Source organism: Aquipuribacter sp. SD81 (assembly GCF_037153975.1).
GTDB lineage: Bacteria > Actinomycetota > Actinomycetes > Actinomycetales > JBBAYJ01 > Aquipuribacter.
Genome location: NZ_JBBAYJ010000028.1, coordinates 1 through 49,572, shown reverse-complemented (window position 1 = coordinate 49,572; position 49,572 = coordinate 1). Strand labels below are relative to the sequence as shown.

At 75.9% G+C, this 49,572-nt stretch carries 43 protein-coding genes and 2 tRNA genes; 33 read left to right on the top strand and 12 right to left on the bottom strand.

Going from position 1 to position 49,572, the window contains the following annotated elements:
* From WAA21_RS15455 to WAA21_RS15445, 3 genes are all read left to right on the top strand, one after another.
* A partial coding sequence (locus WAA21_RS15455) for a patatin-like phospholipase family protein (protein ID WP_336923725.1) occupies positions 1 to 1,091 on the top strand: 1,091 nt, incomplete at its 5' end.
* Positions 1,088 to 1,717: a DUF6912 family protein gene (locus tag WAA21_RS15450; RefSeq protein ID WP_336923724.1), complete on the top strand. Its 630-nt coding sequence runs from the start codon at positions 1,088 to 1,090 to the stop codon at positions 1,715 to 1,717. The genes WAA21_RS15455 and WAA21_RS15450, both read left to right, overlap by 4 nt.
* Before the next feature lie 11 nt (positions 1,718 to 1,728).
* Positions 1,729 to 3,696, top strand: a complete 1,968-nt coding sequence (locus WAA21_RS15445; RefSeq protein WP_336923723.1) for an alpha-amylase family protein — start codon at positions 1,729 to 1,731, stop codon at positions 3,694 to 3,696.
* Here WAA21_RS15445 and WAA21_RS15440 read toward each other — a convergent pair.
* From WAA21_RS15440 to WAA21_RS15430, 3 genes are all read right to left on the bottom strand, one after another.
* Entirely contained in the window at positions 3,663 to 5,216 is a 1,554-nt protein-coding gene (locus tag WAA21_RS15440; RefSeq protein ID WP_336923722.1) for an SDR family oxidoreductase, read from the bottom strand. The genes WAA21_RS15445 and WAA21_RS15440 overlap by 34 nt on opposite strands.
* A 79-nt stretch (positions 5,217 to 5,295) precedes the next feature.
* Entirely contained in the window at positions 5,296 to 6,699 is a 1,404-nt protein-coding gene (locus WAA21_RS15435) for a mechanosensitive ion channel family protein (RefSeq protein WP_336923721.1), read from the bottom strand.
* A 74-nt stretch (positions 6,700 to 6,773) separates the two neighbouring features.
* The gene (locus WAA21_RS15430; protein ID WP_336923720.1) at positions 6,774 to 9,011 is read right to left on the bottom strand and encodes a prolyl oligopeptidase family serine peptidase; all 2,238 of its coding nucleotides are present in this window, start codon (positions 9,009 to 9,011) and stop codon (positions 6,774 to 6,776) included.
* A 135-nt stretch (positions 9,012 to 9,146) separates the two neighbouring features.
* On the opposite strand from WAA21_RS15430, the gene malQ reads away from it, so the two are divergent.
* Positions 9,147 to 11,312, top strand: coding sequence for a 4-alpha-glucanotransferase (gene malQ, locus WAA21_RS15425; RefSeq protein WP_336923719.1), 2,166 nt, complete (start codon positions 9,147 to 9,149; stop codon positions 11,310 to 11,312).
* A 44-nt stretch (positions 11,313 to 11,356) separates the two neighbouring features.
* On the opposite strand, the gene pepN is transcribed toward malQ, so the two are convergent.
* Positions 11,357 to 13,936, bottom strand: a complete 2,580-nt coding sequence (pepN, locus tag WAA21_RS15420; protein WP_336923718.1) for an aminopeptidase N — start codon at positions 13,934 to 13,936, stop codon at positions 11,357 to 11,359.
* A gap of 86 nt (positions 13,937 to 14,022) precedes the next feature.
* On the opposite strand from pepN, the gene WAA21_RS15415 reads away from it, so the two are divergent.
* On the top strand, positions 14,023 to 14,652 hold the full coding sequence (locus WAA21_RS15415; protein WP_336923717.1) for a mycothiol-dependent nitroreductase Rv2466c family protein: 630 nt from the start codon (positions 14,023 to 14,025) through the stop codon (positions 14,650 to 14,652).
* Between the two features lie 43 nt (positions 14,653 to 14,695).
* Here WAA21_RS15415 and WAA21_RS15410 read toward each other — a convergent pair whose 3' ends face one another.
* Complete coding sequence (locus WAA21_RS15410; protein WP_336923716.1) at positions 14,696 to 15,511, bottom strand: DUF429 domain-containing protein; 816 nt, start codon at positions 15,509 to 15,511, stop codon at positions 14,696 to 14,698.
* Between the two features lie 10 nt (positions 15,512 to 15,521).
* On the opposite strand from WAA21_RS15410, the gene WAA21_RS15405 reads away from it, so the two are divergent.
* From WAA21_RS15405 to WAA21_RS15395, 3 genes are all read left to right on the top strand, one after another.
* Positions 15,522 to 16,010, top strand: a complete 489-nt coding sequence (locus WAA21_RS15405) for a ribose-5-phosphate isomerase (protein WP_336923715.1) — start codon at positions 15,522 to 15,524, stop codon at positions 16,008 to 16,010.
* A gap of 42 nt (positions 16,011 to 16,052) precedes the next feature.
* On the top strand, positions 16,053 to 16,874 hold the full coding sequence (locus WAA21_RS15400; protein ID WP_336923714.1) for an Fpg/Nei family DNA glycosylase: 822 nt from the start codon (positions 16,053 to 16,055) through the stop codon (positions 16,872 to 16,874).
* Positions 16,875 to 16,968: 94 nt separating this feature from the next.
* Entirely contained in the window at positions 16,969 to 18,087 is a 1,119-nt protein-coding gene (locus WAA21_RS15395) for a PP2C family protein-serine/threonine phosphatase (protein WP_336923713.1), read from the top strand.
* A 31-nt stretch (positions 18,088 to 18,118) separates the two neighbouring features.
* On the opposite strand, the gene WAA21_RS15390 is transcribed toward WAA21_RS15395, so the two are convergent.
* The 3 genes from WAA21_RS15390 to WAA21_RS15380 form a co-directional block, all read right to left on the bottom strand.
* The gene (locus WAA21_RS15390; protein WP_336923712.1) at positions 18,119 to 18,526 is read right to left on the bottom strand and encodes a four-helix bundle copper-binding protein; all 408 of its coding nucleotides are present in this window, start codon (positions 18,524 to 18,526) and stop codon (positions 18,119 to 18,121) included.
* Between the two features lie 39 nt (positions 18,527 to 18,565).
* Positions 18,566 to 18,636: transfer RNA gene (locus tag WAA21_RS15385), tRNA-Gly, on the bottom strand.
* A gap of 65 nt (positions 18,637 to 18,701) precedes the next feature.
* Positions 18,702 to 19,196 (bottom strand): DUF6789 family protein, encoded by a 495-nt coding sequence (locus WAA21_RS15380; protein ID WP_336923711.1) that lies wholly within the window; start codon positions 19,194 to 19,196, stop codon positions 18,702 to 18,704.
* Positions 19,197 to 19,270: 74 nt separating this feature from the next.
* Here WAA21_RS15380 and WAA21_RS15375 point away from each other — a divergent pair, with 74 nt between their 5' ends.
* Positions 19,271 to 20,017: a YqjF family protein gene (locus WAA21_RS15375; RefSeq protein ID WP_336923710.1), complete on the top strand. Its 747-nt coding sequence runs from the start codon at positions 19,271 to 19,273 to the stop codon at positions 20,015 to 20,017.
* Positions 20,014 to 20,493, top strand: coding sequence for a nitroreductase/quinone reductase family protein (locus WAA21_RS15370; protein WP_336923709.1), 480 nt, complete (start codon positions 20,014 to 20,016; stop codon positions 20,491 to 20,493). The genes WAA21_RS15375 and WAA21_RS15370 overlap by 4 nt, the downstream gene beginning before the upstream one ends.
* 10 nt (positions 20,494 to 20,503) lie before the next feature.
* Here the strand turns inward: WAA21_RS15370 and WAA21_RS15365 are convergent, their stop codons facing one another.
* Entirely contained in the window at positions 20,504 to 21,094 is a 591-nt protein-coding gene (locus WAA21_RS15365; protein ID WP_336923708.1) for a hypothetical protein, read from the bottom strand.
* A 198-nt stretch (positions 21,095 to 21,292) separates the two neighbouring features.
* Here WAA21_RS15365 and WAA21_RS15360 point away from each other — a divergent pair.
* The 5 genes from WAA21_RS15360 (at position 21,293) to clpX (ending at position 25,939) form a co-directional block, all read left to right on the top strand.
* A tRNA-Pro gene (locus tag WAA21_RS15360) sits at positions 21,293 to 21,366 on the top strand.
* Positions 21,367 to 21,489: 123 nt separating this feature from the next.
* Positions 21,490 to 22,938 carry a trigger factor gene (gene tig, locus WAA21_RS15355; protein WP_336923707.1) on the top strand — a complete coding sequence of 483 codons (1,449 nt, stop codon included), beginning with the start codon at positions 21,490 to 21,492 and terminating at the stop codon, positions 22,936 to 22,938.
* Positions 22,939 to 23,219: 281 nt separating this feature from the next.
* Positions 23,220 to 23,825 (top strand): ATP-dependent Clp protease proteolytic subunit, encoded by a 606-nt coding sequence (locus tag WAA21_RS15350; protein WP_336923726.1) that lies wholly within the window; start codon positions 23,220 to 23,222, stop codon positions 23,823 to 23,825.
* 50 nt (positions 23,826 to 23,875) lie between these two features.
* Positions 23,876 to 24,523 carry an ATP-dependent Clp protease proteolytic subunit gene (locus tag WAA21_RS15345; RefSeq protein ID WP_336923706.1) on the top strand — a complete coding sequence of 216 codons (648 nt, stop codon included), beginning with the start codon at positions 23,876 to 23,878 and terminating at the stop codon, positions 24,521 to 24,523.
* 141 nt (positions 24,524 to 24,664) lie between these two features.
* Positions 24,665 to 25,939, top strand: a complete 1,275-nt coding sequence (clpX, locus tag WAA21_RS15340) for an ATP-dependent Clp protease ATP-binding subunit ClpX (RefSeq protein ID WP_336923705.1) — start codon at positions 24,665 to 24,667, stop codon at positions 25,937 to 25,939.
* Between the two features lie 37 nt (positions 25,940 to 25,976).
* Here clpX and WAA21_RS15335 read toward each other — a convergent pair whose 3' ends face one another.
* Positions 25,977 to 26,525: a hypothetical protein gene (locus WAA21_RS15335; protein WP_336923704.1), complete on the bottom strand. Its 549-nt coding sequence runs from the start codon at positions 26,523 to 26,525 to the stop codon at positions 25,977 to 25,979.
* 40 nt (positions 26,526 to 26,565) lie between these two features.
* Positions 26,566 to 29,166, bottom strand: coding sequence for a valine--tRNA ligase (gene valS, locus WAA21_RS15330; RefSeq protein WP_442893297.1), 2,601 nt, complete (start codon positions 29,164 to 29,166; stop codon positions 26,566 to 26,568).
* Between the two features lie 71 nt (positions 29,167 to 29,237).
* On the opposite strand from valS, the gene WAA21_RS15325 reads away from it, so the two are divergent.
* From WAA21_RS15325 to ileS, 3 genes are all read left to right on the top strand, one after another.
* Positions 29,238 to 29,741, top strand: coding sequence for an OsmC family protein (locus WAA21_RS15325; protein ID WP_336923702.1), 504 nt, complete (start codon positions 29,238 to 29,240; stop codon positions 29,739 to 29,741).
* 109 nt (positions 29,742 to 29,850) lie between these two features.
* Positions 29,851 to 31,395: a multicopper oxidase family protein gene (locus WAA21_RS15320; RefSeq protein ID WP_336923701.1), complete on the top strand. Its 1,545-nt coding sequence runs from the start codon at positions 29,851 to 29,853 to the stop codon at positions 31,393 to 31,395.
* A gap of 277 nt (positions 31,396 to 31,672) precedes the next feature.
* Complete coding sequence (gene ileS / locus WAA21_RS15315) at positions 31,673 to 34,843, top strand: isoleucine--tRNA ligase (RefSeq protein ID WP_336923700.1); 3,171 nt, start codon at positions 31,673 to 31,675, stop codon at positions 34,841 to 34,843.
* A gap of 84 nt (positions 34,844 to 34,927) precedes the next feature.
* On the opposite strand, the gene WAA21_RS15310 is transcribed toward ileS, so the two are convergent.
* Positions 34,928 to 35,059 (bottom strand): hypothetical protein, encoded by a 132-nt coding sequence (locus WAA21_RS15310; RefSeq protein WP_336923699.1) that lies wholly within the window; start codon positions 35,057 to 35,059, stop codon positions 34,928 to 34,930.
* Positions 35,060 to 35,211: 152 nt separating this feature from the next.
* Here WAA21_RS15310 and WAA21_RS15305 point away from each other — a divergent pair, with 152 nt between their 5' ends.
* The 15 genes from WAA21_RS15305 to WAA21_RS15235 form a co-directional block, all read left to right on the top strand.
* Positions 35,212 to 36,549 (top strand): helix-turn-helix transcriptional regulator, encoded by a 1,338-nt coding sequence (locus WAA21_RS15305; RefSeq protein ID WP_336923698.1) that lies wholly within the window; start codon positions 35,212 to 35,214, stop codon positions 36,547 to 36,549.
* A 125-nt stretch (positions 36,550 to 36,674) separates the two neighbouring features.
* A complete protein-coding gene (locus tag WAA21_RS15300) occupies positions 36,675 to 36,971 on the top strand; it encodes a hypothetical protein (protein ID WP_336923697.1) in 297 nt (98 codons plus the stop codon).
* Positions 36,968 to 37,600 (top strand): hypothetical protein, encoded by a 633-nt coding sequence (locus WAA21_RS15295; RefSeq protein ID WP_336923696.1) that lies wholly within the window; start codon positions 36,968 to 36,970, stop codon positions 37,598 to 37,600. The genes WAA21_RS15300 and WAA21_RS15295 overlap by 4 nt, the downstream gene beginning before the upstream one ends.
* A gap of 41 nt (positions 37,601 to 37,641) precedes the next feature.
* Positions 37,642 to 39,204: a bifunctional folylpolyglutamate synthase/dihydrofolate synthase gene (locus WAA21_RS15290; protein WP_336923695.1), complete on the top strand. Its 1,563-nt coding sequence runs from the start codon at positions 37,642 to 37,644 to the stop codon at positions 39,202 to 39,204.
* The gene (locus tag WAA21_RS15285; protein WP_336923694.1) at positions 39,197 to 39,559 is read left to right on the top strand and encodes a DUF4233 domain-containing protein; all 363 of its coding nucleotides are present in this window, start codon (positions 39,197 to 39,199) and stop codon (positions 39,557 to 39,559) included. Before WAA21_RS15290 ends, WAA21_RS15285 begins: the two co-directional genes overlap by 8 nt.
* Positions 39,560 to 39,570: 11 nt before the next feature.
* Positions 39,571 to 40,032: a nucleoside-diphosphate kinase gene (ndk, locus tag WAA21_RS15280; RefSeq protein WP_336923692.1), complete on the top strand. Its 462-nt coding sequence runs from the start codon at positions 39,571 to 39,573 to the stop codon at positions 40,030 to 40,032.
* A 279-nt stretch (positions 40,033 to 40,311) separates the two neighbouring features.
* A complete protein-coding gene (locus tag WAA21_RS15275; RefSeq protein ID WP_336923691.1) occupies positions 40,312 to 43,206 on the top strand; it encodes an Rne/Rng family ribonuclease in 2,895 nt (964 codons plus the stop codon).
* Positions 43,207 to 43,372: 166 nt separating this feature from the next.
* Positions 43,373 to 43,681 carry a 50S ribosomal protein L21 gene (gene rplU / locus WAA21_RS15270; RefSeq protein ID WP_336923690.1) on the top strand — a complete coding sequence of 103 codons (309 nt, stop codon included), beginning with the start codon at positions 43,373 to 43,375 and terminating at the stop codon, positions 43,679 to 43,681.
* A 6-nt stretch (positions 43,682 to 43,687) separates the two neighbouring features.
* A complete protein-coding gene (gene rpmA, locus WAA21_RS15265) occupies positions 43,688 to 43,951 on the top strand; it encodes a 50S ribosomal protein L27 (protein WP_336923689.1) in 264 nt (87 codons plus the stop codon).
* A gap of 124 nt (positions 43,952 to 44,075) precedes the next feature.
* Positions 44,076 to 45,659, top strand: coding sequence for a GTPase ObgE (gene obgE, locus WAA21_RS15260; RefSeq protein WP_336923688.1), 1,584 nt, complete (start codon positions 44,076 to 44,078; stop codon positions 45,657 to 45,659).
* Positions 45,656 to 46,798 (top strand): glutamate 5-kinase, encoded by a 1,143-nt coding sequence (gene proB, locus WAA21_RS15255; RefSeq protein ID WP_336923687.1) that lies wholly within the window; start codon positions 45,656 to 45,658, stop codon positions 46,796 to 46,798. The genes obgE and proB overlap by 4 nt, the downstream gene beginning before the upstream one ends.
* A gap of 13 nt (positions 46,799 to 46,811) precedes the next feature.
* The gene (locus WAA21_RS15250; protein ID WP_336923686.1) at positions 46,812 to 48,173 is read left to right on the top strand and encodes a glutamate-5-semialdehyde dehydrogenase; all 1,362 of its coding nucleotides are present in this window, start codon (positions 46,812 to 46,814) and stop codon (positions 48,171 to 48,173) included.
* A 138-nt stretch (positions 48,174 to 48,311) separates the two neighbouring features.
* Positions 48,312 to 48,494, top strand: a complete 183-nt coding sequence (locus WAA21_RS15245) for a hypothetical protein (RefSeq protein WP_336923685.1) — start codon at positions 48,312 to 48,314, stop codon at positions 48,492 to 48,494.
* Positions 48,491 to 49,126 carry a nicotinate-nucleotide adenylyltransferase gene (gene nadD, locus WAA21_RS15240; protein ID WP_336923684.1) on the top strand — a complete coding sequence of 212 codons (636 nt, stop codon included), beginning with the start codon at positions 48,491 to 48,493 and terminating at the stop codon, positions 49,124 to 49,126. Before WAA21_RS15245 ends, nadD begins: the two co-directional genes overlap by 4 nt.
* Positions 49,123 to 49,572, top strand: a 450-nt coding sequence (locus WAA21_RS15235; RefSeq protein ID WP_336923683.1) for a hypothetical protein, incomplete at its 3' end; no start/stop codon positions are given. The genes nadD and WAA21_RS15235, both read left to right, overlap by 4 nt.

The window sequence follows — 49,572 nt, the reverse complement described above, 5'->3', positions numbered from 1 at the left end:
CGGGCGCGCGGGACGGCGCCGCGGCGGCCCGTCGCGCCCCGCGCAGGGCGCTCCGGCGGGCCCGCGGCGGGCACTCGTGGGGGCTCGTCCTCGGCGGCGGGGGCGTGCTGGGCGGCGCGTGGATGGCCGGGGCGCTCAGCGCGTACGAGGCCGCGTCGGGGCGGGACTGCCGTGACGCCGACGTCATCATCGGCACCTCGGTCGGCGCGTTCGCCGCCGCGCTGCTCGGCGCGGGCGCGTCCGTCGCGGACTGGTGCGCGCACCAGGAGGGCCGGCGGGTGCGGCAGGGGCCGATGGCCGGGCTCGCGTGGGACTACGACGTCGACTCCGGCGGCGCGCACCCGCCACGCCCCGGGCACCGGCCGGGCTCGCCGGGCCTCGTCGTGGGCAACGTGCGGCGGCTGCGGCGCGTGCCACCGGCCGCGCTGTTCTCCGCGCTCGTCCCGGAGGGGCGCGGCTCGCCCGCCCGCATCGGGGAGACCGTGGACGGTCTGCTCGGCGGGCGGGACTGGGTGCCCCGGCGCGGGGTCCGCGCGGTCGCCCTCGACTACGACACCGGGCACCGGACCGTGTTCGCCGGCCCGACCGACCAGCCGGAGGCGGACCGGCACCGTCGCCACACGGTGCGCGGGGCGCGACTGGCGGACGCGGTCATGGCCTCGTGCGCGATCCCGGGCTGGTACGCGCCGGTGACCATCGGCGAGCACCGCTACGTCGACGGCGGCACGTGGTCGAGCACGAACGTCGACCTCGTCGCGGCGGACCACCTCGACGAGGTGGTCGTGGTGGCACCCATGGTGTGCTTCGCCCCCGACCGGCCCCGCACCTTCGCCCAGATCGTCGACCGGCAGTGGCGCGAGGCGACCACCGCCCGCTGCCTGCGGGAGGTGCGCGCCGCCCACGCCGCCGGGACCGAGGTGACGGTGCTCGGCCCCTCGGCGGAGGACCTCGCCGTCCTCGGCACCAACGTCATGGACCCCCAGCACCGGCTGCGCGTGCTGCGGACCTCGCTGCGCACGTCGGCGGAGGCCCTCACCGACCCCGAGCCGCTCGGGCTGCCCGCGGACCCGCCCGTGCCGGCGGTCCGGTGAGCGGCGGGCCGGTGGGCGGCGGCGGCCGGCCGCAGCCGGTGCGGGTGTACGTGCCCACGACGTGGGACGCGCTGCCGGCGCTCCGTGCGGCCGGCGGGCTGCGTGCCGGCGCCGAGGGCTACGCCGCGACCGACGCCCTCGCCGACGCGCTCGGCCTGCCGCACCCGGCCGCGGCGGGGGAGGACGCCCTCGACGACCTGCACGACGCCGCCGCCGCGGCCGCGGCGGACGCCTCGCTGCTGCTGCTCGCGGCGACCGACGGCACCGACGACACCGACGGCCCCGACGGCCCGGGCGGCGCCGCTCCTCGGCGCGCGGTCCTCGCCGTCGACGTGCCCGTCACCACCGGCCTCGACGCGCAGGCCGACGGCCCCGGCGCGTCCGCGGAGGGGCCTGCTCACCCGGCGGCCGTGCGCCTGGCCGCGGACGTGCCGTGGGCCCGCGTGGCGGCTGTGCTCGCGGACGACGCCGCCGACGAGCCGTCGGTGCGGGACGCGCTGCGCCTGGCCGTGGAGGGGGACGAGGAGGCGGCCCTCGCGCGGCTGGAGGACCTCGCGCTCGGCTGGTACGCGCCGAGCGAGGTCCCGGACGCGGACGGCTGGCCGCCGTCGCCCACGACGTCGTAGCGTCGCCGACCGTGCCCGACCCCGCCGCCGTTCCCGACCCCGCCGCCGTCCCCGCCCCGGCCCGGGTCCACGACCCGCTCGCCGACGAGCTGTTCGAGCTGCGCTGGGAGCGCTACGCCGACGACGTGCGCGACGGGCTGCGGGCGGTGTACGCCGCCGACGAGGTCGAGCCGCTGCTCGGGCGGGTCGAGCGGGCGCTGCGCGCCGCCCACGCCGCGCGCCGCCCGGCGCTGCGCGTGCTGGACCAGCGGCGCCTGCTGCGCCCGGACTGGTTCCAGCAGCCGGACGTGCTCGGCTACGCGGCCTACACCGAGCGCTTCGCGGGCGACCTCGCCGGGGTCCGGGACCGTCTGGGCTACCTCGAGGAGCTCGGCGTCACGTACCTGCACCTGCTGCCGCTCCTGCAGCCGCGACCCGGCGACAACGACGGCGGCTACGCCGTGGCCGACTACCGGACCGTGCGCCCCGACCTCGGCACCAACGACGACCTCGCCGACCTCGCCGACGCCCTGCACGAGCGGGGCATGAGCCTGTGCGTCGACCTCGTCCTCAACCACGTGGCCCGCGAGCACGAGTGGGCGCGACGCGCGAGGGCGGGGGAGGAGCGCTACCGCCGCTACTTCCGCGTCTTCCCCGACCGGTCCGGCCCGGACGCCTACGAGCGCACCCTGCCGGAGGTGTTCCCCGACTTCGCCCCGGGCAGCTTCACGTGGGACGACGAGCTCGACGGCTGGGTGTGGACGACCTTCAACTCCTGGCAGTGGGACGTCGACTGGTCGAACCCCGACGTGTTCGTGGAGTACCTCGAGGTGGTGTGCCACCTCGTCAACCTCGGCGCCGACGTGCTCCGTCTCGACGCCATCGCCTTCCTGTGGAAGCGGCTCGGCACCTCGTGCCAGAACGAGCCGGAGGTGCACGCACTCACCCAGGCGCTGCGCGCCGCGCTGCGGGTCGTCGCGCCGGCCGCGGCGCTCAAGGCCGAGGCCATCGTCGGGCCCCGCGACCTCGTGCCGTACCTGGGCACGGGCCGCCACCACGGCAAGGTGAGCGACCTCGCGTACCACAACAGCCTCATGGTGCAGGTGTGGTCGATGCTCGCGAGCCGCGACGTCCGCCTCACGGTCCACGCGCTGCGGCAGTTCCCGCCCGTGCCGTCCACGACGGCGTGGATCACGTACGTGCGCTGCCACGACGACATCGGCTGGGCGGTCGACGACGGCGACGCGCGGGCGGTCGGCCTCGACGGCTGGGCCCACCGGGCGTTCCTCGCCGACTTCTACTCCGGGGCGTTCCCCGGCTCGTTCGGGCGGGGGCTCGTGTTCCAGCACAACTCGGAGACCGGCGACCGCCGCATCTCCGGCACCGCGGCCTCGCTCGCCGGCATCGAGGCGGCGTCGGAGCAGCCGGAGGGCCCGGTACGTGCCCACGCGCTCGACGAGGCCGTCGCCCGGGTGCTCCTCGCGCACGCCGTCGTCATGGGCTTCGGCGGCGTGCCCGTCGTGTGGTCCGGTGACGAGCTCGGGCTGCGTGACGACCGCGGCTGGGCCGAGGAGCCCGGCCACGCGGGTGACAACCGGTGGGCGCACCGACCGCGCCTGCCGTGGACCATGAACGCCGACGGCGAGCACGTCGCCTCGCGCCACGACCCCACGACGGTCGCCGGTCGCGTGTTCACCGGCCTCGCGCGGCTGGCCCGGGCCCGCGCCGGGCTGCCGCACCTGCACGCCGCGGTGCCCACGGAGGTACCCGACCCACCGCACCCGGGCGTCCTCGCGCTGCTGCGCCGGCACCCGCTCGGCCCGGTCCTCGCGCTGTACAACGTCACCGAGCAGCACGTCGAGGTGCCGGGGGAGTACCTGCACGCGCACGGGGTCGCGCACGCGCACGACCACGTCGCCGACCGGCAGGTCCACGTCGACGGCGACGAGCCGCTGCACCTGCCGCCCTACGCGGCGCTCTGGCTCGTCGCGTCGGACTGAGCCGCGGGCCCCGACGCCCCACCTCGCTCCGGCCCGGCACCGCCCTCGCGCTCGCGGCGCTCCGCCGCGAGCGCGACGTTCGCTTGCATGCCGCCGAAGACGAACGCGTGGAACGGCGCGACCGACGCCCAGTACGCGTGACCGAGCAGGCCGCGCGGGTGGAACAGCGCGCGCTGCCGGAACAGCGTGCGGCCGACCGGGTCCTGCTCGACCCACAGCTCCAGCCACGCCAGGCCCGGCACCTTCATCTCGGCGCGCAGCCGCAGCAGCCGGAGCTCCTGCACGTCCTCCACGCGCCACCAGTCCAGGGCGTCGCCGACGGCCACCCGGGCCGGGTCGCGCCGGCCGCGCGTGAGCCCGGGCCCGCCGGAGAAGCGGTCGAGCCAGCCGCGCACGGACCACGCGAGCGGCCACGAGTACCAGCCGTTCTCCCCGCCGATGCCCTGGATCACCGACCACAGGCTCGCGGGCGACGCACGCACCGGCGTGGTCCGCTCGTCGACGTACAGCGAGCCGCCCGCCCACGTCGGGTCGCCGGGCAGCGGGTCGCTCGCGGTCCCGGGCAGGCTCGCCGAGGACCAGCGCGTGAGGACCGCGGCCTCCTTGATGCGCTGCAGGGCGAGCTCGACGGCCCGGTCGAAGCCGATGCGGCCCTCCGGGGGGTCCGGCACGTAGTCGCGGATGTCGTCGTCCTTGACGACGACCTCGTGGACGAGGCTCGCGACCAGCGGCTTGGCGATGCGGTGCGGCACCGGGGTCACGATGCCGACCCAGTGCGAGCTGAGCCGCGGCGACAGCACGTTGACCGGCATGATGACGCGGCGGCTGAGCCCCGCGACGGCGGCGTAGCGCTGCATCATGTCGCGGTACGTGAGGACGTCCGGCCCGCCGATGTCGAAGCTGCGGTTGACGTCCGGCGGCAGCGAGGCCACGCCCACGAGGTAGCGCAGCACGTCGCGGATCGCGATGGGCTGGATGCGGTTCCTGAGCCACCGGGGCGCGACCATGACGGGCAGGCGCTCGGTGAGGTAGCGGAGCATCTCGAAGGACGCCGAGCCGGAGCCGAGGATGACGGCGGCGCGCAGCACGGCCGTCGGCACGCCCGAGTCGAGGAAGACCTCGCCGACCTCGCGACGGGACTGCAGGTGCGGCGACAGGTCCTCACCCTCCGGGTAGAGCCCTCCGAGGTAGACGATGCGCCCGACGTGCTCCTCCCGCGCGACCCGCGCGAAGACCCGGGCGGCCGTCCGGTCGAGCCGCTCGAAGCGGCGCCCGGAGGCGAGGGAGTGGATGAGGTAGTACGCGACCGCGACCCCGCGCAGCGCCTCGCGGACCGCGTGGGGGTCGGTCGCGTCACCCCGCACGACCTCGATGTCACCGCTCCAGTCGCGTCCGGCGAGCCGCTCGGGGTGGCGTGTGAGCGTGCGGACGCGGTACCCGGCTCGCAGCAGCGCGGGGACGAGCCGCCCGCCGATGTAGCCGGTGGCGCCCGTGACGAGGACGAGGGGGGCGTCGGGCATCGCCCCAGTCTCTGCGCGCCCGGCCCGCCCCGCACCCGGGCCGGCGCCGTGGCTCACGGCGGACGTCGCGGCGCGCGGGTCAGGGGCGGCGGGAGCCGGGTCCCCCCGGGTCACCCGCCGGCTCGCTCGCGGCCGGCTCCTCCGCAGGACGGGGGGCAGGGTCGTCGGACGCGCTGAACGGCTCGCCCCGGGCCGGGTCGGGAGCGTCCTCGGAGGCGACGTGGCGCTCGCCGCGCGTGCTCTGGGGCGCGGGCGGGATGTCGCTGCCGTCGACCGGCACGGCCCCCGTCCCACGGGGCTGGCGGCGGGGCGCGGCGGCATCGGTCGCGGACGCCTCGCGAGCGCCGACGGTGTCCGCCTCCGGCTCGGAGTCCTCCGAGCCCGGCCCCTCCGTCCGCATCCAGATCGTGCGCTGGGGGAAGGGGATCTCGATGCCGAGGGTGTCGAAGCGGTACTTGACGCGCCGGCGCATCTCGCGGGCGACGACCCACTGCTCCAGCGGCACCGTCTTGAGGATCATGCGGACGGTGATGCCGTCGGCCGCGAGCGCCTCGACGCCCCACACCTCGGGCTCGTCGAGCAGCTTGGGCCCCCAGTCGGGGTCCTCCCGCAGCTGGTGACCGAGCTCCTTGAGGGTCTCCATGACCTGCGTGAGGTCCTCGCCGTAGGCGACGTCGACGTCGAGCACCGCCCGCGACCAGCCCTGGCTCATGTTGCCGACGCGGACCACCTCGCCGTTGCGCACGTGCCAGACGGTGCCGTCGACGGCACGCAGCCGCGTGACGCGCAGGCCGATCGCCTCGACGGTGCCCGTCGCCTCGCCCATGTCGATGACGTCGCCGACCCCGTACTGGTCCTCGGCGATCATGAACAGGCCGGAGATGAAGTCCTGCACGAGCGTCTGCGCGCCGAAGCCGAGGGCGATGCCGACGATGCCGGCACCGGCGACGAGGCCGGTGATGTTGACCCCGAGCTCGGGGAGGATGACGAAGACCGCGGCCGTCCAGACCACGACCGAGACCGAGGCGCGCAGTATCGACGCGATCGCCTTCGCGCGCTGCACCTTGCGCGCGGCGGCGATCGTGTCGACGGGCTCGAAGACGTCGAGGCGGCCGCGGCGGCGCCGCCCACCCGCCTTCTCCTTCTCGTTGTCGGCGACCACCCGGTCCACCGCGCGGTTGATGAGGCGGTGCAGGACGGCCCGCAGCACGACCGCGACGACGAGCACCGCGAGCACGAAGCCCGCGACGACGAGGACCGGCGCGAGGTCGCGCGCCAGGTCGAGGTCACCGGTGACGCGGTGGATGACGCCGCACGGGGTGAGGTCGCCGGTGCCGCACGGCTCCTCGCGCACGGCCTGCCCGACGGTCCCGGTCTGGGTCGGGGTGGGCTGCGGCTCGCCGGAGGAGGGCGCACTCGGTTCGGGGGAGGAGACCCCCAGGAGGGCAGGGACGGGTAGGGAGAGGGGCAGGGAGAGGGGCATCGCGCCCCACGCTAGCGAGCGGCCCCCACCCTCCGCCCACCTCCTCCGGCGGGACCTGCGTCACACCGGCCGGCTCAGCCGTCCGACGGGTCCGCCGACCAGCCGGCCGACCGGTCGAGGCCGGTGTGGTGGGCGAGGAAGAGCAGCGTGTCGGTGGCCAGGCCGAGCGTGCGGCTGACCGAGCGGGCGCCGTGACCGACGTCGCGCTCGCGACGCAGCAGGACCGGGCGGGTGCGCGGGTCCCCCGTCGTCGCCGCCTGCATGGCGGCGGCGGTCTTGCGCGCGTGCAGCGGGTCGACGCGGCTGTCGCCGTCGAACACCGTGAACAGCGTCGAGGGGTACGCGACGTCCGTGCCGAGCGCCTCGACCGCCCGGTGGTAGGGCGAGTACCCCAGCAGCCAGCCGAGCTCCTCGGGGTCCTCGGCGGTGCCGTACTCGTCGTTCCAGGTGACGCCGAGCCCGTGCTTCTCGTAGCGGACCATGTCGAGCAGCGGCGCCGAGCACACGACGGCCGCGTAGGCGTCCGGGCGGCGGGTCAGCGCCGCGCCGACCAGCAGCCCGCCGTTGGAGCCGCCCTGCAGCGCGAGCTGCTGCGGGGTCGTCCAGCCGTCGCGGACCAGCGTGTCCGCGACGGCCTCGAGGTCCTCGAACACGCGCTGCTTGGCGCCCCGGTAGCCGGCCCGGTGCCAGTCCTCGCCCTCCTCCCCGCCGCCGCGCAGGTTCGCGACCACCCACACCCCGCCGGCCCGCACCCACGCCAGCGTCGAGGCGGACCAGCCCGGCGTCAGGCTGATGCCGAAGCCGCCGTAGCCGTACAGCACGGTCGGGAGCGGGGCGCGCGGGGTGTCGTCGGCCGCCAGGAGGTCGCCGCGCGCGAGGACGAGCGCGCGGACCGTCGTGCCGTCGGCGCTCGTCACCGCCACGTGCCGCGCGGTGACGGCCGGGCCGGGTGGCGGGCTCCCCGGCGGGGCCTCCCACTCGGTGAGGGCGAGGTCGTGGCCGTCGAGGCGGAGCACGCGCGCGGGGCTCGTGTGGTCGGTCCAGGAGAACCACGCCGCGTCGCGGTCCTCCAGCGCGGTCACGAGCGCACCGCCGGAGCCGACGCCCGGCAGCGCGACGTCGGCCGTGTGCGCGCCGTCGGAGAGGCGGTGCACGGCGAGCTCGGTCACGGCGTGCCTCGTGCGCTGCACGAGCAGCCGGGGCTCCGGCAGGCCGGGGTCGTCGAGGACGGCGACGTCGGTGAGCACCGCCGTGGGGTCCTCGGCGACGAGGTCGACCCAGTGCTCGGGGCCCGGGGCGCCGGGGTCTGCGACGCACAGCCGGCCGCGGGGGGCGTCGAGGTCGGTGTGGACGTAGAGCCGCCCGTCGGCACCGACCCACACGCCGTGCTCGGCGTCGAGACCGACCGCAACGGGCCGCCACGCGGGTGCCGCCGCGTCGGACGCGTCGAGGTCCGCGAGCCACACGTCGGTCCGCGGCGCGGTGCCGGCCGACGCCGACGCCACGACCCAGCGCCCGTCGTGCGACACCCCCACGCCGTAGTAGTTCGTGAGGTCGAGCCCGTCGCCCAGCACCTCGGCGTCCGGCACCGCGCCGCCGACGGTGTGCAGGTACACGCGCCGGTGGTACTGCCGCTGGTCCTCCGGCAGGTCCTCCGGCGGCAGCCGGCGCACGTAGTAGAAGCGCGCGGGCCCGTCCTCGCGGCGGGGCAGCCACGCGACGGGGGAGTAGCGCGCCCGGTCCAGCGGGCCGTCGACGTCCTCGCCGGAGACGACGTCGAGCACCCGCAGGACGCTCTCCTCCGACCCGCCCTCGCTCAGCTGGTAGGCGAGCAGGTCACCCTCGCGGGACAGCGACCACGCGTCGAGGGTCGTCGTGCCCGACGGGTCACGGCGGACCGGGTCGACGAGCACCCGCTCGGTGGTGACGGTCCCGTCCACGGCGCGCTCGCGGACGAGGAGCACGGCGTGCTCCTGGTCGGGCTCACGACGGGTGAGGACCTCGCGGGTGCCGCCGCCCGGTGCGCGGCGGCGTGCGGCCACCCCGACCGAGCCGGTCGCGAGCAGGCGCGCCAGCGACGCGCGGACGACCTCGCGGCCCGGCCACGTGGCGGCGTGCGCGGCGAACAGGGCGTCCTGGGCCGCGGCCCACTCCCCGGTGCGGGCGGACGCGGCGTCCTCCAGCCAGCGGTACGGGTCGGGCACCTCGTGCCCGTGCAGGACCTCGACGACGTCGTCGCGCCCGGCCGGCGGGTAGGAGCCGGGCACACCTGACGGGGCGTCGGCGCGTCGTCGCGCCTGCTCGCTGCTCACCCGCCACACCCTAGGCACGGCGGCGGGGCGTCCCGGCGGCCGTGTGCGGCGTCGTCCGGCGCGGTCCCGTCTGCGAGACTCGGCCCACGCACGACGGCCGTGCCCGGACGCCGTCGGACACCAGGAGGAGCAGGCGTGGACGACGCGGCGCAGGGGCAGGGTCTGGACGAGGACCTCGCGCGGCTGGCGGACGCCTACGGGGTCGCCACGGAGTACCACGACTGGCAGGGCCGGCACGTGGTGGTGCCGCGCGACACCGTGCTCGCCGTGCTCGCGGCGCTCGAGGTCGACGCGGCCACGCCCGAGGCGCTGCAGGGGGCGTTGCGCGACGTCGAGCTCGGGCCGTGGCGGGCCGCGGTGCCCACGTGCACGGTGGTGCGCGAGGGCCGGGAGTCCCAGGTGCTCGTCCACGTCCCGGACGGCTGGGACGCACAGTTCGTCGTCGACCTCGAGGCGGGCGGGCGCCGGCCCCTCGCGCAGGCGCCGCACGAGGCGGCGCCCCGCGACGTCGACGGGCGGCGGGTCGGCGAGTCGGCGTTCGTCCTGCCCGAGGACCTGCCGCTCGGCTGGCACACGCTCCGCCTCACGTCCACCCCGCCCGAGGGCGCGGCCGGGGAGCCGGTGCAGGGGGAGGGCACCCTCGTCGTGTCCCCGCAGCGGCTCCAGCTGCCCGCGGCGATGGCCGAGCGCCGGCAGTGGGGCTTCATGACGATGCTCTTCCAGGTGCGCTCGGAGGCCTCGTGGGCCTTCGGCGACCTCGCCGACCTCACCGAGGTGGCGACGTGGTCCGCCCGCGAGCACGGCGCGGGCTTCGTCCTGCTCAACCCGCTGCACGCCACCGACCCGGTGCCGCCCCTGGAGGCCTCGCCGTACCTGCCCGCCAGCCGCCGCTTCGTCAACCCGCTGTACCTGCGGGTGGAGGACGTGCGCGAGACCGCGTACCTGTCCGCCGCGGACCGCGCCGTCGTCGAGTGGCACGCCGAGGAGCTGCGCGAGCTCAACCGCGACGACGTCCTCATCGACCGCGACCTCGTGTGGGAGGCCAAGAGCGCGGCGCTGGAGCGCGTGTTCCGGGTGCCCCGCTCACCGGCCCGCGAGGCGTCGTTCCTCGCCTTCCGCGAGCGCGAGGGCCAGGGCCTCGTGGACTGGGCCACGTGGTGCGCGCTGCGCGAGTTCTACGGCGAGCCGTCGCCGCGCTGGCCCGAGCACGCCGGGCGCCCGGACTCCGAGGCCGTCGAGCAGCTGCGCGAGGAGCTGGCCGAGCGCGTCGAGCTGCACTGCTGGCTGCAGTGGCTCATGGACGAGCAGCTCGCCGCCGTGCAGCGCGCCGCGCTGGAGGCCGGCATGGGCATCGGCATCGTCCACGACCTGGCGGTCGGGGTGCACCCGGACGGCGCCGACGCGTGGGCGCTGCAGGACTCCATGGCCCGCGGCGTGAGCGTCGGCGCCCCGCCGGACGCCTTCAACCAGCAGGGCCAGGACTGGTCGCAGCCCCCGTGGCGCCCCGACGCGCTCGCCGCGAGCGCGTACGCCCCGCTGCGCGACATGCTCCGTGCGGTGCTGCGCCACGGCGGCGGCATCCGCATCGACCACATCATCGGCCTGTTCCGGCTGTGGTGGATCCCCGCCGGCGCGGGTCCGGGCCAGGGCACGTACGTGCGCTTCGACCACGAGGCCATGATCGGCGTGCTCGCGCTCGAGGCGCACCGCGCCGGGGCCGTCGTCATCGGCGAGGACCTCGGCAACGTCGAGCCGTGGGTGCGGGAGTACCTCGCGGAGCGCGGCATCCTCGGCACGTCGATCCTGTGGTTCGAGAAGGACTACTCCGACAACACGCCGCTGCGCCCCCAGCGCTGGCGCGAGCTGTGCCTGGCCACCGTCACCACGCACGACCTGCCGCCGACCGCGGGCTACCTCGCCGGTGAGCACATCGACGTGCGCGAGCGGCTCGGCCTGCTCACCCGGCCGGCGGCGGAGGAGCGGGCCGCCGACGAGGCCGACCGGGCCGCCTACCTCGCGCTGCTGCGCGAGCTCGGCCTGCTGCCCGACGACCCGCTGGAGCGGCACACCGTGGAGGCGCTGCACCGGCTGCTCACGTGGACCCCCAGCATCATGCTCGGGGTCGCGCTGCCGGACGCGGTCGGTGACCGTCGGGCCATCAACCAGCCGGGCACGCACCTGGAGTACCCGAACTGGCGGCTGCCGATGGCCGACGGCGTCGGTCAGCCCGTCCTCGTGGAGGACCTCGTCCGCTCGCCGCGCGCGGCGAGCCTCGCCCGCGTGCTCGACGAGGGCGTCTGAGCGACGGCCACGAGGGGCCGCTGCGGGCCGCGGCGGAAGGGCAGCTAGGCGGCGTCCACCGCCTGCACCCGCAGCGCCCGCGCCGTCGCGTCCCGGTTCTCCAGGACGAGGCGACGCAGGCCCGAGGGCACGTCCGGGTTGGCCGCGAGCCACGCGTCGCCGCGCGCGACGAGGTCGTCCACCACGAGCGGCAGGGGGTACATGCCGGTGACGAACTGCTGCGCCATCTCGTTCGTGCGGCTGCCCCACTGCGGCAGCAGCTGCTCGAAGTAGCGGTCGACGAACGGCGCGAGCAGCTGCGGGTCCGGTACGCGCCCGAAACCGGCGACGGTGGCGGCCTGGACGGCGTTCGGCAGGTCGCCGGACACCACGCGCGTCCACGCCTCCTCCTTCGAGCGCGGCGACGGGCGCCCCGCGAGCGCCGCAGCGGCGGCGCGCTGGCCGGAGGCGGTGTCGTCGCGCGCGAGCTCGGCCTCGACGAGGTCCTCCGAGCGCAGGTCGCCGTCGGCGTCCGCGCCCGCGACGGCGGCGACGACGTCCCACCGCAGGTCGGTGTCGACCACGAGACCCGGCAGCTCCGCGGAGCCGTCGAGCAGACCGCGCGCGACGGCGGCGTGCGCGCGGGAGCGGACGAGACCGCACCACGCGCGCACGAGCTGCAGCTGCGTGTCGCTGCCCGCCTCGGCCTGCTGCGCGAGCGTCCACAGCCCGTCCGCTGTCCGTGCCCACGTCGCGTCGCGGTGCGCCGGCGCGCAGTAAAGGCGCACGGCGGAGCCCAGCTGGCGCACGAGGGTGAGGACGACCGAGGACTCCGTCTCCGCCGCCACGTTGCCGAGCACGAGGTCGGCGAACGTGCGGGCGGGCACCTCGGCGTCGCGCAGCATGTCCCACGCCGCGCCCCACACGATGCTGCGCGGCATGGCGTCGGGCAGGTCCTGCAGGTGCCCGGTCGCGGTGGCGAGCGAGCGCTCGTCGAGCCGGACCTTCGCGTACGCGAGGTCGTCGTCGTTGACGAGCAGCAGGTCCGGACGCGGGCGCCCGGCGAGGGCCGGCACGTCGGTGCGCTCCCCGTCCACGTCCACCTCGAGGCGGTGGGTGCGCACGAGCCGGCCGTCGACGAGGTCGTAGCAGCCGACCGCGACCCGGTGCTGCCGGAGCACCGGGTGCTCCGCCGGCACCTCCTGGAGGAGCGCGACGCCGGTGAGGGTGCCGTCGTCGGCCTCGCGGACGTCGGCGCGCAGGGTGTTGACGCCGCTGGTCTGGAGCCACCGCCGCACCCAGTCGTCGAGGTCGCGCCCGCTCGCCGCGGCCAGCTCGGCGAGCAGGTCGGAGAACACCGTGTTCTGCCACGCGTGGGCGCGGAAGTAGCGCCGCAGCCCCGCGAAGAACTGCTCGCGTCCCACCCAGGCCACGAGCTGCTTGAGGACGCTCGCGCCCTTCGCGTACGTGATGCCGTCGAAGTTGACCTCGACGTCCTCGAGGTCGTGGATGTCGGCGATCACGGGGTGCGTCGTCGGCAGCTGGTCCTGGCGGTAGGCCCACGACTTCTCCATCGCGGAGAACGTCGTCCACGCGTGCTGCCAGCGGGTGGCCTCCGCCGTCGCCAGGGTCGAGGCGAACTCGGCGAAGGACTCGTTGAGCCACAGGTCGTCCCACCAGCGCATCGTCACGAGGTCGCCGAACCACATGTGGGCGAGCTCGTGCAGCACGGTGACGGCGCGGCGCTCGTGGTAGGCCTCCGCGGTCTTGGACCGGAAGACGTAGGTCTCGGTGAAGGTCACGCAGCCGGCGTTCTCCATCGCGCCGGCGTTGAACTCCGGCACGAAGAGCTGGTCGTACTTCTCGAACGGGTACGCCTGGTCGAAGGCGTCCTCGTAGTACGCGAAGCCGCGCCGGGTGGTGTCGAGGACCTCGTGGGCGTCCAGGTGGCGGGCGAGCGAGGCGCGGCAGAAGACGCCGAGCGGGACCGTGCGCCCGTCTCGGCTCACCAGCTCGTCACGGACCGCGTGGTAGGGGCCGGCGACGACGGCCGTCACGTACGACGACAGGCGCGGCGTCGGCGCGAAGCGCCACGTCGCGGTCCGCTCGGCGCCTGCCTCGGGCGACGGCGTGGGCGAGACCGACACGACCTGCCAGTGGTCGGGGGCCGTCACGGTGAACGCGAACGTCGCCTTGAGGTCCGGCTGCTCGAACACCGCGAAGACGCGGCGGGAGTCGGCGACCTCGAACTGCGTGTAGAGGTACACCTCCTTGTCGACCGGGTCGACGAAGCGGTGCAGGCCCTCCCCGGTGTTCATGTACCGGCAGCGCGCGACGACCGTCACCTCGACGTCGCCGGCGGGCAGGTCGCGCAGCCACAGCCGCGACTCGTGGTGGGTGTGCGCGGGGTCCAGCGCCCACGTCTGCCCGCCCGTGCCGCTGTGACGGACCTCCACGGACTCCACGTGGTCGCTCACGAGGTCCAGCCACGTCGTGCCGGGCTCACGCAGCCGGAACCGCGCGACCGTGCGCGAGGTGAACGTCTCCGGCCCGTCGTGCAGGCCGAGGTCGACGTCGTAGCTGTGGGACTCGACGAGGTCGGCTCGCGCCCGGGCCTCGTCGCGGGTCAGGTTGGTTCCCGGCACGGACCGCATAGTGGCACGCGGGGACGCGCCCGCCCCCCGGGTCGCGCGGCGGGAACAGCTCCGGCGGCGCCTCCGTTGCGCCGGTCGTGAGCGAAGACACCACGAGCACCCTCGACACGCCCGTCGCCGACTTCTGGTTCGACCCGCTCTGCCCGTGGGCGTGGATGACGTCCCGCTGGATGGGCGAGGTCGAGCAGGTGCGCGACGTGCGCGTGCGCTGGCACGTGATGAGCCTCGCCGTGCTCAACGAGGGCCGGGACCTGCCGCAGGAGTACCGGGACCTCATGGACCGGGCGTGGGGACCGGTCCGGGTCGTCGTCGCGGCGCAGCAGGCCCACGGCGACGACGTGGTGAAGCCGCTGTACGACGCGATCGGCACCCGCGTGCACCCGGGCGGGCGCACGGACCTCGAGACCGTCCTCGCCGAGGCGCTCGCCGAGGTGGGCCTGCCGCCGGAGCTCGCCGACGCCGCCACGACCGACGCCCACGACGAGGCGCTGCGCCGCAGCCACGCCGAGGGCATCGGTCTGGTCGGCGAGGACGTCGGCACGCCCGTCGTCGCCTTCGAGGGGACGGCGTTCTTCGGCCCCGTCGTGACGCCCGCCCCCAAGGGCGAGGCCGCCGGCCGGCTGTGGGACGGCACGCTCCTCGTGGCCGGGACCCCCGGCTTCTACGAGATCAAGCGCACGAGGACCGCCGGGCCGTCCTTCGAGTGACCGGCTGAGCGGGCTCCGGGCGTCCGGTCCCCGCGTCCGGCCCTCACACCACGAGGACGGCCCGTCCCGGTGCTGGCGCGCCGTCGGACCACACGGCCCGCGCGGCGTCGGCCGCGCCGAGCACCCGCGCCCCGCCCCGGGCGTGCCGCGCCGCGCTCCACGCCGCCGCGAGCGCGTCGAGCGCGTCGTCGACCGGCACGCGGTCGGCGGCCCGCCCGCCCACGGGCACGCGGGCGAGCGCCTCGAGCACGTCGAGCACGTCGAGCCCCGGCAGGCCGCCGGCGAGCAGGCGGACGCGCGCCGCGACGCCGGGCGCCGAGCGCTTGGACGGCGGCGGGGCTGCGCCGCTCGCCCAGGCGAGGACGGCGAAGCCGGTCTCGGGGTGCACCTCGACGACCCGCTCCCCGGTCCCGCCGAGCGTGCGGACGGCCGCCTCCACCTCGAGCACCTTCGCCGCCACCATCCACGCCTGCGTGCTGATGCCGGTGCCCCCGGCGGCGCGGGCGAGCGCCTCCGCCGCGGCGCGGTTGCCCGGGCGCGGCCCCTCGCGCCTCGCGAGACCGAAGGCGGGCTGCGGCGCGGTGTCGAAGACGCTGGAGGAGGCGCGCCCGAGCAGCCGCCGCGCCTCGCCCTCGCAGGCCCGGCGCCCCGTCGGCACGAGGCCGACCGGGACGTCGACGCCGACGGCGGACACCTCGTGGGTCAGGCCGAGCACGTCCGCCGCGGCCCCGACCCGCCACGACACCTCGACCCCGCCCGGCCGGCCGGGGTCGTCCCCGGGCCCGGGGACGCCGTCGAGGACGACCGCCACCCACCGCTCGCGCACCCCGTCCACCCCGGCGACGCGCACGTCGGTCACAATGCCACCCGTGCGCGTCCACCTGGGGTCCGACCACGCCGGCTTCGAGCTCAAGCAGCACCTCGTCGAGCGGCTGCGCGAGGCCGGGCACGACGTCGTGGACCACGGGCCCGTCGCCCTGGACCCCAGCGACGACTACCCGCCGTTCTGCCTGCGCGCGGCCCTCGCCGTCCGGGAGGACCCGGGCAGCCTCGGCGTGGTGGTCGGCGGCTCGGGCAACGGCGAGCAGATCGCGGCCAACAAGGTGCCCGGCGTGCGCGCGGTGCTCGCGTGGAGCGAGGAGACCGCCCGGCTCGGCCGGCAGCACAACGACGCGCACGTCGTCGCGGTCGGGGCCCGGATGCACGGCCTCGACGAGGCCACGGGCATCGTGTCGGCGTTCCTCGCCGAGCCCTTCAGCGGCGACCCGCGCCACCGGCGCCGGCTGGACCAGGTGGCGGCGTTCGAGGCCGACGGTGTGCTGCCGCCGCTGCCCGCCGGGCACCCCGAGCACCGCTGACCGGCCGGACCGCCCGCCCGCCGAGCCGGACGCCTCTAGACCGTGCCCGAGGGCCACACCGTCCACCGGCACGCCCGGCAGCTGACCGCCGCGTTCGGCGGGCACCCCGTCCGCGCCGACAGCCCGCAGGGCCGCTTCGCGGCCGGGGCCGCCGCCCTCGACGGGCTCGTGGTCGTGCGCGCCGAGGCGTGGGGCAAGCACCTGCTCGTCCGCGTGGACGCGCCGCCCGGCGCCGACCGGTGGCTGCACGTGCACCTCGGGCTGTACGGCAAGTGGCTGCTCGGCGACGGCGAGCCGCCCGCACCGCGTGGAGCGCTGCGGCTGCGGCTGCTCGGTGGTCCGCCCGAGGAGCCGCGCTGGGCCGAGCTGCGCGGGCCGACGGCGTGCGAGCTGCTCGACGACACGGGGCGGGCGGCGCTGGTCGCCCGACTGGGGCCGGACCCGCTGCGGGCGGACGCCGACGCCGCCGCGGGCCTGACGCGGGTGCGACGCTCGCGGCAGTCCGTCGCGGCGCTCCTCATGGACCAGGCCGTCGTGGCGGGCGTCGGGAACGTCTACCGGGCGGAGGTCCTGTTCCGCGCACGGCTGCACCCGGAGGTCCCCGGCCGCGAGGTGCAGGAGGAGACGTGGACGGCGCTGTGGCAGGACCTCGGGCGCCTCATGCGTGCGGGTGTGCGTGCCGGTCGGATCGTGACGACGGAGCGGGAGCACCGCGAGCGGCGCACCGGACCCGCCCGCCGCTCCGACGCCCACTACGTCTACCGACGTCACGGCCTGCCCTGCCGGCTGTGCGGGACGACCGTGCAGGTGCGTGAGCTGCTCGGGCGACGGCTGTACTGGTGCCCGTCCTGCCAGTCCCGCTGAGGCCGTCCCGGCCCTCCCGCCCGTCCGGCAGGGCGTGAGGACCGTCCTGCGCGGGCGCTCGCCCCGCGGCGCGGGGCGCCCCTACGCTCCGGTCATGCGCCGCCTGCCGTACGCCGCCGTGCGCGGCTGGCGGGGCGGCTGGCCCCGCAACCAGCCGGCGGTGCTGCTCACCCTCATCGGCGTGACGGTGCTCTTCATGGTCGCGAGCGGGACGCACCCCCGGTGGGTGCCCTCGGCCTGGTCCGTCGTCCTCGTCATGGTCGCCGGCTACCTGCTGCAGCTGCGCTACCTCGCGCTGTACCTGTCGGTGCTCGGTGTCGCGCTCGTCACCGCCGCCATCATGCGCGGCGCGGGCAACGGCCCGGCCCCGGGGATCTGGGTGGTCATCGCCGTCGCGGCCGTGCTCGTCGTCGGCTTCGTCCGCACCCGCGAGGTGCTGGGGGTGCAGGGCAACACGGGCCAGGCGATGCTCGTCGACCTCCGCGACCGGCTGCGCGCCCAGGCGCTGCCGCCGCAGCTGCCGGCCGGCGTCCACATGGAGGTGGCGCAGCTGTCGGCCAACGGCGAGGGCTTCTCCGGCGACTTCGTGCTCTCGTCGGTGCGGCCGACCGACGCCGACGTCCACGCGATGGGCGGGGAGGGCATCGACTGGCCGGGGGCGCTGGAGGTCGCCGTCGTCGACGTGTCCGGCAAGGGTCAGGCGGCAGGCACCCGCGCGCTGCTGCTGTCCGGGGGGCTGTCGGGGCTGCTGGCCGGGGTCCAGGTGTCGCGCTTCCTGCCGGCCGCGAACGCGTACCTGCTGCGCCAGTCGTGGCAGGAGGGCTTCGCGACGGCCGTGCACCTCGTCCTCGACGCGCGCACCGGCCGGTTCTCGGTCCGCAGCGCGGGCCACCTGCCACCGCTGCGGTACGAGGCGGGCACCGGGTCGTGGCACGTGCTCGCCACCGCCGCGGAGCCGGCGCTGGGCCTCATGAGCGTGGGGGAGTACCACGAGCTGTGCGGGACGCTCGGGCACGGCGACGCCGTCGTGCTGTTCACCGACGGCGTGGTGGAGGCGCGCGGGCGCGACCTCGGCTACGGCGTGGACCGGCTCACGGGCCAGCTCGCCCGGCACGTGCGCGAGGGCTTCGCCGGGGCCGCCGCGGCGGGCGCGGCGGCCCCGCGCGGCAACGTCGACGACGACCGCACCGTCGTCGTGGTGTGGCGCGACTGACCCCCGGTGTCCTCGCGGGGACCCGGCGGGCTCAGCCGATCGCGGCGAGGAGCTCCTCGCACGCCTCCAGGCAGTCCCGGCACGCCTGGGCGCAGACCCGGCAGTGCTCGTCGGTGTGCGAACCGCACTCCTCCGCGCACGTGCGGCACGCGGTGGCGCACGCCTGCACGACGGCACGGGTGACGTCCGCGGAGTACTCCGTCTGACGCGCGACGACGCGGGCGGTGGCGGCGCACACGTCCGCGCAGTCGAGGTCGGTGCGTATGCAGCGCCGCATGTCGGCGACCTGCTCCTCGGCGAGGCACGCGTCCGCGCACACGGTGCAGGCGGTGCTGCACGCGACCGCGAGGTCGACGACGCGGGCGAGGAGCGCCCGGTCGACCCCCGTCTCCGCGGGGTGCGTGCCGATCATGGTCCGGACGGTCTGCATCGTGGGCATGACAGTCGCGTACCCGGCCGGGCGAGGACCCACACACGGAGCGGGTGACGGGAATCGAACCCGCACGACCAGCTTGGAAGGCTGGAGTTCTACCATTGAACTACACCCGCGGAGGGCCGGACGGGACGCGTCCCGCAGCGGCCGACGGCACCACGGTACCGGGCGGCGCACCCGCTCAGGAGCGCGGACGCAGCACCCGGAGCGTCGCGCCGAGGACGACCCCGTACACGAGGTGACCGGCCACCATCGCCGCGGTCCGGTCGGAGCGGTCCTCGTCCGCGCGCGGCAGCGCCCCCATGGCCGGCACCCAGCCGAGGTACGCCGAGGCCCACACGGCGAGCCCGTGCGCGGCGCCGAGCGCCGGGTCGGGCAGCCCGCCGGGCAACGCCCGTCGCCCGAGCGCGAACGCGGCGCCGGCGAGCGCGCCGAAACCGACGTGCAGGGCGCCCGCCAGCACCCGGCGCGACCGCTCGGACGGGTCGAGCACGCCGCCCGCGGGAGCCCGGTCGGCCAGGTGCAGCGCCCGGTCGGTCACCCGCCGCGGCGGAAGCGCGCCGACCAGGCCGCGGCGTCGTAGTGCGACCAGCAGCACCGTCATGGGCACGGTCGCCGCCGTCCCCGCCGCCGCCCCCGCGGCGGCGTCGATCGCGGCCCGCCTCACACGCTCCATCCCGTGGCCGTACCCGTCGCTGCGGGTGCGACACCTGCCGCGTGGCCACGGGCGCGGGCGGCTACCGTCGCCGGGTGCGGCAGCCGCTCAGCCCGACCGCCCCGCCGCTGGCCGGCCGGCCGATCCTGAGCCAGCGGTGGCGCGATCTCGTGTTCCTGCACTGGCGCGTGCCGGTCGAGCGCGTCGCCCACCTGGTGCCGGTCGGCACCGTGCCGGACACCCACGACGGCGACGCGTGGGTGGGCCTCATCCCCTTCCGTCTCCTGGACGCGGCCCCCGGCCGGCTCCCGGGCGTGCCGTGGTTCGGGTCCTTCGCCGAGACGAACGTCCGCACGTACAGCGTCGACGGCGACGGCCGGCGCGGTGTCGCGTTCCGCTCGCTGGACGCCCAGCGCCTCGCCGTCGTGCTCGGCGCCCGTGCGGTGTTCGCGCTGCCGTACACGTGGGCGCGGATGGTGGCGCACCGCGACGGCGACGTCGTGGAGTACGCGAGCCGCCGGCGGTGGCCGGGTCCGCGCGGCGCCGGGGGCACGGTCAGGGTCCGCCTCGGTGCGCCGCTCACCCAGCCGGACCCCCTCGCGACGTTCCTCACCGCCCGGTGGGGCCTGCACACGCGCGTGCGGGGCCGGCTGCGCTGGGTGCCGAACGAGCACGAGCGGTGGCCGCTGCACCGGGCGGAGCTGCTGCACCTCGACGACTCGCTCGTCGCGGCCGCGGGGCTCGAGGGCGTCGTCGACCGGCCGCCGGACTCCGTCCTCGCCTCACCCGGCGTCACGAGCCGCTTCGGTGCGCCCGTGCCCGCGCGGGAGCTCCCGGCGTGACGGCTCCCGCCGGCCACGACGGCGACCCGAACCGCCGGCGCTGGGTGGACGCCGCCGAGCACGTGGCCGCCTATCGGGCCAGCGACGGCACCGTCGGCCACACGTGGGCGGACCGGCCGCACCTGCTTCTAACCACCACCGGGCGACGCAGCGGCCGCGAGCACACGGTCCCGCTCGTCTACGCGCGCGTCCCGGCCGCGGGCGGCGGGTCGGTGCTCGTGGTGGCGGCGAGCGCCGGGGGAGCGGAGCGGCACCCGGCGTGGTTCCTCAACCTGCAGGCGGACCCACGGGTCGGGGTGCAGCTGCGGGAGCGGCGCTGGCAGGCGCGCGCCAGGGTGGCGGACGGCGCGCAGGAGGAGGCGGGCTGGGTCGCGCTCGTCGGCACGTGGGGCGGTTTCGCTCGCTACCGCGCCGCGACGACGAGACGCATCCCGCTCGTGCTGCTGCCCGGCGAGCCTCCCGCCGGGGCCTCGTGAGAGGCGGCGATCACGGCACGAGCACCGGCACCAGCGAGTCGCAGAAGTCGTCGGTGCGCCCGGTCGAGCCGAAGTCGACGTCGCCGACGTCGATCGTCTCGTCGTCGAAGGGGTCCTGAGGCGTGCCGCCGTGGTCGACGAGGAACGTGAGGCGGATCTGGCCGGGGTTGCGTCCCACGGCCTTGCCGTCCGGGCCGTACCACGTGAGGTTGCCCGTCGACAGCAGCCGGATCGACAGCGTCCCGTCGCCGTTGTCGACGACGTGCAGGTCACGGGTGGCGAACGTGCCCACCTCCCGCGCCGTCAGGCCGGGCACCGGCTCCCCGGCGTCGTCGAGGGTGGTGAAGAGCACCTCGCCCCTCGTGCGGTCGCTGAAGTGCGCGAGACGGTCGCGGCCCTGCTCGACCGCGAGCAGGCGGGCCGAGAAGCCGCCCTCGACGAGGACGGTCGTGCCGGTGCCGCAGAAGTCGTCGTCGACGAACTCGTAGGAGTCCTCGATGCGCTCCTGCAGCATCGGGGCGGCCGAGGCGGCGGTGGCGGTGCCGGCGAGGGCGAGAGCCGCCGCGCCGACGGCGGCCAGGGTGCGGGAGCGTGCGTCCACGGGGGTCTCCTGGGGTCGGGGAGGACGGGCCGGCGGCCACCGCCGGCTGTCCCTGACCCTGCTCCGGCGGCCCGCCCGCCGCATCGGTGCTGGCACGGAACCGCGTTCGGGCCAGCACGGTGCCGCCGCGTCGGCGCCGCCCCGAGCGGGCCGTCGCGCACTACGCTGGCCCCGTCGTGCGCCACCGCGCACGGCGCACGGGGTGTGGCGCAGCCAGGTAGCGCGTCCGCTTTGGGAGCGGAAGGCCCCCGGTTCGAATCCGGGTACCCCGACGGCGGTGCCGGCCGGCGCGAGCCGCGGCGTGCCGCCGTGCCGCGCCGACCGCGTACCCTGGCTGGTCGCGCCCTCGGCGCGCCGCCCCTACCCGTCGCCGTCCCACAGTGGAGCCGTACTCCGTGAAGAGCACCGTCGAGACCCTCGCCCCGACCCGCGTCAAGCTCAACGTCGAGGTCCCCTTCGAGGAGCTCAAGCCCAGCATCGACGCCGCCTACAAGACCATCGGGCAGCAGGTGCAGGTGCCGGGCTTCCGTCGCGGCAAGGTGCCGGCGCGCATCATCGACCAGCGGGTCGGCCGCGGGGCCGTGCTGCAGGAGGCCATCAACGAGGCCCTGCCGGGGCTGTACCAGCGGGCCGTGCAGGACAACAGCGTCCGCGTCCTCGGTCGCCCCGAGGTCGAGGTGTCGGAGGTGCCCGACCCCGACAGCACCGACGGCGAGCTGAAGTTCACCGCCGAGGTGGACGTCCGCCCCGACCTCGAGCTGCCGGACCTCGCCTCCGTCAGCGTGACGGTCGACGACGTCGCCGTGTCCGACGAGGAGGTCCAGGAGCGTCTGGACGACCTGCGGGGTCGCTTCGGCACGCTGCAGGGCGTGGACCGCCCCGCGCAGGCCGGCGACTACGTGACACTCGACGTCACCGCCACGGTCGACGGCGAGGAGGTCGACTCCGCCACGGGCATCAGCTACGAGATCGGCAGCGGGCAGATGCTCGAGGGCACCGACGAGGCCGTCACCGGGCTGTCCGCGGGCGAGGAGGCCATCTTCACCTCCGTGCTGCGCGGCGGGGAGCACGCGGGCGCCGAGGCGCAGATCACCGTCGCGGTCGGCGCGGTCAAGGAGCGCGTGCTGCCCGAGGCCGACGACGACTTCGCCCAGCTGGCGAGCGAGTTCGACACCGTCGAGGAGCTCCGCGCCGACCTGCGCCAGCAGGTCGAGAGCACCAAGCGCGTCGAGCAGGGCGTCCAGGCCCGCGAGAAGGTCCTCGAGGCGCTCCTCGACGCGGTCGAGGTGCCCGTGCCGGACGGCCTGGTCGAGGAGGAGGTCCAGCGCCACCTCGAGAGCGAGGGCAAGGAGTCCGACGACCCGCACGGTGACGAGATCCGCCCCGACGCCGAGAAGGCGCTGCGCGGCCAGCTGCTCCTCGACGCCCTCGCCGAGCGCGAGCAGGTGAGCGTCGCGCGCGACGAGCTCATCCAGTTCCTCGTGTCGAGCTCACGTCAGTACGGCATGGACCCGAACGAGTTCGCCAAGGCCGTCGACGAGGCGGGCCAGGTGCCGGCCATGGTGCAGGAGGTCGGCCGCCGGAAGGCCCTCGCCATCGCCATGGCCGCCGCCACCGTCACCGACGCCTCCGGCGACGCCGTCGACCTCGAGGAGTCGCTGTCGCGCCGCGCCGCCGGTGTTCCCGTCGTCCCGGCCGCCGAGCAGCCGGCCGGTGACGCCGACGCCGCCGCGGGGGCCACCGACGTCGCCGAGACCGTCGAGGTCGCCGAGACCGTCGAGGTCGCCGAGACGGACGAGCCGGCCGCCGACACCGCCGACGGCACCGACGCCGCGAAGGCCTGACGACACCGCTCCCGCCCTCCCCCCGCGCCTCGGCGTAGCACGTCGCGCGCGGGGCGGGGGGGCCGTCTGCCGAGGGCGGAGCGACCTGCGCCGACAGCGAAACGCCGAGGCGCCGGGGAGTGGCGTGTCCGGGGCCGGCGTTAGTGTCCGTGTCGATCGGCCCGCGAACCTGCGGCCGGCGCCATCGACGCGACCAGCCCGCGGAACAGCCACGTGAGGAGCACACCGTGACGGCCCAGCACCACCTGCCCGGCTTCGCCGGGGGCGCACCCGGCCTCGTCCTGCCGAGCGCCCGCACCACCACCCCGGGGCAGTTCGGCCTCGACGACAACGTCTACCAGCGCCTGCTGGCGCAGCGGATCATCTTCCTCGGCTCCGAGGTCCGCGACGAGAACGCGAACGCGATCTGCGCCCAGCTCCTGCTGCTCGCGGCCGAGGACCCGGCGAAGGACATCTTCCTCTACATCAACTCCCCGGGCGGCTCCGTCAGCGCCGGCATGGCGATCTACGACACCATGCAGTACGTCGAGCCGGACGTCGGCACGCTGGCGATGGGCCTCGCCGCCTCGATGGGCCAGTTCCTGCTGTGCGCGGGGGCCAAGGGCAAGCGCTACGCGCTGCCCCACTCGCGGATCATGATGCACCAGCCGCTCGGCGGCATGGGCGGCACCGCGTCGGACATCAAGATCCAGGCCGAGCAGATCGTCCACATCAAGAAGCAGATGGCCGAGCTCATCGCCGTGCACACCGGGCAGAGCGTCGAGACGGTCACGAAGGACTCCGACCGCGACCGCTGGTTCACCGCCGAGGACGCGCAGGCGTACGGCCAGGTCGACCACGTCGTCCGCTCCTCCCACGACGTGCCGGGCGGCGGTGGCACGCAGTGAGCGAGCTCTACGACCCGCGCCGTCCGTCCGCCACGTCGAGGGAGGCCTCCATGTCGAACGTCCCCGCCCCCAGCGCCCGCTACATCCTGCCGAGCTTCGAGGAGCGCACGAGCTACGGCTACAAGCGCCTCGACCCGTACGCGAAGCTGTTCGAGGACCGCATCATCTTCCTCGGCGTGCAGGTCGACGACGCCTCGGCCGACGACGTCATGGCGCAGCTCATCGTGCTGGAGTCGCAGGACCCTGACCGGGACATCATCTTCTACATCAACAGCCCCGGCGGCTCCTTCACCGCCCTCACGGCGATCTACGACACCATGCAGTACATCAAGCCGGACATCCAGACCTACTGCCTCGGGCAGGCGGCCTCGGCGGCGGCGGTGCTGCTGGCGGCGGGCAGCCCGGGCAAGCGCTTCGCCCTGCCGAACGCGCGCGTGCTCATCCACCAGCCCGCCATGTCCGGCGGTGACTACGGCCAGGCCTCTGACATCGAGATCCAGGCCAACGAGGTCCAGCGCATGCGGATCTGGCTGGAGGAGACCGTGGCCCGGCACACCGGCCAGGACGTGGAGAAGGTCCGCACCGACATCGAGCGCGACAAGATCCTCACGGCGCAGCAGGCGCTCGAGTACGGCCTCATCGACCAGGTGCTCGAGCCGCGCAAGGCGACGGCGCAGGCGGGTCTGCCCCGCGTCTGAGGGACCGCGCGTCGGCGCCGCCCGGGTGGTAACCGCACCCATCCGGGCGCGCCGGCTGGCGTGGGGGACTGCCCAGGGCGGACCCTGGCGGGTAGCGTCGAGATGTCGCACCGGGACCGGTGCGCGAGGGAAGGACTCGTGGTGGCACGACTCGGAGACGGCAGTGACCTCCTCAAGTGCTCCTTCTGCGGCAAGAGCCAGAAGCAGGTCAAGAAGCTCATCGCGGGGCCGGGTGTCTACATCTGCGACGAGTGCATCGACCTGTGCAACGAGATCATCGAGGAGGAGCTCGCCGACGCGAGCGACCTCGGTCTGACCGAGCTGCCGAAGCCGCGCGAGATCTTCGCCTTCCTCGACAACTACGTCGTCGGCCAGGAGCCCGCCAAGCGCGCGCTGTCCGTGGCGGTCTACAACCACTACAAGCGCGTGCAGGCCGGCGCCTCCGGCCCCAAGCGCGACGACCAGGTCGAGATCGCGAAGTCGAACATCCTGCTCATCGGCCCCACCGGCTGCGGCAAGACGTACCTCGCCCAGACGCTCGCGCGCATGCTCAACGTGCCCTTCGCCATCGCCGACGCGACGGCCCTCACCGAGGCCGGCTACGTGGGCGAGGACGTCGAGAACATCCTCCTCAAGCTCATCCAGGCCGCTGACTACGACGTCAAGAAGGCCGAGACGGGCATCATCTACATCGACGAGGTCGACAAGATCGCCCGCAAGAGCGAGAACCCGTCGATCACCCGCGACGTGTCCGGCGAGGGCGTGCAGCAGGCCCTGCTCAAGATCCTCGAGGGCACGAGCGCGTCGGTCCCCCCGCAGGGTGGGCGCAAGCACCCGCACCAGGAGTTCATCCAGATCGACACGACGAACGTGCTGTTCATCGTGGGCGGCGCCTTCGCCGGGCTGGAGAAGATGATCGAGCAGAGGGTCGGTCGGCGCGGACTCGGCTTCGGGGCCGAGCTGTCGTCCGGGGTCGACGAGGCCACGGCGATGAACGAGGTCATGCCCGAGGACCTGCTGAAGTTCGGCCTCATCCCCGAGTTCATCGGTCGTCTCCCGGTGCTCGCGACCGTCACGAACCTCGACCGCGAGGCGCTCGTGCGGATCCTCACCGAGCCGCGCAACGCCCTCGTCAAGCAGTACCAGCGCATGTTCGAGATCGACAACGTCGAGCTGGAGCTGACCACCGACGCGGTCGAGGCGGTCGCCGAGCAGGCGATCCTCCGTGGCACGGGGGCGCGCGGCCTGCGCGCCATCGTGGAGGAGGTGCTCATGCCGGTCATGTTCGACCTGCCGAGCCGGGACGACGTCGCCCGTGTCGTCATCACCCGCGAGGTCGTGCTCGAGAACGTGCTGCCCACGCTCGTGCCCCGCGAGGAGGGCCCGCGCCGGGCGCGCCGCGACAAGTCGGCCTGAGCCCCGACACGACCCGAGCCGTCCGGGCCCGGCCGTCTCACGGCTCGCTCGGCCCCGCGGCCACGACGTCGGTCCTCACCTGGTCGAGCCAGGCCGGCGCCCCGTCGGGGCCCTCCGGCAGGCCGTCCACGACGGCCACGACGGCCCGGGCGGCCTCGACCGCCACGCACACCTGGCGCGAGCCCGCGGCCGCGCCGGCGTCCGCGCACGCCAGCAACGCCTCGCCGTCGGCGCTCGCGCGGGTCGTGCCCTGTCCGGGGCCGCCCGTCGTGCCGAGCACCCCGTCGACGAGCTCGGCGGCGGTCCGGTCCGTGAGCGGCTCCCTCGGGAGCACGAGGAGCACCGCCGCGCGCGTCGTGCCGTCGTCGTAGACGCGGCCGCCGACGTCGGCGACGGCGGGCTGCGCGCCGAGCCGGCGCTCCAGGGCGGCGAGGCCGTCGCCCCCGGACACGGCCGGCAGTCCCGCCACCGTGTCCGGCAGCCGCGGGCCCGGGTCGCGCAGGAGCGCGAGCACCCCGAGCAGGGCGACGGCGGCGAGCGCCGCGAGACCGAGCAGCACCCGGTGGCGGCTTCGCCGCCCGGTCACGTCGCCCGCCGCGTGCCGCAGCGGCGCACCGGGTCGGCGCTCACCCCGCGGCGGGCTCCAGCTCGACGTCCTCCACCTGCAGCTCCTCGCCCCCGGCCAGCAGCTCGAGCCGGCCGACGCGCCCTGCGCCGCGCAGGTCCGTGACCGCGGCCTCGACGAGGGCGAGGGACTGCTCCGGGACCCGCACGACGGCGGCGCGGACGTCGGTGCGCTGCGACACCTTCGCCTCGCTCTTCGCCTTGCGGATGCCCGCGAGAGCCTGGCCCACGACGCGCAGCATGCCGGGGGAGGCGTCGCCGGCGGCGGCACGCAGCGGGGCGGCGTCGGGCCACGCGGCGCGGTGCACCGACCCCTCCTGCCACCACGACCAGACCTCCTCGGTCGCGAAGGGCAGGAACGGCGCGAGCAGGCGCAGCTGCACCGACAGCGCCTCGCGGAGGGCGGCGACCGCCGAGGCGCGTGCCGCGGCCTCGCCGCGGTAGGCACGCTCCTTGACGAGCTCGACATGGTCGTCGCAGAAGTCCCAGAAGAACGCCTCCGCGACCTCCAGCGCCCGGGTGTAGTCGTAGGCCTCGAACGCCGCCGTCGCGGTGTCGACGACGTCGGCGAGCCCGGCGAGCAGCGCCCGGTCCAGCGGCTCGGTGACCGCCTCGAGCCCGGCGCCGTCCGAGTCGTTGAGGAGCACGAACTTGCTCGCGTTCAGCACCTTCATGGCCAGGCGGCGGCCGACCTTCATCTGGCCCGGGTCGAAGGCCGTGTCCACGCCGGGACGGCCGCTGGCCGCCCAGTAGCGCACGCCGTCCGAGCCGTGCTCCTCGAGCAGGCCCATGGGTGTGACGACGTTGCCCTTGGACTTGCTCATCTTCTTGCGGTCCGGGTCGAGGATCCAGCCCGACATCGCCGCGTGGCGCCACGGCAGGCTGTCGTGCTCCGCGTCGGAGCGCACGACCGTCGAGAACAGCCAGGTGCGGATGATGTCGTGGCCCTGCGGGCGCAGGTCCATCGGGAACACGCGGGCGAAGAGGTCCGGGTCGCGCTCCCAGCCGCCCGCGATCTGCGGCGTCAGGGAGCTGGTCGCCCACGTGTCCATGACGTCCGGGTCGGCGACGAAGCCGCCGGGCACGCCGCGCCGGTCCTCGGTGAAGCCGTCGGGCACGTCGCTGGACGGGTCGACCGGCAGGCGGTCCTCGGCCGGCAGCAGCGGGGAGCCGAACCGGGGCTCCCCGGCCTCGTCGAGGGGGTACCAGACGGGGAACGGCACGCCGAAGAAGCGCTGGCGCGACACCAGCCAGTCGCCGTTCAGCCCGCCGACCCAGTTCTCGTAGCGGTGGCGCATGTGCTCGGGGTGCCACACGAGCTCGCGGCCGCGTTCGAGCAGCCGCTCCCGCAGCGCGCCGCCGTCGCCGTGCTCGCGCCCGCCGTTGCGCAGGTACCACTGCCGGCTCGCGACGATCTCGAGCGGCTTGTCCCCCTTCTCGTAGAACTTGACGGGGTGCGTGATGGCGCGCGGCTCGCCCTCGAGGTGGCCGCTGTCGCGCAGGGCGGCGACGAGCACCTCGCGTGCGGTGTGCGCCGTCTTCCCGGCCATCGCGGCGTACAGCTCGCGGCCCGCGGGCGAGGTCACCCAGTCGGGGGTGTCGGCGACGAAGCGGCCGTCCCGGCCGATCAGGGCGCGCGTCGGCAGGTCGAGCTCGCGCCACCACGTGACGTCGGTCGTGTCGCCGAAGGTGCAGATCATCGCGATGCCGGAGCCCTTGTCGGGCTCCGCGAGGCGGTGCGCGAGCACCGGCACCTCGACGTCGAGGAGCGGCGTGCGCACCGTGGCGCCGAAGAGCGGCTGGTACCGCTCGTCGTCGGGGTGCGCGACCAGGGCGACGCACGAGGGGATGAGCTCCGGACGGGTCGTCTCGATGCGGACCGCCTCGCCGCCGTCGGCGCGGGGGAAGGCGACGCGGTGGTAGGCACCGGGCCGCTCGCGGTCCTCCAGCTCCGCCTGCGCGACCGCCGTGCGGAAGGTCGTGTCCCACAGCGTGGGTGCCTCCGCGGCGTACGCCTCGCCCCGCGCCAGCGCGTGCAGGAACGCCCGCTGGGACGCGGCGCGGGCGCCGGCGTCGATGGTCTGGTACGTGTGCGACCAGTCGACGGACAGCCCGAGGCGGCGCCACAGCGCCTCGAAGACCTTCTCGTCCTCCACGGTCAGCCGCTCGCACAGCTCGACGAAGTTCCGCCGCGACACGTTGACGTAGTCGCGGTCGTTCTTCGGCGCCTGCGCCGGCGGCTCGAAGGCCGGGTCGTAGGGCAGCGACGGGTCGCAGCGCACGCCGAAGTAGTTCTGCACCCGGCGCTCCGTGGGCAGGCCGTTGTCGTCCCAGCCCATGGGGTAGAAGACCTCGTAGCCGCGCATGCGCCGGTAGCGGGCGACGCAGTCGGTGTGGGTGTAGCTGAACACGTGGCCCACGTGCAGCGACCCGGACACGGTCGGCGGCGGGGTGTCGATGGCGTACACCCGCTCGCGCGTGGCGGACCGGTCGAAGTCGTACGTGCCCTGCTCGGCCCAGACCCCTACCCACTTCTCCTCGAGGCCGTCGACGGTCGGGCGCTCGGGCACGTGGGCGGCGGAGGTCGCCGCGGGCGTGGTCATGGCCGCCATTGTGCCCGCGCGACGTGGACACCCCGCACCGGCTTTCCGGGGGCTGGCGCAGACTGGGCCGCATGGACGCCACGACGCTGCGCGAGCTCCAGGCCCCGCTCAAGCAGGCCTACCGCGACGACCCCGCCTCCGCCGCCACCCCGCTGCACGCCCGGGGCCGCGGCGAGGGCGACGACGTGACCTTCACGGTCGCGGGCTGGGCGGGCGACGTGCGCGCCGGGCTGCACGAGGCCACCGGCGGCGACGGCAGGGACGCGTGCTCCGGCGACATGCTGCTGGAGGCGCTGCTCGGGTGCGCCGGCGTCACGCTGCGCAGCGTGGCCACGGCCATGGGCATCGGCCTGACGTCCGTCGCGGGGGAGGTCACGGGCTCCTTCGACGCACGGGGCACGCTGGGTGTGGACCGCGAGACGCCGGTCGGCGTGACCGGCGTGCGTGTGGTCTTCGACGTCGACACCGACGCCGACGACGCCCAGCTCGCCAAGCTCGCCCAGCTGACCGAGCGGTACTGCGTCGTGGCGAAGAGCCTCGCCACCGCCCCGGACATCGAGGTGCGCCGGGCCTGAGCGCCGAGCGGCTCCGGGGCAGGAGCCCCTTGATTGGGGCGGGTGCCGCAACATATGGTGACGCGCCCCCAGTCCCGAGCACGACGACGTGCCGTCGAGGAGACCACCGGTGCCGACCCCCCGAAGCGGAACCCCCCTGCCCGTGAGCCGCCGCCAGGCGCTCGGACTCGGCGCGACCGGCGCCGCGCTCCTGCTGCCCGCGACCCGCTGGGCCGCGACGGCGAACGCGGCCGAGGCCCCGCCGGCATGGGTCGGCGTGTCGGGGGAGGCCCTGCGTGAGCCGGCGGTCCTGCGCAGCGTCGACGGCGTCCTCGACGTCACCCTGCGCGCCGGTCCCGTGCGGGTGCCCGTCGACGGCCGGCCGTGGCACCTGCTCGGTTACGACGTGCCCGGTGCCGACCCGGCGGCCGACAGCGGCCTGCCCGGCCCGACGCTCGTCGTCCAGCCCGGCGACCGGCTGCGGGTGCGCCTGCTCAACGACCTCCCGGAGCCGACGAACCTGCACACGCACGGCCTGCACGTGTCCGGTGAGGGCACCGGCGACAACGTGTTCCGCGTCGTCGAGTCCCTCGACGCCATGGACGTGACGGTCGACCTGCGCGCCGACCACCGCCCCGGCACCCACTGGTACCACCCCCACCTGCACGGCTGGGGCGCCCGGCAGCTGTTCGGCGGGCTCGCGGGCGCCCTCGTCGTGGAACCGCGCGGGGGCCAGGGATCGACCGGGTCGGGCCGGCGGGCGCCCCGGGAGCGGGTCATGCTCCTGCACTCCCTGCAGGTGGACGCGGACGGCAGGCCCCTGGACCCGCTGGCCGCGCGGCAGAGCGCGCACACGCGCCTCGTCAACGGCCAGCTCGACCCGGTGGTCGACATCGCCCCGGGGGAGACGCAGCGCTGGCGGCTGGTCAACAGCTCGGTCAACGACGTGCTCCGGCTGCGCCTGGACGGCCTCGACGTCGAGCACGTGGCCTCCGACGGGCTCAGCCTGCGCCGCCCCCACCGCGTGGAGGAGCTCGAGCTGTCGGCCGGGCAGCGCGCGGACCTGCTCGTCACCGGTCGCGAGCCCGGCGAGCACGTGTTCGAGACCATGCCGGTCGAGGTGGGCTTCGGCGTGGTGCTGCCCGCCGCACGCCTCGCGACGGTCCGGGTCGGCGGCGCGTCCCGCACCCCGCGCCAGGTCCGGCTCGTCGACGCGGGCCGCCCGCCCGAGGACCTGCGCCACGCGCGGGTCGACGCGCGGCACGAGCTCGCGATGACCATGACCGGTGGCTTCGGCATCGACGGGCGCCCGTACGAGCCCGGCCGCATCGACCGGGTCATGCGCCTCGGCTCCGTCGAGGAGTGGACCGTGCACAACCCGACGGGCCTCATCCACCCCTTCCACATCCACGTCAACCCGTTCCAGGTCACCCACGTCGACGGCGAGCCGGTCCAGGACCCCGAGTGGCGCGACACCGTGCTGGTGGGGCGCAACGGCGGCAGCGTCACGTTCCGCACCCGCTTCGAGGACTTCACCGGCCGCGTCGTCTACCACTGCCACTTCTCGACCCACCACGACCTCGGGATGATGGGCGTCGCGGAGGTCGTCGCGCCGGGGGAGGACCCGGTCGGCTTCCCCGACGACGAGCCCGGCGCTCACGCGGAGCACGGCTGAGCGCCGCGACGTCACGCGACGGCCGAACCGGGTTGACGGCCGTCGCTAGCATGGTCACCACAGGCGCTGATCCGGCCATCACCGGGGAGCCGCCGGGAGAACGGGTGCGCGCACCCCAGTAGATCCGGCCGGGTAGGCCCGTCACAGCCGTCAACGAGCGGTCGCACGGCTCCGCAGCCAGCGGGGACGGCGGCACACGAGGTGGTACCGCGGTGACCCGGCGAGCCCGGGCCGTCGTCCTCGTCGCAGCAGCGCACGCGATGAGGAGCAGCCCGCGATGAGCACCCCGCCCGAGACCGCCACCGAGCCGACGACCCGAGCCGGCTACCCCCGGCACGGCGGCGAGGTCCCCGCCAGCCCCCGCTTCCCCGAGGTCGAGCAGCGCGTCCTCGCCTACTGGGACGCCGACGGCACCTTCGACGCCTCCGTCGCCGCGCGCCCCGCCGGCACCGACGGCGACAACGAGTTCGTCTTCTACGACGGCCCGCCGTTCGCCAACGGCCTGCCGCACTACGGGCACCTGCTCACCGGCTACGTCAAGGACGTCGTGCCGCGGTTCCGCACCATGCAGGGCCGCCGCGTGGAGCGCCGGTTCGGGTGGGACTGCCACGGGCTCCCGGCCGAGGTCGAGGCCGAGCGGCAGCTCGGCATCACCCACAAGAGCGAGATCGAGGCCCTCGGTGTCGCGCGCTTCAACGACGCGTGCCGCACCTCGGTGCTGCGCTACACCGACGAGTGGCAGGACTACGTCACCCGCCAGGCGCGCTGGGTGGACTTCGAGCACGACTACAAGACCCTCGACCTCGACTACATGGAGTCGGTCATGTGGGCGTTCAAGACGCTCCACGACAAGGGTCTGGTCTACGAGGGCTTCCGGGTGCTCGCGTACTGCTGGCGCTGCGAGACCCCGCTGAGCAACACCGAGACCCGGATGGACGACGTCTACCGCCCGCGCCAGGACCCGGCCGTGACGGTCGGGCTGCGCCTGGAGACCGGCGAGCTCGCCCTCGTGTGGACGACGACGCCGTGGACGCTGCCCAGCAACCTCGCGGCCGCGGTCAACCCCGCGCTCGACTACGTCGTGGTCCGCCCGCGCGAGGGGGACTGGGCCGGGGAGCGGCTCGTGCTCGCCGAGGCGCGCGTCGCCGCCTACGCCCGCGAGCTCGGCGAGGACCCGGAGGTCCTCGAGCGGATGAAGGGCACCGCGCTGCTGGGGCGCCGCTACACGCCGCCCTTCGACTACTTCGTCGGCCGGGAGAACGCCCACCGGGTGCTCGCGGCCGACTACGTGACGACCGAGGACGGCACCGGCCTCGTCCACATCGCGCCCGCCTTCGGCGAGGAGGACAAGGTCGTCACCGACGCGGCCGGCATCGAGCCGGTCGTGCCCGTCGACAGCAAGGGCGAGTTCACCGCCGAGGTGCCTGACTTCGCCGGCATGCACGTGTTCGAGGCCAACACCCCGATCGCCCGGGCGCTGCGCGAGCGGGGGCTGCTGCTGCGCCACGAGTCCTACGAGCACCCGTACCCGCACTGCTGGCGCTGCGGCAACGCGCTCATCTACCGGGCCGTCAGCAGCTGGTTCGTCAAGGTGACGGCGTTCAAGGACCGCATGCTCGAGCTCAACGAGCAGATCGACTGGGTGCCCGGCCACGTGAAGGACGGCTCCTTCGGCCAGTGGCTCGCCAACGCCCGCGACTGGTCGATCAGCCGCAACCGGTTCTGGGGCTCGCCCATCCCCGTGTGGGTCTCCGACGACCCCGCCTACCCGCGCGTCGACGTCTACGGCTCCCTCGACGACCTCGAGCGCGACTTCGGCGTGCGCCCGACCGACCTGCACCGCCCGGTCGTCGACGAGCTCACCCGCCCCAACCCGGACGACCCGACGGGCCGCTCCACGATGCGCCGGGTGCCGGAGGTGCTCGACTGCTGGTTCGAGTCCGGCTCCATGCCCTTCGCCCAGGTGCACTACCCGTTCGAGAACGCCGACTGGTTCGAGCACCACTACCCGGGCGACTTCATCGTCGAGTACAACGGGCAGGTCCGCGGCTGGTTCTACACGCTGCACGTGCTCGCCACGGCCCTGTTCGACCGGCCCGCGTTCCGCACGTGCCTCGTGCACGGCATCCTGCTGGGCGACGACGGGCGCAAGATGAGCAAGTCGCTGCGCAACTACCCGGACGTGCGCGAGGTCTTCGACCGCGACGGCGCCGACGCCATGCGGTGGTTCCTCATGAGCTCTCCGGTGCTCCGGGGCGGCAACCTCGTCGTCACCGAGCAGGGCATCCGCGACACCGTCCGGCAGGTGCTGCTGCCGCTGTGGAGCACCTGGTACTTCCTGCAGCTGTACGCCGGCGCCGCGGGGACCGTCGGGCGCACCCGGACCGACTCCCCGCACGTCCTCGACCGCTACCTGCTCGCGCGGGTCCGGACGGCCGTGGAGCGCGTGACGGCCGCGATGGAGGCGAGCGAGCTCGCGGTGGCGGCGGGGGAGTACCGCGAGGTGCTCGAGGCGATGACCAACTGGTACGTGCGACGCTCCCGCGACCGGTTCTGGACCGCGGAGACCCCCGAGGGCCAGGCGGCGGTCGACACGCTCCACACCGCGCTGGAGGTGCTGACCCGGCTCGGCGCGCCGCTGCTGCCGCTGGTGACGGAGGAGGTGTGGCGCGGGCTCACCGGTGGTCGATCGGTGCACCTGGAGGACTGGCCCGACCCAACCGCCCTGCCCGCCGACGACGCGCTCGTCGCCGCGATGGACGAGGTGCGCGACGTCGCCTCGGCCGCCCTCGGTCTGCGCAAGGCGGCCGGGCTGCGCGTGCGTCAGCCGCTGCGCGCGCTCACGGTGGCCGTCGCCGAGCCCGACCGCGTCGCCCCCCTCGTCGACCTCGTGCGCGCCGAGCTCAACGTGCACGAGGTCCGCCTGCTCTCGGTCGAGCAGGCGCACGAGGTCGGCGTCGACGTCGAGCGGCGCCTCACCGTCAACGCCCGCGCCGCCGGTCCCCGGCTGGGTCGTCAGGTGCAGCAGGTGATCGGTGCGGCCCGCGCCGGCGACTGGTCGGAGGGCAGCGACGGCGTGGTGTGCGGCGGCGTCCCCCTGCTGGCCGGCGAGTACGAGCTCACGACGGTCGTCGGCGGCGGCTCCGGCGGGGCCGCGGCCGCCCTGCCGGGCGGTGGGTTCGTCGTCCTCGACACCGGCGTCACCGACGAGCTGGAGCGCGAGGGCTGGGCGCGCGACGTCGTCCGGCTCGTGCAGGACGCGCGCCGTGTCGCCGGGCTGCACGTGTCGGACCGGGTCCGGGTCGAGCTCGTCGTCGCGGCCGAGCGGCGGGCGGCCGCCGAGGAGCACCTCGGTCTCCTCGCGCGGGAGACGCTCGCGCAGGACGTCGTCGTGACGACGGGCGACGTGCCGGCCGAGACCGCCCGGGTCGCCGTCACCCGCGTCTGACGCCCGACGCGCCCGGGTCGACCCCGGGACGTCCCCGCGACCGCGGGGGCGTCCCGCGCGGTCGGGTGAGGGGCGCGGTGCGGGTCAGCCCGCGCAGCACATGGGGCCGGGACCGAAGGCCTCGTCCTCGGCCGCCTGGGCCGCGGTGCCGGCCGCTCCTGCGAGCAGGGCGGCGAGCAGGGCGGCGGCGGCGAGGGTGCGTCGGCTGGGGCGCATGGTGTGGCTCCTGGGGTAGCGGTGCGGCGGGCCGTGGTCGGACGAGCACGCCCAGTGGTCAATGGCGGAAGCATGGCTCAGTCACAGGCTCTGGGTCTAGTGTTGACCGGCAGGGCCCGTCGGAGCGTTCCGCGGCCCGCGGAGGAGGACACATGTCGGAGGGGACCACCGGGGGACTCGGCGAGCGGCTGCGGGCGGTGCGGGAGGAGCGCCGGGTGTCGCAGACGCAGCTCGCCGGACCGGACCTGTCGCCGAGCTACCTCTCGCTCATCGAGTCGGGCAAGCGCACGCCGAGCGACGCCGTGCTGGAGAAGCTGGCCGAGCGCCTCGACGTGTCCGCGCACTTCCTGCGCCACGGCAGCGCCGCGCCGGAGGAGCGGGTGCCCGAGCTCGAGCTCGAGCACGCCCGTCACGCTCTCGTCACCGGTGACCTCGACGAGGCCACCACGCGCGCCCGCGCCGTGCTCGCGGCCCGGGGCGCCCCGCGTCGGCTGCACGACGAGGCCGTGCTCGTGCTGTGCCGGGCGCTGGAGCGCTCGGGAGCCCTCGAGGACGCGCTCACCACGCTGCTGCCGCTGCACCGGCGCGCGCTCACCGGCGACGCCGCCGTCGGGGTGTCGGAGACCGGCATCCTGCTGCTGCAGTGCCTCGTCGAGTCCGGCGACCTCAACCAGGCCGCCGACGCCGGCGCCGAGGCCGTCGCCGCGTCCACCCGGCTGGGCTCGGCCGGCACCGACGAGCACCTGCGCCTGGCCGCGACCCTCGTCGGGGTCCACATGGAGCGCGGCGACCTGCTGTACGCCCAGCACCTCGCCGAGGAGATGCTCCAGGACGCCGAGCGCGTCGGCAGCCGCACGGGCCAGGGCAGCCTGCACTGGAACGCCGCGCTCGTCGCCGAGGAGAGCGGGCACGTGGAGCGGGCCCTGCACCACGCGCGCCGGGCCGTCGCGTTCCTGTCCGAGGGGCCCGACAACCGCGACTTCTTCCGCCTGAAGCTCGCGCTCGCGTCGCTGCTGCTGTCCGCCGACCCGCCCGAGGTGGACGAGGCCGTGGACGCCCTCACCTCGATCCGGGAGCCGCTGGAGCAGCTGGGCAGCGAGGTCGACCTCGCGTACTGGCACCGCATCCGGGCGACGGCGTACCTGCGCTCCGGCGACGCCGCCCTCGCCGAGGACGCCGCCCGCTCGGCGCTGGCGGCGCTCGGCGGCACGCCGCGGCTGGAGGCGGGGGTCGCGCGGACCGTGCTCGGCGACGCGCTGGCGGCCGGCGGCGACCACACGGGCGCCGAGGCGGAGTACCGCCGGGCCGGCGACGCGCTCGCCATGATGTCCGCCTCCCGTCAGGCCGCCCAGGCGTGGCGCGACCTCGGGGACCGGCTCATGGAGATCGGCCGCGCCGAGGCCGCCCTCGGAGCGTTCCAGCAGGCCTTCGACGCCCTGGGCGTGCGCGGGTCGGTCTCCCGCCCGCAACCGGTGCGCCGCGAGGCGTGAACCGGCCCGGCCCCCGGCGAGCGGACCGGGGGTCCCGGGCCGGACCCGCGTGCCGGTAGCGTGAGGCGACCCGGGCCGCCCCGTCGGCGCGCCGCGCCCGGGCGCGTCGAGCGGAGGAGGTCGCCGTGGCCTGGCCGGGCGCCGTCCCCGTCCTGCTGACGGGTGCGGCCTTCGCGCTCGGGCTGCTCGTCGGGTGGCTGTGGTGGGGCCGGCAGTTCGTGCGGGCGCGGCTGACGCGCGAGGAGGCCCTCGCCATCATGTCCGACCGCCTCGAGCGGGAGCTCGCGGCCACCGACGCCCACCTCCCGCGGCTGCTCGGCGGGACCGCCGGCGGGTCGGCGGACGGTCCCGGTGACGGCTCCGGGGAGAGCGCCGCCGACTGGGCGGGTAGGCGGCCCGCCCGCACCCCTCCGGACGCGTGAGGCCCACGGGCGGCGACCGGGGGCCGGACCGGGCGCCGGCGACCGTGACGTACTGGCTGCCCCGGCGGCGTCGCCGCGTCCCGGTCGTCGTCGTCGCCGCCGGCGGCCTGCTGGCCGTGCTCGCGGGGCAGGCCGCCGTCGCCCGACCCCCGGACACCGTCACGGCGGCGGCCCCGACGCCGCCCCCGGCTGCGGGGACGAGCGGCCCGACGAGCGGCCCGACCGGCCCGACGAGCGGCCCGACGAGCGGCCCGACGAGCGGCCCGACGAGCGGCCCGACCGGCCCGTCGGGCGCCGCGACGCCGGCCGGTGCGGACGGTCCCGTGACCGGGGACGCCGTCGAGCCGCTCCTGGCCGTGACGTTCGCGGTCGGCTCCGTCGTCGACGAGCAGGCGGCGTCGGCCCTGACGGGGCTCGCCGCCACGCTGCGGGCTCCCGGTGCCGGCCCGGTCGTCGTGGAGGGGGTGGCGGAGGGCCCGGAGGGCCCGGCCGGGGTCGCGCTCGCCGAGGAGCGGGCGAGGACGGTCCGCGACCTGCTCGTGGACCAGGAGGTGCCGACGGCGCTGCTCCGCACGACGGCACGGGTCGCCCCCGGCGTCCGGGCGGTCCGCGTCCTGCCGGCAGGCTGAGGCGGCGCGGCGCCCGCGCCCGCCGCTGGGATGATGGGTCCGTGACCGTCCCACCCGCAGCATCGGACCCCCGGTTCGCGCAGGTCCAGGCCGAGATCCTCGACCGCGCACCCGAGCACTCGCCGCAGCCGTCCCTGGAACGGGTGCGCGCGGTCCTCGAGCTGCTCGGCGACCCGCAACGGGCGTACCCCGTCGTCCACGTCACCGGCACGAACGGCAAGACGTCGACCGCGCGCATGGTGGACCGGCTGCTGCGCGAGCACGGTCTGCGCACCGGCCGCTTCACCTCACCCCACCTCAGCCACGTGGGGGAGCGCATCACCGTCGACGGCCTGCGCCTGGACGACGCCGCCTTCGTCGCCGCCTGGGACGACGTCGCCCCCTACGTCGAGCTGGTCGACGCGCGCAGCCTCGAGCAGGGCGGACCCCGGCTGTCGTTCTTCGAGGTGCTCACCTGCATGGCGTTCGCGGTGTTCGCCGACGCCCCGGTCGACGTCGCCGTCGTCGAGGTCGGCCTCGGCGGCACGTGGGACTCCACCAACGTCGCCGACGCGACCGTCGCGGTGGTGACGCCCGTCGCGCTGGACCACGAGCGGTGGCTCGGGCACGACCTCGTGTCCATCGCCACGCAGAAGAGCGGCATCGTCAAGGAGGGCTCCGTCCTCGTCACCGCGCAGCAGCCGGTCGAGGTCGCCGAGGTGCTCCTGGCGCGCGCGCAGGAGGTGGGCGCCGTCGTCGCGCGCGAGGGCATCGAGTTCGGCGTGCTCCAGCGCGACGTCGCCGTCGGCGGCCAGCGGGTCACCCTCAAGGGCCTCGTCGGCGGCGCGGACGACGTGTACCTCCCCCTGCACGGGGCGCACCAGGCCGGCAACGCCGTGGTCGCGCTCGCCGCGGTCGAGGCGTTCCTCGGCTCCGGCGGTGCCGGGGGGACGGGGCTGGACGCCGACCTGGTGCGCGACGCCTTCGCCCACGTCGACGCGCCCGGGCGGATGGAGCCCGTGCGCCGCGGGCCGCTCGTCGTCGTCGACGCCGCGCACAACCCGGCGGGCGCCGAGGCGCTCGTCGCCGGCCTGGACGAGGCCTTCCCGGGGACGCGGCTCGTCGGGGTCGTGGGCCTCATGGCCGACAAGGACGCCGGTGCCGTGCTCGACGTGCTGGAGCCGGCGCTGCACGAGGTCGTGGTGACGACCGCCCCGACGGAGCGCGCCCTGCCCGCCGACGACCTCGCGGCGGTGGCGCGGGACGTCCTCGGCGAGGACCGGGTCCACGTGGCACCCCGCCTCACCGACGCCCTCGACCGGGCCGTGGCGCTCGCGGACACCGCCGACCCGGCCGGGGGGGTCGCCTCGGGGGTCGTCGTCACCGGCTCGGTGCTGCTCGTCGCGCACGCCCGGACGCTGCTCGGGGCCGCCGACCCCGACGCCGTGGCGGTCGACACGACGAGCCGGGGGGTCAGCGTCGTCGCCACCGACACCGAGCGCCGCCTGCTGGGCGACGACTGGGCCGACCCCGGCGACGACCGCTACGAGGCCCCCGAGGACAGCGCGTTCCTCGACGACCCGACCGTGCTCGACGACGACGAGGAGGCCGGCGGGCGTGCGTGACCCGAAGCGGGCGATGGGGGCGACCGTCCTCGTCTTCGAGGCGCTCGTCGTGGTCTTCGCCGCCCTGGTCGCGAAGGACCTGACGGGCCTCGGCACGGCGCAGGCGGTGGGCGGCGGCCTCGCGCTGGCCGCGCTCCTCGTCGTCGCCTCGGGTCTCCTCGGTCGCCCCGGTGGCTACTGGGTCGGCTCCCTGCTGCAGGTCGTCGTCGTCGCGACGGGGCTGCTGGTCGCCACCATGCTCGTCATCGGGCTGCTGTTCACCGGGCTGTGGGTCGCCGCCGTCGTGCTCGGCACCCGGGTGGAGCGGGAGCGGGCGGCGTGGAGCGCCGCGGACGGCGGGCCGGCGCCCGGCTAGGGTTGCCGCTCGTGAGCGAGCCGCAGGCGTCCGCGCCCTCCCAGCCCACCGCCGAGCCGACGACGGAGTCCACGCTCGTCATCGTCAAGCCGGACGGCGTCGCCCGCGGCCTCACCGGGGAGGTGCTGCGCCGTATCGAGACGAAGGGCTACACGCTCGCGCGCCTGGAGATGCGCTACGCGACCCGCGAGCTGCTCGCCCGCCACTACGCCGAGCACGAGGGCAAGCCGTTCTACGAGCCGCTCGTCGAGTTCATGCTCTCCGGGCCCGTCGTCGTCGCGGTCGTCGAGGGGCACGGCGTCGTCCAGGGCGTCCGGAGCCTGCTCGGTGCGACGGACCCGACGGCGGCCGCGCCGGGAACCATCCGCGGCGACCTCGGACGGGACTGGGGGCTGCGCGTGCAGCAGAACCTCGTGCACGGCAGCGACTCCCCGGAGTCGGCCGAGCGCGAGACCGCCATCTGGTTCGACTGACGCGCTCGGCCCGCAGCCGCGCCGTGCGCCGCGCCGTCGGCGGGTCGACGGGCGCCCGCCCGGCGGGGCCGTGCCATACTCGGCAGCCGGAGGGGCGCGTCCTGCACCGGCCGTCCCCCCGCGTCGCCCGTCCTGCCGGGCGCGACCTGCACGGGTGACCGTCCGCGGGTCTGCGCCGGCGGACCGAGGCGACGACCACGGACTTCCGTGCCGCCCGCGGGCGCACGACGACCGCCCCGGACGGGGGTGCAGCTCGACCGGGGTCGAAGAGGAGCACCAGTGCTCGAGGACACCGACCAGACGAACGAGCAGCCCACCGGGCAGCCGGACGGCCCGCAGCGCGCCTCGGCGGACGCACCCGTGACGACGACGCGGCCGCGCCGACGCCGGGCGGCCTCCCGTCCCGCCGGGCCGCCGGAGCCCGAGGCGACTCCCGCGCCGGAGCCGGCACCGGAGCCGGCACCGGGGGGCGGGCCGTCGCCGGAGGACGCTCCCGTCGTGGGTGACGGGACCGACGACGAGGACGTCCCGACCGAGGACGTCCCGACCGACGAGGGCCCGACCGACGAGGGCCCGGCCGTGGACGACGGCGCCGCGGACGGGGCCGCGGAGGAGCAGCCGACGGCCGGGACCGCCGAGACCGCGGACACCGAGCCGACGGCAGGGCCGGGGTCCCCGTCGACCGCGTCGCAGGCGGTCTTCGCGACGCCGTTCGAGGAGCCCGCCGCCCCCGCGGCGCGCCGCCCCCGCCGGCGGGCCACCTCGGCCGCCGGGCCGCCGGCCGCCGACATCTTCACCGCAGCCCCGCCCGTCGACTTCGACGACCTGCTGCCGCCGCCGGTCGCGGGTGACGGCGCCGCCGAGGACACCGGGAGCGAGGCGGCCGAGCGGCCCGCCCGCCGCCGCGGCGGGCGCCGGGCCACGCGCCCGGCGGCGCAGGGTCCGGACGTCGAGCAGGTCCTCGGTGCGGTCGCCTCCCCGGGCGCGTCCGGCACCGCCGACTCCGCGCCCGACGACGCGGTCCCCGCCGAGACCTCCGACGAGGGCGCGGCGGACGAGGACACGACAGGCGCCTCCGAGGCGACCGACGACGACGACGAGGGCGGGCAGCGCCGTTCCCGTCGCGGCGGCCGCGGCCGTCGTCGACGCGGTGGGCGCGGGCGCGCTGAGGCCGACGACAGCAGCGACGCCGACGAGACCGGCGACGCCGAGGACGGCGACGAGGACGAGCGCGAGGGAACCGACCGCGACGCCGACGCCGACGCCGACGGGTCGGGCGGCGACGGGACGGCCGGCGACGGCAGCGACGGTACCGACGCCGGTGACACGGGCGACGACGGCGACGACGGCGACGAGGACGACGAGGCAGAGGGGTCCGGCGGCCGCAGCGGCCGTCGGGGACGCCGCGGCCGGGGCCGCTCGGGCCGGCGCGGCGGTCGTGGGTCCGGCGACGCCACCGACGACGCGGACCCGGGCCGGGGTGACGCGGCGGGGGCGGTCACCGGCGACGACTCCGACGAGCCCGACGACTCCGACGACTCCGACGAGGACCCCGATGGCGGCTCGCGCTCGTCGCGCCGTCGCCGTCGCCGTCGCCGTCGCGCGGGCAGCGGGGACGCCGACCTCTCGCCGGACCCGGACGACCCGCCCGGCACCGTCGTGCGCATCCGGGAGTCGCGCGCGGACGAGGTGACGAAGGTCAAGGGCTCGACGCGGCTGGAGGCCAAGCGCCAGCGCCGCCGGGAGGGTCGCGGCGAGCGGCGCAAGCGCACCGTCATCACCGAGGCGGAGTTCCTCACGCGCCGCGAGTCCGTCGACCGGACCCTGCTCGTGCGGCAGCTCGACGACCGCGCCGAGACCGCGGTGCTCGAGGACGGCGTCCTCGTCGAGCACCACGTCTCCCGCCCGAGCCAGCAGTCGATGATCGGCAACGTGTTCCTCGGCAAGGTGCAGAACGTGCTGCCGAGCATGGAGGCCGCCTTCGTCGACATCGGTCGCGGACGCAACGCGGTCCTGTACGCCGGCGAGGTCAACTGGGACGCGGTCGGCCTGCCCAACGGCGCGGCCCGCACCATCGAGGCCGCGCTCAAGCCGGGCGACCCCGTCCTCGCGCAGGTGAGCAAGGACCCGATCGGGCACAAGGGCGCGCGCCTCACCGCGCAGGTGTCCCTGCCGGGGCGCTACCTCGTCTACGTGCCGGGCTCGTCGATGACGGGCATCAGCCGGAAGCTGCCGGAGACCGAGCGCGCCCGCCTCAAGAAGGTGCTGCGCCGGGTCGTCCCCGAGGACGCCGGCGTCATCGTGCGCACGGCCGCCGAGGGCGCGAGCGAGACCGAGCTCGAGCGCGACGTCGCCCGCCTCAAGGCCCAGTGGGAGGACATCGAGCGGAAGGCCGGCGCGGTCAACGCGCCGGCGCGGCTCTACAGCGAGCCCGACCTCGCCATCAAGGTCGTCCGCGACGTGTTCAACGAGGACTTCACCAGGCTGTTCGTCCAGGGCGACGACGCGTGGGACACCCTCGACGGCTACGTCCGCCACGTGGCCCCCGACCTCGCCGAGCGCATGACGCGCTGGCAGCCGGTCGAGCACGACGGCAAGGACCTGTTCGCGGAGCACCGCATCGACGAGCAGCTCGCGAAGGCCCTCGACCGCAAGGTGTGGCTGCCCTCGGGCGGCTCGCTCGTCATCGACCGGACCGAGGCGATGACGGTCGTCGACGTCAACACCGGCAAGTACACCGGGTCCGGCGGCAACCTCGAGGAGACCGTCACCCGCAACAACCTGGAGGCGGCCGAGGAGATCGTCCGCCAGCTCCGGCTGCGGGACATCGGCGGGATCATCGTCGTCGACTTCATCGACATGGTCCTCGAGAGCAACCGCAACCTCGTGCTCCGTCGCCTCGTCGAGTGCCTGGGCCGGGACCGGACCAAGCACCAGGTCGCGGAGGTCACCTCCCTCGGTCTCGTCCAGCTGACGCGCAAGCGCGTCGGCTCCGGCCTGCTGGAGTCCTTCAGCACGCCGTGCGAGCACTGCGCCGGCCGCGGTGTCGTCGTGCACGACGAGCCGGTCGGCGCCGCGGCGGGCGGCCACAGCGGCGGCCACAGCGGCAGCGGCAGCAGCGGCGGCAGCGGCGGCGGCGGTTCGCGCCGTCGTGGCTCTCGCTCCGGCGGCTGAGGGCGGGGCGGGGCAGCCGGTTTGGAGCCGGGCCCCGCGCCGCGTAGGCTAGGACGCTGGCCGGTGGCGCCCCGTTGCTGCGCCACCAGAGCGTTCCCTCCCCGGCGCGGTGCGCCGGCCCGGCAGGGCGCCATCCCGATCGGCCCGACAGGAAGAGAGCCACGACGTGTACGCGATCGTCCGCGCAGGAGGACGCCAGGAGAAGGTCGCCGTCGGCGACGTCCTCACGGTCGACCGACTCACCGGTGCAACCGGTGACGACGTCCGCTTCACCCCCGTCCTCGTCGTCGACGGTGCGACCGTCACCTCCGACGCCGACGCGCTGAGCAAGGTGGTCGTGGCGGGCGAGATCGTCGACGACCTCCGCGGCCCCAAGCTGCGCATCCTCAAGTACAAGAACAAGACCGGGTACCGCAAGCGCCAGGGCCACCGCTCGGAGCTGACCCGCGTCAAGATCACGAAGATCGGGGAGTGACCTGAGATGGCACACAAGAAGGGCGCCAGCTCCACCCGCAACGGCCGCGACTCCAACGCGCAGCGCCTCGGCGTGAAGCGCTTCGGCGGTCAGGTCGTGGGCGCCGGCGAGATCATCGTCCGTCAGCGCGGCACGCACTTCCACCCCGGCGCCAACGTCGGCCGGGGCAGCGACGACACGCTGTTCGCGCTCGCGCCGGGCGCCGTCGAGTTCGGCACCCGCCGCGGCCGCCGCGTCGTCAACATCGTGGCCGCCGAGGCCAGCGCCTGACCCAGGCACCCGCACCCACGCGCCGACGCGCCGGTCGTCCCCCGCGGACGGCCGGCGCGTCGCGTTCCCGGGTCCGGCGGCACCGCCGGACCCACGCAGCACCGCCAGGACCAGGAGGCCCACCGTGAGCCAGTTCGTCGACCGCGTCGTGCTGCACGTCGCCGGCGGGGACGGCGGCAACGGCTGCGCGTCGGTGCACCGCGAGAAGTTCAAGCCGCTCGGCGGCCCGGACGGCGGCGACGGCGGGCACGGCGGTGACGTCGTCCTCGTCGTCGACCCCTCCGTGACGACGCTGCTGGAGTACCACCGCTCGCCGCACCGGCGGGCGGCGGCCGGCGGGGTCGGGCGCGGCGGCAACCGCAGCGGCGCCGACGGCGCCGACGTCGAGCTGCGCGTGCCGGACGGCACCGTCGTGCAGACGCCGGCCGGGGACGTCCTCGCCGACCTGCTCGGTGCCGGCACCCGCTTCGTCGTCGCCGCCGGCGGGCGCGGCGGCCTCGGCAACGCCTCGCTCGCGAGCCCCCGCCGCAAGGCGCCCGGCTTCGCCCTGCTCGGCGAGCCGGGGGAGGCCCGCGACGTCGTCCTCGAGCTCAAGACCGTCGCCGACGTCGCCCTCGTCGGCTTCCCCAGCGCGGGCAAGTCCAGCCTCGTCGCCGCGATGTCGGCCGCGCGGCCGAAGATCGCCGACTACCCCTTCACGACGCTCGTGCCGAACCTCGGCGTCGTCGAGGCGGGCGAGGTCCGGTACACGATCGCCGACGTGCCGGGCCTCATCGAGGGCGCGAGCGAGGGCCGCGGCCTCGGCCTGGAGTTCCTGCGCCACGTCGAGCGCTGCGCCGTGCTCGCGCACGTCCTCGACACCGCGACGCTCGAGGCCGACCGCGACCCGGTGCGCGACCTCGACGTCATCCTCGCCGAGCTGGAGCGCTACCGCGGTGACGACGGGACCGTCCCGCTCGTCGAGCGGCCGCAGGTCGTCGTCCTCAACAAGGTCGACACGACCGACGGCCGCGACATGGCCGAGCTCGTCGCGCCGCAGCTGCGCGAGCGGGGCTACGAGGTGTTCACCGTGTCCGCGGTGAGCCGGGACGGCCTGCGCGAGCTGTCCTTCGGTCTCGCGCGCTGGGTGACGGCCGACCGCGCCGCCCGGGCCCGCCCGAGCGCGCCGGAGCGGGTCGTGCTCCGCCCCGTCGCGACCGACGACGCCGGGTTCACCGTCGTGCCGGAGCAGCACGGCGAGGGCACGCTGTACCGCGTGCGCGGCGGGCGGCCCGAGCGCTGGGTCCGCCAGACCGACTTCGCGAACGAGGAGGCCGTCGGCTACCTCGCCGACCGGCTGGCCCGTGCGGGTGTCGAGGAGGCGCTGTACCGGGCGGGGGCCGTCGCGGGGGCCGAGGTCGTCATCGGCGACGGCGACCGGGCGGTCGTCTTCGACTGGGAGCCGACGCTGGGCGGCAGCGCCGCGGGCGGTCCCCGGGGCACCGACGCGCGGTTCGCGATGGACGGCGGGCGCGCGAGCCGGGCGGAGCGGCGCGAGGCGTACCGCGAGCGGATGGACGCCAAGAGCGAGGCCCGCGAGGAGCTCGCGGCCGAGCGCGCCGCCGGGCGCTGGACCGCGCCCGACGACGGCGACGTCAGCGACGCCCGCGACAGCACGGACGGGCCCGACGGCACCGAGGGCACCGGCGGGTCGGGCGACCGCGCGTGACCTCCCACGAGCGGCTGCTGGCCCCGGGCACGCTCGTGGTCAAGGTGGGCTCGTCCAGCCTCGCGACGGCCACGGGCGTGGACGGGGTCCGCCTCGACGGTCTCGTCGACCTGCTCGCCGCGCGCCGCGCCGCGGGACCGGACCGGCACCTCGTCGTGGTGACGAGCGGCGCGATCGCCGCGGGGCTGCCCGCGCTCGGCATGGCCCGGCGCCCCGGGGACCTCGCCGGCCTGCAGGCCGCCGCGAGCGTCGGGCAGGGACGGCTGCTCGCGCGGTGGTCGTCCTCCTTCGAGCGGCACGGGATGGTCACCGGCCAGGTCCTGCTCGACCTCGACGACCTCGTCCGCCGCCACCACTACCTCAACGCGCGGGCCACCCTCGCGCGGCTCCTGCAGCTGGCCGCCGTGCCCGTGGTCAACGAGAACGACACGGTCGCCACCGACGAGATCCGCTTCGGCGACAACGACCGCCTCGCCGCGTTCGTCGCCCACCTCGTGCAGGCCAGCGCGCTGGTGCTCCTCACCGACGTCGACGCCCTGTACGACCGCCCGCCGACCCGACCCGGCGCCCGCCGGCTCGCGGTCGTCGACGACCCGGGCGAGGTGGGCGCGGACCTCGGCACCGGGGCCGGCAGCGCGGTCGGCACCGGCGGCATGCGCACCAAGGTCGACGCCGCCGCCATCGCCGCCGACGCGGGTGTGCCGACGTACGTGACGGCGACGGACCGCTTCGCCGACGCCGTGGCGGGGGCGGACGTCGGGACCTGGTTCCGGGCGCGGGAGCGGGTCATGCCCGCTCGCACGCTGTGGCTCGCGCACGTCGCCGTCCCGAGGGGCCGGCTCGTGCTCGACGACGGGGCCGTGCGGGCGGTCGTGGACCGCGGCGCCTCCCTGCTGCCGGCCGGGGTGCGCTCGGTGACCGGGGCCTTCGACGTGGGCGCGGTCGTCGAGCTGTGCGACGAGGCCGGCGCGGGCGTCGCCCGCGGCATCGTGCAGTACGCCGCCGCGGAGCTGCCGCGGCTCATGGGCCGCTCCACGCACGACCTGCGCGCCGACCTCGGGCCCGGCTACGGCCGGGAGGTCGTGCACCGCGACGACCTCGTCGTCGCGGACGCCGCCGCCGCGCACCGGGGCCGCTGACTACCCTGGGGCGATGACCGACCTGCTCCGGAGCCCCGCGGACACCGACGACGCGCACGTCGAGGGCCGGGACCACGGCCCGCTCGGGGACCCCGCCGCGGCGGGGGACGCCGACGCCGTCCGCGAGGCCGTCGAGCAGGTCGCGCGCGAGGCGCGGGTGGCCTCCCGCGCCCTCGCCACCGCGTCGGGCGCCACGCGCGACGCGGCCCTGCTCGCCGTCGCCGACGGTCTGGTCGCCGCGACCGACCGCGTCGTCGCGGCGAACGCCGAGGACCTCGAGCGCGCCCGCGCCGAGGGCATGAGCACGTCGCTGCAGGACCGGCTCCGGCTCGACGCCGGGCGGGTCGAGGCCATCGCCGACGCCGTCCGCGAGGTCGTCGCCCTGCCCGACCCCGTCGGGCAGGTCGTGCGGGGGTCCACGCTGGCCAACGGGCTGCGCGTCCGCCAGGTGCGGCGCCCGCTCGGCGTGGTCGGCATGGTCTACGAGGCGCGCCCGAACGTGACGGTCGACGCGGCGGCGCTGTGCCTCAAGAGCGGCAACGCCGTCGTGCTCCGCGGCGGGTCGGCCGCGCGCAGCAGCAACGAGACGATCATCGCGGTGCTGCAGGAGGCGCTGGTGTCCGTCGGCCTGCCCGCCGACGCGGTGCGCACCATCGACGCGCACGGCCGCGCCGGCGTGCGGGCGCTGCTGCGTGCGCGCGGGCTCGTCGACGTCGTCATCCCGCGCGGGGGAGCGGACCTCATCCGCACCGTCGTGGAGACCGCGACCGTGCCGACCGTCGAGACCGGGACCGGCAACTGCCACGTGTACGTCGACGCGGCCGCCGACCTCGACGAGGCCCTCGAGGTGTGCGTCAACGCCAAGGTGCAGCGCCCCAGCACGTGCAACGCCGCCGAGACCGTCCTCGTGCACGCCGCGGTGGCCGACGCCTTCGTGCCGCGGCTCGTCGAGACGATGGCGGCGGCGGGGGTCCGCCTGCACGGCGACGACCGGGTGCGCGCCCGCGCCGGCGACGTGCCGGTCGAGCCGGCGGGCGAGGAGGACTGGGCGACGGAGTACCTCGCCCTGGAGCTCGCGGTCGGCGTCGTCGACGACCTCGACGCCGCGCTGGAGCACATCCGGCGCTGGTCCAGCGGGCACACGGAGGCGATCTGCACCCGCGACGTGCGCGCGGCCGACCGCTTCGTCGCCGAGGTCGACGCCGCGGGCGTCGCGGTCAACGCCTCCACCCGGTTCACCGACGGGGGCCAGCTCGGTCTCGGCGCGGAGATCGGCATCTCCACGCAGAAGCTGCACGCCCGCGGGCCCATGGGCCTCACCGACCTCACGACGACCACCTGGGTCATGACAGGCGACGGGCACCTGCGCCACTAGCCGGCCCGCGGCGCCCGCGGGTCCGGCGCACGGCCCGCGGGGCCTCGTGCCGGGCGAGCCGCTCCGCCCGTGCCAGACTGTCCCCGGCCGGGCGGACGCCCGGCCGGGCACGGCCGTCGCCGTCGGAGTGGAGGACGCATGGGCAGCAGCATCGGCTCGCACCTGGTCGGCGTGGTCGCCGCCGCGGGCGAGACGGGCACCGAGCTCGCCGAGGTCGAGCTGCCGGTCCCGGCGCTCGCGTTCGGGGTCATCACCTTCGTCCTCTTCCTGCTCCTGCTCGGCATCACGTACTCCTTCAAGAACGTCTCGCACCGCCGGTGACGCCCGCGGCCGGGCGGCCGCGGCTCGGGGTCATGGGCGGCACCTTCGACCCGGTGCACCACGGGCACCTCGTGGCGGCCAGCGAGGTCGCCGCGCGCTTCGCGCTCGACGAGGTCGTCTTCGTACCGACGGGCACGCCGTGGCAGAAGGCTGGGACCGAGGTGAGCCCCGCCGAGCACCGCTACCTCATGACCGTCGTCGCGACCGCCGCCGACCCGCGCTTCACGGTGTCGCGGGTCGACGTCGACCGACCCGGGCCCACGTACACGACCGACACCCTGCGCGACCTCGCCGCCGCGCGACCCGGCGCCGACCTGTTCTTCATCACCGGCGCCGACGCGCTGGAGCAGATCCTGTCGTGGAAGGACGTCGACGAGCTGTGGCGCCTCGCCCACTTCGTCGCGGTCACCCGGCCGGGCCACGACGTCGCCGCCCACGGCCTGCCCGAGGACTCGGTGAGCGTCGTGGAGATCCCCGCGCTCGCCATCTCCAGCACCGACATCCGCCGGCGCGTCGCGGAGGGACGGCCGGTCCGCTACCTCGTGCCGACCGGAGTGCTGCAGTACATCGCCAAGACCGGCCTCTACCGTGGGACGGACGCCGCGGCGCAGGCACGGGAGGAGGGCCGATGACCGACGGGACGCACGGCGGGCCCGACGACGCCCGCACCGCCGCCGGCACCGGCGTGCCCGACGGCACCGAGCCACCCGAAGGCACGGAGCTGTCCGACGACACCCACGGCTCCGACCTGCCGGGCGGGGTGACGGAGACCGGTCTGCAGCGGGCGGTCGGTGAGCGCCGTCGCCGTCGCATGGCGGAACGGTCGGGACAGGTGCCGCTGGACGCGACCACGTCGCAGTGGCCCGTGGCCGAGCCGCCCGCCTCGCCCCGGCCCGTCGTGCGCCCGGCCCGACCGACCCTGCCCGGTGTGGCCACCGGGCCGGCACTGCCCACGCCGTCCGCGCTCGTCGTCGGGCCGCTGGTCGAGGCGCGCGGGTCCGGCGCCGCCCCCGCCGGGGGCCGGCGCGCCCGCCGCCTGGGAGGCGGCCAGGGCCCCGAGGCCGTCGCGTCCGCCGGG

What these genes read in the sequence shown, in the direction of transcription:
- WAA21_RS15245 (WP_336923685.1), top strand. Translation starts at nt 48,312, where the DNA reads ATGGGCAGCAGCATCGGCTCGCACCTGGTCGGCGTGGTCGCCGCCGCG.
- WAA21_RS15325 (WP_336923702.1), top strand. Translation starts at nt 29,238, where the DNA reads ATGGACGCCACGACGCTGCGCGAGCTCCAGGCCCCGCTCAAGCAGGCC.
- WAA21_RS15395 (WP_336923713.1), top strand. Translation starts at nt 16,969, where the DNA reads ATGCGCCGCCTGCCGTACGCCGCCGTGCGCGGCTGGCGGGGCGGCTGG.
- WAA21_RS15435 (WP_336923721.1), bottom strand. Translation starts at nt 6,699, where the DNA reads ATGCCCCTCTCCCTGCCCCTCTCCCTACCCGTCCCTGCCCTCCTGGGG.
- WAA21_RS15250 (WP_336923686.1), top strand. Translation starts at nt 46,812, where the DNA reads ATGACCGACCTGCTCCGGAGCCCCGCGGACACCGACGACGCGCACGTC.
- WAA21_RS15440 (WP_336923722.1), bottom strand. Translation starts at nt 5,216, where the DNA reads ATGCCCGACGCCCCCCTCGTCCTCGTCACGGGCGCCACCGGCTACATC.
- valS (WP_442893297.1), bottom strand. Translation starts at nt 29,166, where the DNA reads ATGACCACGCCCGCGGCGACCTCCGCCGCCCACGTGCCCGAGCGCCCG.
- WAA21_RS15380 (WP_336923711.1), bottom strand. Translation starts at nt 19,196, where the DNA reads ATGGAGCGTGTGAGGCGGGCCGCGATCGACGCCGCCGCGGGGGCGGCG.
- WAA21_RS15305 (WP_336923698.1), top strand. Translation starts at nt 35,212, where the DNA reads ATGTCGGAGGGGACCACCGGGGGACTCGGCGAGCGGCTGCGGGCGGTG.
- WAA21_RS15310 (WP_336923699.1), bottom strand. Translation starts at nt 35,059, where the DNA reads ATGCGCCCCAGCCGACGCACCCTCGCCGCCGCCGCCCTGCTCGCCGCC.
- ileS (WP_336923700.1), top strand. Translation starts at nt 31,673, where the DNA reads ATGAGCACCCCGCCCGAGACCGCCACCGAGCCGACGACCCGAGCCGGC.
- WAA21_RS15345 (WP_336923706.1), top strand. Translation starts at nt 23,876, where the DNA reads ATGTCGAACGTCCCCGCCCCCAGCGCCCGCTACATCCTGCCGAGCTTC.
- rpmA (WP_336923689.1), top strand. Translation starts at nt 43,688, where the DNA reads ATGGCACACAAGAAGGGCGCCAGCTCCACCCGCAACGGCCGCGACTCC.
- WAA21_RS15390 (WP_336923712.1), bottom strand. Translation starts at nt 18,526, where the DNA reads ATGCCCACGATGCAGACCGTCCGGACCATGATCGGCACGCACCCCGCG.